General features: G+C 70.7%; 53 protein-coding genes, 1 tRNA gene, 1 pseudogene, 1 CRISPR repeat array and 2 riboswitches (1 of these 58 running past the window's edge). Of the genes and pseudogenes, 18 read left to right on the top strand and 37 right to left on the bottom strand.

The window, feature by feature from the left end; genetic code table 11:
* The 4 genes from ACWDR0_RS10170 to ACWDR0_RS10155 all read right to left on the bottom strand — a co-directional run.
* A protein-coding gene (locus tag ACWDR0_RS10170) for a fumarylacetoacetate hydrolase family protein (RefSeq protein WP_456351187.1) crosses the window boundary here: on the bottom strand, positions 1-421 show its 5' portion. It extends 443 nt beyond the left edge of the window; 421 of the gene's 864 nt are visible here — the first part of the coding sequence; its start codon is at positions 419-421; the stop codon falls past the left edge of the window.
* A gap of 192 nt (positions 422-613) precedes the next feature.
* A complete protein-coding gene (locus ACWDR0_RS10165; RefSeq protein WP_456351186.1) occupies positions 614-1357 on the bottom strand; it encodes a YidC/Oxa1 family membrane protein insertase in 744 nt (247 codons plus the stop codon).
* 100 nt (positions 1358-1457) lie between these two features.
* On the bottom strand, positions 1458-1790 hold the full coding sequence (locus ACWDR0_RS10160) for a DUF6412 domain-containing protein (protein WP_456351185.1): 333 nt from the start codon (positions 1788-1790) through the stop codon (positions 1458-1460).
* A 48-nt stretch (positions 1791-1838) separates the two neighbouring features.
* Positions 1839-2576 carry a class E sortase gene (locus ACWDR0_RS10155; RefSeq protein WP_456351266.1) on the bottom strand — a complete coding sequence of 246 codons (738 nt, stop codon included), beginning with the start codon at positions 2574-2576 and terminating at the stop codon, positions 1839-1841.
* 147 nt (positions 2577-2723) lie between these two features.
* On the opposite strand from ACWDR0_RS10155, the gene ACWDR0_RS10150 reads away from it, so the two are divergent.
* From ACWDR0_RS10150 to ACWDR0_RS10140, 3 genes are all read left to right on the top strand, one after another.
* Positions 2724-3731 (top strand): SEC-C metal-binding domain-containing protein, encoded by a 1008-nt coding sequence (locus tag ACWDR0_RS10150; protein WP_456351184.1) that lies wholly within the window; start codon positions 2724-2726, stop codon positions 3729-3731.
* An 81-nt stretch (positions 3732-3812) separates the two neighbouring features.
* The gene (locus tag ACWDR0_RS10145) at positions 3813-6974 is read left to right on the top strand and encodes a DUF3427 domain-containing protein (protein ID WP_456351183.1); all 3162 of its coding nucleotides are present in this window, start codon (positions 3813-3815) and stop codon (positions 6972-6974) included.
* Positions 6975-7452: 478 nt separating this feature from the next.
* On the top strand, positions 7453-7770 hold the full coding sequence (locus ACWDR0_RS10140; RefSeq protein WP_456351182.1) for an Ig-like domain-containing protein: 318 nt from the start codon (positions 7453-7455) through the stop codon (positions 7768-7770).
* 201 nt (positions 7771-7971) lie between these two features.
* On the opposite strand, the gene ACWDR0_RS10135 is transcribed toward ACWDR0_RS10140, so the two are convergent.
* The 5 genes from ACWDR0_RS10135 to ACWDR0_RS10115 form a co-directional block, all read right to left on the bottom strand.
* Positions 7972-9333 (bottom strand): DUF445 domain-containing protein, encoded by a 1362-nt coding sequence (locus ACWDR0_RS10135; RefSeq protein ID WP_456351181.1) that lies wholly within the window; start codon positions 9331-9333, stop codon positions 7972-7974.
* A gap of 99 nt (positions 9334-9432) precedes the next feature.
* Positions 9433-10146: a DUF1707 SHOCT-like domain-containing protein gene (locus ACWDR0_RS10130; protein ID WP_456351180.1), complete on the bottom strand. Its 714-nt coding sequence runs from the start codon at positions 10144-10146 to the stop codon at positions 9433-9435.
* A 13-nt stretch (positions 10147-10159) separates the two neighbouring features.
* Positions 10160-11209, bottom strand: coding sequence for an ABC transporter ATP-binding protein (locus ACWDR0_RS10125; RefSeq protein WP_456351179.1), 1050 nt, complete (start codon positions 11207-11209; stop codon positions 10160-10162).
* Positions 11210-11214: 5 nt separating this feature from the next.
* Complete coding sequence (locus tag ACWDR0_RS10120; RefSeq protein WP_456351265.1) at positions 11215-12015, bottom strand: ABC transporter permease; 801 nt, start codon at positions 12013-12015, stop codon at positions 11215-11217.
* A gap of 217 nt (positions 12016-12232) precedes the next feature.
* Positions 12233-13033: an ABC transporter permease gene (locus tag ACWDR0_RS10115; RefSeq protein ID WP_456351178.1), complete on the bottom strand. Its 801-nt coding sequence runs from the start codon at positions 13031-13033 to the stop codon at positions 12233-12235.
* Between the two features lie 231 nt (positions 13034-13264).
* On the opposite strand from ACWDR0_RS10115, the gene ACWDR0_RS10110 reads away from it, so the two are divergent.
* Positions 13265-15637 carry a transglycosylase domain-containing protein gene (locus tag ACWDR0_RS10110; RefSeq protein WP_456351177.1) on the top strand — a complete coding sequence of 791 codons (2373 nt, stop codon included), beginning with the start codon at positions 13265-13267 and terminating at the stop codon, positions 15635-15637.
* A 287-nt stretch (positions 15638-15924) separates the two neighbouring features.
* Here ACWDR0_RS10110 and ACWDR0_RS10105 read toward each other — a convergent pair whose 3' ends face one another.
* The 3 genes from ACWDR0_RS10105 to ACWDR0_RS10095 all read right to left on the bottom strand — a co-directional run bounded on the left by ACWDR0_RS10105 (position 15925) and on the right by ACWDR0_RS10095 (position 17200).
* Positions 15925-16245: a DMT family transporter gene (locus ACWDR0_RS10105; RefSeq protein WP_006349122.1), complete on the bottom strand. Its 321-nt coding sequence runs from the start codon at positions 16243-16245 to the stop codon at positions 15925-15927.
* A 47-nt stretch (positions 16246-16292) separates the two neighbouring features.
* A riboswitch (guanidine-III (ykkC-III) riboswitch) is annotated at positions 16293-16367 on the bottom strand.
* An 81-nt stretch (positions 16368-16448) separates the two neighbouring features.
* A complete protein-coding gene (locus ACWDR0_RS10100; protein ID WP_153485104.1) occupies positions 16449-16751 on the bottom strand; it encodes a GroES family chaperonin in 303 nt (100 codons plus the stop codon).
* Between the two features lie 128 nt (positions 16752-16879).
* Positions 16880-17200, bottom strand: a complete 321-nt coding sequence (locus ACWDR0_RS10095) for a DUF3618 domain-containing protein (RefSeq protein ID WP_456351176.1) — start codon at positions 17198-17200, stop codon at positions 16880-16882.
* Between the two features lie 162 nt (positions 17201-17362).
* Between ACWDR0_RS10095 and bcp the strand changes: the two genes are divergently transcribed.
* Both bcp and ACWDR0_RS10085 read left to right on the top strand, forming a co-directional pair.
* The gene (bcp, locus tag ACWDR0_RS10090; RefSeq protein ID WP_456351175.1) at positions 17363-17830 is read left to right on the top strand and encodes a thioredoxin-dependent thiol peroxidase; all 468 of its coding nucleotides are present in this window, start codon (positions 17363-17365) and stop codon (positions 17828-17830) included.
* Between the two features lie 226 nt (positions 17831-18056).
* Positions 18057-18131, top strand: a tRNA-Leu gene (locus ACWDR0_RS10085).
* A 98-nt stretch (positions 18132-18229) separates the two neighbouring features.
* On the opposite strand, the gene rdgB is transcribed toward ACWDR0_RS10085, so the two are convergent.
* The 4 genes from rdgB to ACWDR0_RS10065 all read right to left on the bottom strand — a co-directional run bounded on the left by rdgB (position 18230) and on the right by ACWDR0_RS10065 (position 20913).
* Positions 18230-18832: an RdgB/HAM1 family non-canonical purine NTP pyrophosphatase gene (rdgB, locus tag ACWDR0_RS10080; RefSeq protein ID WP_456351174.1), complete on the bottom strand. Its 603-nt coding sequence runs from the start codon at positions 18830-18832 to the stop codon at positions 18230-18232.
* 215 nt (positions 18833-19047) lie between these two features.
* Positions 19048-19431, bottom strand: coding sequence for a hypothetical protein (locus ACWDR0_RS10075; RefSeq protein WP_456351173.1), 384 nt, complete (start codon positions 19429-19431; stop codon positions 19048-19050).
* 202 nt (positions 19432-19633) lie between these two features.
* Positions 19634-20374, bottom strand: coding sequence for a ribonuclease PH (gene rph / locus ACWDR0_RS10070; protein WP_456351172.1), 741 nt, complete (start codon positions 20372-20374; stop codon positions 19634-19636).
* Between the two features lie 263 nt (positions 20375-20637).
* The gene (locus tag ACWDR0_RS10065) at positions 20638-20913 is read right to left on the bottom strand and encodes a glucose PTS transporter subunit EIIB (protein WP_456351264.1); all 276 of its coding nucleotides are present in this window, start codon (positions 20911-20913) and stop codon (positions 20638-20640) included.
* A gap of 186 nt (positions 20914-21099) precedes the next feature.
* Between ACWDR0_RS10065 and ACWDR0_RS10060 the strand changes: the two genes are divergently transcribed.
* On the top strand, positions 21100-22395 hold the full coding sequence (locus tag ACWDR0_RS10060) for a PTS transporter subunit EIIC (RefSeq protein ID WP_456351171.1): 1296 nt from the start codon (positions 21100-21102) through the stop codon (positions 22393-22395).
* A 436-nt stretch (positions 22396-22831) separates the two neighbouring features.
* Entirely contained in the window at positions 22832-24097 is a 1266-nt protein-coding gene (locus ACWDR0_RS10055) for a PTS transporter subunit EIIC (protein ID WP_456351170.1), read from the top strand.
* Between the two features lie 99 nt (positions 24098-24196).
* Here ACWDR0_RS10055 and ACWDR0_RS10050 read toward each other — a convergent pair whose 3' ends face one another.
* Positions 24197-24949: an MBL fold metallo-hydrolase gene (locus ACWDR0_RS10050; RefSeq protein ID WP_456351169.1), complete on the bottom strand. Its 753-nt coding sequence runs from the start codon at positions 24947-24949 to the stop codon at positions 24197-24199.
* A gap of 388 nt (positions 24950-25337) precedes the next feature.
* On the opposite strand from ACWDR0_RS10050, the gene ACWDR0_RS10045 reads away from it, so the two are divergent.
* Entirely contained in the window at positions 25338-25814 is a 477-nt protein-coding gene (locus ACWDR0_RS10045) for a type II toxin-antitoxin system PemK/MazF family toxin (RefSeq protein WP_456351168.1), read from the top strand.
* A gap of 240 nt (positions 25815-26054) precedes the next feature.
* On the opposite strand, the pseudogene ACWDR0_RS10040 reads toward ACWDR0_RS10045, so the two are convergent.
* A pseudogene (locus tag ACWDR0_RS10040) lies at positions 26055-27715 on the bottom strand (TlrC/CarA/OleB/SrmB family ABC-F type ribosomal protection protein).
* Between the two features lie 511 nt (positions 27716-28226).
* Here ACWDR0_RS10040 and ACWDR0_RS10035 point away from each other — a divergent pair.
* The gene (locus ACWDR0_RS10035) at positions 28227-28709 is read left to right on the top strand and encodes a diadenosine tetraphosphate hydrolase (RefSeq protein ID WP_456351167.1); all 483 of its coding nucleotides are present in this window, start codon (positions 28227-28229) and stop codon (positions 28707-28709) included.
* Here the strand turns inward: ACWDR0_RS10035 and ACWDR0_RS10030 are convergent.
* The 5 genes from ACWDR0_RS10030 to ACWDR0_RS10010 all read right to left on the bottom strand — a co-directional run bounded on the left by ACWDR0_RS10030 (position 28706) and on the right by ACWDR0_RS10010 (position 32689).
* Positions 28706-29011 carry a hypothetical protein gene (locus ACWDR0_RS10030; RefSeq protein ID WP_456351166.1) on the bottom strand — a complete coding sequence of 102 codons (306 nt, stop codon included), beginning with the start codon at positions 29009-29011 and terminating at the stop codon, positions 28706-28708. The genes ACWDR0_RS10035 and ACWDR0_RS10030 overlap by 4 nt on opposite strands.
* Positions 29008-29169 (bottom strand): hypothetical protein, encoded by a 162-nt coding sequence (locus ACWDR0_RS10025; RefSeq protein ID WP_456351165.1) that lies wholly within the window; start codon positions 29167-29169, stop codon positions 29008-29010. Before ACWDR0_RS10025 ends, ACWDR0_RS10030 begins: the two co-directional genes overlap by 4 nt.
* On the bottom strand, positions 29166-29444 hold the full coding sequence (locus ACWDR0_RS10020; RefSeq protein ID WP_456351164.1) for a hypothetical protein: 279 nt from the start codon (positions 29442-29444) through the stop codon (positions 29166-29168). Before ACWDR0_RS10020 ends, ACWDR0_RS10025 begins: the two co-directional genes overlap by 4 nt.
* Positions 29445-30145: 701 nt before the next feature.
* Positions 30146-31330, bottom strand: a complete 1185-nt coding sequence (locus ACWDR0_RS10015) for a helix-turn-helix domain-containing protein (RefSeq protein WP_456351163.1) — start codon at positions 31328-31330, stop codon at positions 30146-30148.
* A gap of 96 nt (positions 31331-31426) precedes the next feature.
* Complete coding sequence (locus ACWDR0_RS10010) at positions 31427-32689, bottom strand: helix-turn-helix domain-containing protein (protein WP_456351162.1); 1263 nt, start codon at positions 32687-32689, stop codon at positions 31427-31429.
* 367 nt (positions 32690-33056) lie between these two features.
* Between ACWDR0_RS10010 and ACWDR0_RS10005 the strand changes: the two genes are divergently transcribed.
* From ACWDR0_RS10005 to ACWDR0_RS09985, 5 genes are all read left to right on the top strand, one after another.
* Complete coding sequence (locus ACWDR0_RS10005) at positions 33057-33263, top strand: hypothetical protein (protein ID WP_456351161.1); 207 nt, start codon at positions 33057-33059, stop codon at positions 33261-33263.
* Positions 33247-33771, top strand: coding sequence for a DUF6879 family protein (locus ACWDR0_RS10000; protein ID WP_456351160.1), 525 nt, complete (start codon positions 33247-33249; stop codon positions 33769-33771). The genes ACWDR0_RS10005 and ACWDR0_RS10000 overlap by 17 nt, the downstream gene beginning before the upstream one ends.
* Entirely contained in the window at positions 33755-34591 is an 837-nt protein-coding gene (locus ACWDR0_RS09995) for a helix-turn-helix domain-containing protein (RefSeq protein WP_456351159.1), read from the top strand. The genes ACWDR0_RS10000 and ACWDR0_RS09995 overlap by 17 nt, the downstream gene beginning before the upstream one ends.
* A gap of 159 nt (positions 34592-34750) precedes the next feature.
* The gene (locus ACWDR0_RS09990) at positions 34751-35233 is read left to right on the top strand and encodes a hypothetical protein (protein WP_456351158.1); all 483 of its coding nucleotides are present in this window, start codon (positions 34751-34753) and stop codon (positions 35231-35233) included.
* Between the two features lie 90 nt (positions 35234-35323).
* A complete protein-coding gene (locus tag ACWDR0_RS09985; protein ID WP_456351157.1) occupies positions 35324-35986 on the top strand; it encodes a class I SAM-dependent methyltransferase in 663 nt (220 codons plus the stop codon).
* Between the two features lie 78 nt (positions 35987-36064).
* On the opposite strand, the gene ACWDR0_RS09980 is transcribed toward ACWDR0_RS09985, so the two are convergent.
* The 10 genes from ACWDR0_RS09980 to clpS all read right to left on the bottom strand — a co-directional run bounded on the left by ACWDR0_RS09980 (position 36065) and on the right by clpS (position 44674).
* Positions 36065-37015, bottom strand: a complete 951-nt coding sequence (locus tag ACWDR0_RS09980; protein ID WP_456351156.1) for a PLP-dependent cysteine synthase family protein — start codon at positions 37013-37015, stop codon at positions 36065-36067.
* 3 nt (positions 37016-37018) lie between these two features.
* Positions 37019-37306, bottom strand: coding sequence for a MoaD/ThiS family protein (locus tag ACWDR0_RS09975; RefSeq protein ID WP_456351155.1), 288 nt, complete (start codon positions 37304-37306; stop codon positions 37019-37021).
* Between the two features lie 127 nt (positions 37307-37433).
* On the bottom strand, positions 37434-37550 hold the full coding sequence (locus tag ACWDR0_RS09970) for a putative leader peptide (protein ID WP_456351154.1): 117 nt from the start codon (positions 37548-37550) through the stop codon (positions 37434-37436).
* 66 nt (positions 37551-37616) lie between these two features.
* The gene (locus ACWDR0_RS09965) at positions 37617-38435 is read right to left on the bottom strand and encodes an ABC transporter ATP-binding protein (RefSeq protein WP_456351153.1); all 819 of its coding nucleotides are present in this window, start codon (positions 38433-38435) and stop codon (positions 37617-37619) included.
* Positions 38432-39724 (bottom strand): FecCD family ABC transporter permease, encoded by a 1293-nt coding sequence (locus tag ACWDR0_RS09960; RefSeq protein ID WP_456351152.1) that lies wholly within the window; start codon positions 39722-39724, stop codon positions 38432-38434. Before ACWDR0_RS09960 ends, ACWDR0_RS09965 begins: the two co-directional genes overlap by 4 nt.
* Complete coding sequence (locus ACWDR0_RS09955) at positions 39721-40737, bottom strand: ABC transporter substrate-binding protein (RefSeq protein WP_456351151.1); 1017 nt, start codon at positions 40735-40737, stop codon at positions 39721-39723. The genes ACWDR0_RS09960 and ACWDR0_RS09955 overlap by 4 nt, the downstream gene beginning before the upstream one ends.
* A 38-nt stretch (positions 40738-40775) precedes the next feature.
* A riboswitch (cobalamin riboswitch) is annotated at positions 40776-40922 on the bottom strand.
* 41 nt (positions 40923-40963) lie between these two features.
* Positions 40964-41386 carry a Mov34/MPN/PAD-1 family protein gene (locus tag ACWDR0_RS09950; RefSeq protein WP_456351150.1) on the bottom strand — a complete coding sequence of 141 codons (423 nt, stop codon included), beginning with the start codon at positions 41384-41386 and terminating at the stop codon, positions 40964-40966.
* 307 nt (positions 41387-41693) lie between these two features.
* The gene (locus ACWDR0_RS09945; RefSeq protein ID WP_456351149.1) at positions 41694-43142 is read right to left on the bottom strand and encodes an amino acid permease; all 1449 of its coding nucleotides are present in this window, start codon (positions 43140-43142) and stop codon (positions 41694-41696) included.
* A 486-nt stretch (positions 43143-43628) separates the two neighbouring features.
* Positions 43629-44360 carry a DUF2017 domain-containing protein gene (locus tag ACWDR0_RS09940; RefSeq protein ID WP_456351148.1) on the bottom strand — a complete coding sequence of 244 codons (732 nt, stop codon included), beginning with the start codon at positions 44358-44360 and terminating at the stop codon, positions 43629-43631.
* A complete protein-coding gene (gene clpS / locus ACWDR0_RS09935) occupies positions 44360-44674 on the bottom strand; it encodes an ATP-dependent Clp protease adapter ClpS (RefSeq protein ID WP_389888522.1) in 315 nt (104 codons plus the stop codon). Before clpS ends, ACWDR0_RS09940 begins: the two co-directional genes overlap by 1 nt.
* Before the next feature lie 175 nt (positions 44675-44849).
* Between clpS and ACWDR0_RS09930 the strand changes: the two genes are divergently transcribed.
* Positions 44850-46193 (top strand): nicotinate phosphoribosyltransferase, encoded by a 1344-nt coding sequence (locus ACWDR0_RS09930; protein WP_456351147.1) that lies wholly within the window; start codon positions 44850-44852, stop codon positions 46191-46193.
* A 130-nt stretch (positions 46194-46323) separates the two neighbouring features.
* Positions 46324-46908 carry an isochorismatase family protein gene (locus ACWDR0_RS09925; RefSeq protein WP_456351146.1) on the top strand — a complete coding sequence of 195 codons (585 nt, stop codon included), beginning with the start codon at positions 46324-46326 and terminating at the stop codon, positions 46906-46908.
* 138 nt (positions 46909-47046) lie between these two features.
* Here the strand turns inward: ACWDR0_RS09925 and ACWDR0_RS09920 are convergent, their stop codons facing one another.
* Together ACWDR0_RS09920 and ACWDR0_RS09915 are read right to left on the bottom strand one after the other, a co-directional pair.
* The gene (locus ACWDR0_RS09920) at positions 47047-47361 is read right to left on the bottom strand and encodes a hypothetical protein (RefSeq protein ID WP_456351145.1); all 315 of its coding nucleotides are present in this window, start codon (positions 47359-47361) and stop codon (positions 47047-47049) included.
* Between the two features lie 144 nt (positions 47362-47505).
* The gene (locus tag ACWDR0_RS09915) at positions 47506-49962 is read right to left on the bottom strand and encodes an immune inhibitor A domain-containing protein (protein ID WP_456351144.1); all 2457 of its coding nucleotides are present in this window, start codon (positions 49960-49962) and stop codon (positions 47506-47508) included.
* Between the two features lie 589 nt (positions 49963-50551).
* On the opposite strand from ACWDR0_RS09915, the gene ACWDR0_RS09910 reads away from it, so the two are divergent.
* On the top strand, positions 50552-50833 hold the full coding sequence (locus ACWDR0_RS09910) for a hypothetical protein (protein WP_456351143.1): 282 nt from the start codon (positions 50552-50554) through the stop codon (positions 50831-50833).
* 123 nt (positions 50834-50956) lie between these two features.
* Here ACWDR0_RS09910 and ACWDR0_RS09905 read toward each other — a convergent pair whose 3' ends face one another.
* Positions 50957-51784 (bottom strand): RDD family protein, encoded by an 828-nt coding sequence (locus ACWDR0_RS09905; RefSeq protein WP_456351142.1) that lies wholly within the window; start codon positions 51782-51784, stop codon positions 50957-50959.
* A 159-nt stretch (positions 51785-51943) separates the two neighbouring features.
* On the bottom strand, positions 51944-53362 hold the full coding sequence (locus ACWDR0_RS09900) for an RDD family protein (RefSeq protein ID WP_456351141.1): 1419 nt from the start codon (positions 53360-53362) through the stop codon (positions 51944-51946).
* A gap of 769 nt (positions 53363-54131) precedes the next feature.
* Positions 54132-55206: a CRISPR direct-repeat array (repeat unit 28 nt; unit sequence CTCGGCCCCGCGCCAGCGGGGATGGTCC).
* Positions 55207-55391: the final 185 nt, after the last annotated feature.

Here is a 55391-nt window from a genome sequence, read left to right as displayed (position 1 = left end):
GCGCGGTACGGCCGATGACGACGGCCAGCTCGACCTCCCAGTCGGTCTTGGTGCTGCCGCGCGGGACGAGAACGGTGTCGTACGCGCCGACGACCGTGTCCGCCGCCTTCAGGAAGAGGACGGGTTCCGCGGGTGGTTCGGCACCGGTCTCGGCGGCGTGGTCGTGGTAGTTGAGCCCGACGCAGACGACCTTGCCGATCCGGGCGACGGGCGGGCCGACCCGTACCTCGCCGAGGGCGTCGAGGACGGGCAGTACGCCCGCGCCCGCGGCGGCCCGGATCCGGTCGAGGGTGAACGGGTCGGCGAGCACATCGCCGTCGATGTCGTCGACGAGTCCGGTCAGATCGCGGAGGGTCGTTCCGTCCTGGTCGAGCAGTGCCGGACGTTCGGCGCCCGCCGCGCCGATCCGCAGCAGTCTCATGGTGTCTCTCTCCTGGCCTCTTCTGGTCGGCCTGATGGCGTTGATTCCCGTACGCGTCCGGACGATGGGCAGCGGCCATCGGCGGGCCTTCGGAGGATCGAGTGCTGTTGATCTTCCAAGATGTCCGGAACGCTCCGCAAGACCGCGTTCATTCCCTGGGACGGGCCTCCGGCGCAACGGCGGGCAAGGGGGTCACAGGGGGTTGGCGAGCGCGCCGGCGGCCGGCATGTCGCGGTAGAGGAGGATGCGTTCGGCGGCGCTCCAGGTCGTGCTGGTCACGATGTACAGGGCGGCGGCGAGGGGGACGACGGCGACGGTGATCAGGGTGCCGAAGGAGAGCAGGGGCAGCAGCTTCGTCATGGCGGCGGCGCCGGGGAGCGGCGTGTCGCCGAGGGCCGCGGGGCCGGATGCCATCTGCTGCTTCGTCCGCCGGTAGTTGACGACGGCGACCAGGGTGACGAGCGCGAAGAGCGCGAGATAGACGAGGCCGCGGTCGCCGAAGAAGCCGCCGTCGGCGAGGGCCTCGTGCCAGCGGCCGCCGAGGGGCGCGGCGAGGAGGGTGTGGTCGAGGAGGGCGTTGGGTTCGCCGCCGATGCTGCCGCTGGAGAACAGGTGGTAGAGGAGGAAGAAGGCGGGGAGCTGGAACAGGCTGGGCAGGCAGCCGGAGAGGGGTGACGCCTTCTCCTTGGCGTAGAGGTCGAGCAGGGCGCGCTGGAGGCGCTCCGGGTTCTTGCCGTGCTTCTTGCGCAGGGCGGCGACCTGGGGCGCGAGCCGGGCGTTAGCCTTCTGGCCGCGGGCGGCGGCGCGGGAGAGGGGATGGACGGCGAGCCGGACGAGGGCCGTGAAGAGCACGATGGCGGCGGCGGTGGCGGAGCCGTGGAACAGAGGGGCGAGGAGGTCGGCGAGGCGCTCGACCAGCTGGGCGAAGACGGACAAGGAGAGCCCTCCGGGGGTCTCGTACAGCCGGATATGTCAGATACGCCGGATTCGGCGGACATGCGGATATACGGCAGCACCCGTGGAGGGAGAGAGACGACTACACGGCCGCTGCCCGGAGGGCCCGGCCGGGGGCCCGGGGCCTGGTGCGCCCCCGGGCGTCGGGGTCGCGTTGCGGCAGGAAGGCGGTACGGCGCTCGCGGTCGCGGATGGCGGTACGGACGCGGGTGCGGGGCACCGGCGGCGCGGAGCGGGCGCTGATCACGGCACAGACGACGAGCGCGGAGCCCGCCGCGGCGGTGGCGGCGGCCGCGAGGGCGAGGGCGGCGGAGAAACCGGCGCCCGAGCCGTCGGTGAGGAGGACGTCGAAGACGAGGACGAGGGAGAGCAGGACCGCGTGGAAGGCCCGGCCGGCGCGGCTGTGCGCGTCCATCGGTGCCTCCCTTCCGCCTGCGGTCCGTCGGCTCAGCGTACCGGCTGCTCAGGGCTGCCGGGGGCGGGTGGAGACGAGTTCTCCCCAGACGATCAGACGGTAGGCGGAGCTGAACTCGGGAGTGCAGGTGGTGAGGGTGAGATAGCTGCCGGGTTCGCGGTATCCGGCGCCGGCGACGGTGCGGGAGCGGGGGACGGGGCGGATCACCCCGGTGTCCCCGGGGGAGGTACGGGCGAGGTGCCGCCCGACCTCGTAGACATGGACCGCGTCCCGGGTCTCGATCCGGATCTCGTCGCCGGGGCGGAGGCGGTTGATGTAGCGGAAGGGCTCGCCGTGGGTGTTGCGGTGCCCGGCGAGGGCGAAGTTGCCGGGGCGGCCGGGCGGGGCGGTGCCGGGGTAGTGACCGACGTACCCCTTGTCGAGGACACCCTTCCTGGTGACACCGCGGGCGACGGGGGCGGTGACGCCGAGACGGGGGATGCGGATGACGGCGTAGGCGCGTTCCCGGCGGGGCACGTCCCCCACCTCCCGTGCTTCCTCCCTCACCTCCTCCTTCACCTCCTCCCCCTCCCCTCCCTCTCTCTCCTCCACCACCCACTCCCGTTCCAGGGCGTGTACGGCGCGGTCGGCACCGGCGCGGGCCTGCCGGTTGGTCCACCAGAGCTGGTGGACGACAAGGAGCAGCACGACGATTCCGAAGGTCACAGCGGCCTCGGCGGCGCCCCGGAGCACCCGGGCGGCCCGGGCCCGGGCGCGGCTCGCGCGCCCCTGGACGAGGACGGGCATCCGATGGGGCCGCTGCTGCCGTATCCGCACGGGCGCACGATAGGCGCGGGCGCGACAGGTCACCAGGGCCGCACACCACTCGATTCCCGCCCGCGATCGTCCCGGCCCCGGGCCGCCCGCCCGGCGCGCGGCAGTACGGTGTCACCCATGCGCCCCGACACGCCTGCCGCCCACACCACCGAAGCCGAGCGTCTGCTGCGCACCGCGGAGCAGTATCCCGAGGACCGGGAGCCCCTGCTGCTCCGCGCCGCGGCCCATCTCGAACTGGCCGGCGACCGTGAACGCGCCTCCACCCTCTACGACGGCCTCCTCGCCGCCGACCCGGAGCACCCCCTGCTGGTGAAGGCCCTCCAGGCCTCGAACCTCTGGGAGTACGGCCACGAGGCCGAGGCCCGGGCCCTGATCACCGGCATCCGCTCGGCCGCCCCGGCGGACCCGGCGCCGTGGGAGACGATCGCGGAGACCCTGGAGTCGCACGACGAACTGGAGGAGTCGCACGCCTGCTTCACCGAGGGCATCACCCTGCTGCTCACCCCGGGCGACGACGACATCCCCTACGACACCCAGCCCCTGCTGACCGGCCGCCACCGGGTCCGCAGGCTGCTGGGCCGCCCGCACGACGAATGGGACCGCCTCGCGGACAAGGTCCACACGGCCCACTCCCCGATCTCCCTCGACGAACTCCACGACCCCAACCGCCTCTGGGCCCTGGGCTCCGACAACCCGGCCGAACTCCGCGCCGAAATCGCCCGCCTCCGCTCCGAACTGGGCTCCTACCGCTCGGCGCTCTCCCGCCCCTTCCCGGTGGCGGTCCTCCACTGGCCGGCCGCGGAATTCACCGAACTCCTGGCCGCCCATCCGGCCCTGGCCGCCGAGTACCCCTCCCACGAGGGCCATCTGGCGTCCATCGAGTCGTCCCTGCGCGACCTGTCCTCCACCGGCACCGCCAACCTGGGCATCGTCACGGCCACGGTCCCCTCCTACGAGGCCTTCGCCGCGGCCGAAGCCTCCACCCCCACGAACCCGGCCCTGCTCCCCCAATACACCACCACCCTGGCGGCCCGCGGCCGCGCCCTCCCCTGGCCCCCGCCGAAGGGGGCGCCGTGCTGGTGCGGCTCGGGGGCGGTGTACCGGGAGTGCCACGGCAGTAGCTGATTCCCGTCCGGCTGTCGGTGATACCTGATATGTCTAGCATCGTTGCAGTCGACACGGACAGGTCCGGGGGGACACAGCGCTATGCCAGGCATCACCGATGGTCGCGAACCAGTTGCAGGATTGTACGAACAGCTCATCACGGTGCGGCTGGAGAAGCAGTTGGCCCGTCTCCGCAGCATGGACGACTGGCGGATCATCGAGGACGAGGTCGGCGCAGAGTCAACGCCCCATATCCTCGCCCGACACATTGCCACTTCGGTACATCATGCGCTGAAGCAGTTGAAGCATGACGATCAGGTCGAAGCTGCCAACCACATCCTCGAAGCGATCGCATCACTGACCGATGTGCAAGGCTGGTCGGATCTCTCACTGACCGTCGACCGTATTGCCGCTGGCCCCCGCCAACTCCTCGCTCTGGCAGAGCAGGAAGAGAAGGGTGTCTTTGCCATCCGGCCAGCGACCCCGCTGTCCGATGCAGCCCTGATCACCAACTCTCCCGACGACCCAAGTCTCGGCTTTGAGTTGCGAGCCGAACTGGCAACCGCCGACCGAGTCGATCTGCTGTGTGCGTTCGTAAAATGGCACGGCCTTCGTGTGCTGGAGCAGTCATTGACCGCCGCCCACGCCCGCGGCGTCCCCATCCGTGTCATCACCACGACTTACATCGGAGCGACAGAGCGCCGCGCCCTCGACAAACTGGTCGATAAGTTCAACGCCGAAGTAAAGATCAACTACGAGCTTCGGGCGACACGGCTCCACGCCAAGGCATGGCTCTTTAGGCGAAACAGCGGCTACGACACGGCCTACGTGGGCAGCTCCAACCTGTCGAAGGCGGCACTCCTCGATGGGTTGGAGTGGAACGTACGCCTCTCCTCAGTGACCACCCCGGACGTCCTACGCAAGTTCACCGCCACTTTCGATTCCTACTGGAGCGAGCGAGCATTCGAGGCGTACGACCCCCAGAAAGATGCCGATCGGGTCGACCAAGCGCTCCAGCAGGCCAGTCGGGGCACGACGGGTAGCTCAACAGGCCCCCACATCACCCTGTCAGGGCTGGAGGTACGCCCCTACCCTCACCAGCGCGACATGCTGGAGCGGCTCGACGTGGAGCGGGTCGTTCATGACCGACACCGCAACCTGCTGGTCGCGGCCACCGGTACCGGCAAGACGGTGATGGCTGCGCTTGACTACAAAAACCTGCGCAAACAGCACGGCCGAGATCTGCGCCTACTCTTCGTCGCCCATCGACAGGAGATCCTGCGGCAGTCTCTGCGCACCTATCAGGATGTACTCACCGACGCCAACTTCGGCGAAGAAATGCATAGCGGGATCATCCCGAAAGAGCGGAATCACCTCTTCGCCAGCGTCCAATCCCTACACGCTCAAAACCTGGACGGGTTTGCACCCGATCATTTCGATGTCATCGTGATCGATGAGTTCCACCATGGCGTATCCCCGACTTACAAGAAGATCATCGATCACTTCACTCCCATCGAACTACTGGGTCTCACCGCCACACCTGAGCGCATGGACGGCAGAAACGTTCAGGATGAGTTCTTCGATGGGCGGATCGCCGCAGAGCTTCGACTCTGGGAAGCGCTAGAGAACGATCTGCTGAGCCCCTTCCACTACTTCGGGATCACTGATAACACGGATCTGGGAGCCATCTCCTGGAAGCGCGGTTCATACGACGCCTCCGAACTGAGCAACCTCTTCACAGGGAATAACGCGCGCGCCCGATTGGTCATCAAGGCCGTACTGGACAAGGTCAGCGACCCCCACGCGATGCGCGCTCTGGGTTTCTGCGTGTCCGTGGCACACGCGGAGTTCATGGCGGAGTCCTTTAGGCAAGCCAACTTCCGTGCCATCGCCCTCTCTGGAGCCACCCCTCGCCAGCAACGCAAAGAGGCGCTTGACGCCTTGCGCGCCGGCGAAATCCAGGTCATCTTCTCGGTTGACCTCTTCAATGAGGGGCTTGATGTCCCTGACGTTGACACGCTTCTCCTGCTTCGCCCGACCGCCAGCGCAACCGTCTTCCTGCAACAGTTGGGGAGGGGGCTACGCAGGAGTGATGAAAAGGCCGTGCTCACCGTCCTGGACTTCATTGGCCAGCACCGCAAGGAGTTCAGGTTCGAGGAACAGTTCCGGGCGCTGACGAACCTCACTCGTAAGCGCTTGATCGCCAGCATGGAGGCAGGCTTCCCGCAACTCCCCTCGGGATGCCAGATCATCCTGGAGCCCAAGGCAAAGAGTCTCATCATCGACAATATTCGGAGCCAGCTGAACGTCAACGTAAACCAACTGGCCACCGAGGTGGGAAGGTACCGAGAGTCGCAACTAGCGGACTACCTTCGCGAAAGCGGTCGCGAAATCAAGGAGATCTACCGCAGCGAGAAGAGCTCCTGGACAAACTTGCTGCGCCGGTCCCAACTGCTCGACACCGCGGCCCTGGAGGGTGAGGAGAAACTGCTGAAACGCATTCCGGCCTTCCTCCACGTCGACGATCCCGCCCGCGCAGCGACCTACAGCCAACTCCTCGAAGACGATGCCCCTACATACGAGGAGCTCGGCGACCGCGAACAGGCTTACGCTCGGATGTTCTTCTTCTCGCTCTGGCCGCTGGGCGGCTTCGCCAGCTACCAGGAGGGGTTTGACCTCCTCAAGCCGCAGCATGACTTCCGCGGGGAACTCCGTCAGGTCCTGGCTCACGTGCTCGACAAGGTCGACCACCTGCCCATCCCACTAGATGGCCCGCTGGCCGAGGTACCTCTTTTCGTGCACGCGTCCTATAACCGCGAAGAGATCCTGTCTGGCCTCGGCGAAGCATTTATCGGAAGTCGTAAACCAGGAGAGTTTCGGGAGGGTGTCCGCTGGTGCCCCAGGATCGCGACTGATGCCCTTCTCATCACCCTCGAAAAGAATGAGAAGGACTTCTCGCCCCAGACGCGCTACCGCGACTACGCCCTGAGCGACTCCCTCTTCCATTGGGAAACCCAGAACAACACCTCAGAGACCACAACGGTCGGAAAGCGGTACCAGAACCACCGATCCGAAGGTTCCCACATCCTCCCCTTCGTGCGCCGCTACAAGCAGACGGACATCGGCGGCCCCCAGCCCTGGATGCTGCTCGGGCCAGCGCAGTACGTCTCCCACCAGGGCAACAAACCCATGGGCATCACCTGGCGACTTCAGCACGGGATGCCCGCCGACGTGTGGACCTACTCGACGATCGCCACAGGGTAACCACCTCACCACTTTGCCTGACAGGGCATCAGGTTTGTGGTAAGCCTCCAGGCGTCGAACGAACCACCGCAGGTGGAGGACAAGCCGGCGCTGCACCACGCGCCTTCAAGCGCTCGCCGGCCCGATCAAACGATCGAGCCGGCGAGAATCTTTCTGGCCTGAAATGGGCACTTTGTGATCGCTGAGTGCATCGGCTTCATCACGACTCGGCATCATCTGCACCCATCACCCCCCGTTTCCCCGTCCGGAACGCCATGCTCAGCCCTCTCGGTTCGGTTCTGTCTGTCTTGGGGTGCACATGTCGCCGATATATGCGCGTGGGCGCATCGCTCTAACCACTGTCGGGGTTGCCGCCCTGCTGGGGGCGTTGGTCGGTTGTGGAGTGGAAACGGCTGGAAAGGAGGACACGGCGCCGGGAAGCACGGGAGTGGGTACTGCCGAGGCGTCCGCCACGGGCTCTGATCAGGGGAGTCTGTTGTTGCGGGACGACGAGGGGCAGGCCCGGACCGCCAAGGAGTTGACGGTCGCGGTGCTGGAGAACGACGCCGTGAACCTTCCCGACGGGACCGGGAAACCGCTGGTCCAGGCGTTCGAGGACGGGGATGTGCAGGTTGCCGTCGAGAGCGGGCCCGGGAGTGGGACCGCGACGGTGAAGGACGGGGCGATCGTCTATACGTCCAATGCCGATTTCGAGGGCGACGACCGGATTCACTACCGGGTGACGTTCAAGGGGGGCAAGGCCCCCGTCACCGCGAGCGGGATCCTGGACATCCATGTAGCTCCCGGCGAGAAGTAGCCGGTTCTCCCCGTTCCCGGCGGCCGGCCTCGGGGGGTGGCCTGGTGGCCGCCGGGAACGGGACGCCCGCGGCGGCCGGGGGGACAGAGCCGGTCGCCGCAGTACCCGGAGGGCCCGGGTCGTGATGGGCCCTCTGCCGGAAGAACGGGCGGGGGCCCGGGGTGGTTCAACCGGGGCGGGGATTTTCCGTACGGGGACGGGTCAGCCGCCGAGCGCGTGCGCCACGGTGTAGATCAGCAGGCCGGCCAGTGCGCCGACCACCGTGCCGTTGATCCGGATGAACTGAAGGTCCCGGCCGATGTGCGCCTCGATTTTGCGGGAGGTGTGCTCGGCGTCCCAGCTCGCCACGGTGTCGGAGATCAGCGAGGTGATCTCGCCGCGGTAGGTCGTGACCACATAGACCGCCGCATCCTCGATCCAGCCGTCCAGCTTGCCCTGGAGCCGCTCGTCCGTCGCCAGCTTGGCGCCCAGGCTCAGCAGTGAGGCCCGTGCCCGCAGACGCAGCTCGCTCCGGTCGTCCTCGGCCGCCGACATGATCATGGCGCGGACGGAGGACCAGGCCGAGGCGATGATGTCCTGGACCTCGGTACGGGCGAGGAGGTCCGACTTCATCCGCTCCACCCGGGCCCGGGTCTCCGTGTCGGACTGGAGGTCGGCGGCGAAGTCGGTGAGGAAGCGGTCGATGGCACCGCGCGCCGGGTGGCCCGGCATATCGCGCATCTCGGTGACGAAGCGGAGCAGCTCGCGGTAGACCCGCTCGCCCACCTTGCGGTCCACGAACCTCGGCGTCCAGCCCGGCGCCCCGCCCTCGACCGCGTCCATCACGGAGTCGGCGTGCAGCACCAGCCAGTCGTGGGCGCGGGCGCAGATCAGGTCGACGGACTTGTGGTGGGCGCCGTCGGAGACCACCTTCTCCAGGGTCTTGCCGACACCGGGCGCGATCTCGACCGCGTTCGCCCGGCGGGTGATCGCCTCGCCGACCACGGCCTGGACATCGGAGTCCCGCAGGACCGTCAGCGCCCCGCGCAGGGCCGTGGACAGCTCGGCGGTCACCCGGTCCGCATGGGACGGTTCGGAGAGCCACAGACCGAGCCTGCGGCCGATCCCCAGGGCCCGCAGCCGGCCCCGTACCACGTCCTCGGAGAGGAAGTTCTCGCCGACGAAGGAGCCCAGCGACGCACCGAGCTGGTCCTTCTTGTTCGGGATGATCGCCGTATGCGGGATGGGGATGCCCAGGGGGTGCCGGAACAGCGCGGTCACGGCGAACCAGTCGGCGAGGGCGCCGACCATGCCCGCCTCGGCCGCGGCGGCCACATAGCCCGCCCAGGGGCCCGCGCCGCTGTTCTTCGCCCAGGTCGCAAGGGCGAAGACCAGGGCCACGAAGAGCAGCAGGCCCGTCGCCATCGCCTTCATGCGGCGTACGCCCCGCTGCTTCTCGGCGTCCGCCTCCGTATAGGCGAAGGAGGGCAGGCCGGTGCGACCGGGACGGGCGGGGCGCGGTCCGCCCGTAGCCCTGCCCTGGCCGTCCGGCCGTTCCGTTTGCTCCCGGTCCGTACTGTTCATCCTGCTCCACCCGTCCGTGCGCACCCCGTACACATTGTCCCTGTCTCAGGGACTCCCGGGATGCGGCCGGAGTTCCCGCCGCGCGGAACCGGATGCCGTTCAGCCCAGCTGACGGTGGTCGTCCCCCTTGCTGAGACGCCCCTGGTCGCGCTGCTCCTGCTCGCGCTCCGCCTTCAGTCTCAGCCGGTCGGCCTTGGTCCGCTTGCGCCGGACGCCGACCCCGCCCATCAGGGCCAGGCCCAGGATGCGGATGCGCGGGGCGTTGGGGTCGGGGTAGGAGTCGTCGCCGCCGTGCTCGCCGAAGCCGCCCATGAAGCCGAAACCGTTGACCTCGACCGTCACCTCGGGCGGTACGGTGACATCGATTCCGCCCATGATCGCCCAGCAGCGGATGGTGACCTCGCGGTCCTCGAAGTGAGCTTCCCGGAGGTCCAGCTCGCCGCCGCCCATCAGGGTGAAGGCGTTGAAGACCCTGGGCACGGTCCAGCGGCCGCGGCGGCCGAAGCCGCCCCAGACGGCGAAGGCCATCTTGGAGGTGCCCTTCCCGCCGATCCGCTCGGTCCAGCGCTGCGGCGCGGCGTCGGCCGCGGGGGCCGCCGGGGCGGGGCTGTGCGAGGGGCCGCCGGACGCGATCACCGGCAGATCGCTGACGATCGGTTCCAGTTCGCCGTGGGTCCGGGCCCGGTAGGTGGCGTCGAGGCGTTCGTTGAACTCCTCCATGCTGAGCCGGCCCTCCGCCACCGCCTCCCGGAGTCGTTCGGCGATCCGTTCACGTTCGGTGTCCGAGGCCCGCATCTCAGGGAGTTCGCTCATACGGAAAGGATAGTCAGCCCGCGGCGCGGCTCCCGGGGCGTTCCGCGTACATCCTGGCGATGACGGCCTCGATGTCCGGTTCGCGTACCGAGAGATCCACCACGGGGTACGTGGCGGCGAGTTCGGCCACCAGCGGGGCCGCCGACCGGCCCGCCGGGAAGGCCAGCCACTGCCGCGGCCCCTCCACCCGCACCGTACGGGCCAGCGCGGTCTCCAGCGGCGGCAGCTCGCGCGCCAGGTCGACGACGAGGGTGCGTTCGCCGTCGCCCGCCTCGTGCAGGCCGGCCAGGTCGCCGTCGTACATCAGCCTGCCGTGGTCGATGACCATGACCCGGCGGCACAACTGCTCGATATCGGTGAGGTCGTGGGTGGTGAGCAGGACGGTGACGGCCCGTTCGGCGTTCAGGTCCCGCAGGAATTCCCTGACCTTCGCCTTGGAGACCACGTCGAGGCCGATCGTCGGCTCGTCGAGATAGAGGACCTCGGGGTCGTGCAGCAGGGCGGCCGCGATATCGCCGCGCATCCGCTGGCCGAGCGAGAGCTGCCGTACCGGCACGTCCAGCAGGTCGCCCAGGTCCAGCAGCTCGACACAGCGGTCCAGATTCTCCCGGAACCGCAGGTCGGGGATCCGGTACATCCGGTGGACGAGCCGGTACGAGTCCCTCAGCGGCAGGTCCCACCAGAGGGTGGTGCGCTGCCCGAACACCACCCCGATCCGCCGGGCCAGCCGGGTGCGTTCGCGCGAGGGGTCGATCCCGGCGACCCGCACCCGGCCGCCGCTGGGGGTGAGGATGCCGGTGAGCATTTTGATCGTGGTGGACTTCCCGGCGCCGTTGGGGCCGATATAGCCGACCATCTCGCCGCGCCGGACCGTGAAGGAGATACCGTCCACGGCCCTTACCTGCTGCTTCTCCCGGCGCAGGAAGCCCGCCCGCCGGTGGACGTCGAAGACCTTCTCGACGCCGTCGAGTTCGATGACCGGGGGGTCGGCGGGGTCGGCGGAGTCGGAAGAATCGGCGACCGGGGACGGGGTCGGGGCCGGGAGGCGGGGGGTGTCGGGCATACGGGTCAGCTCCCTGTGCTGCGGTAGGTACGGAGGCCCGCGCGCCACGCCAGCCCGGCGAGTACACAGCAGCCCGCGGCGGCGAACGGCGGCGCGAACGCGAACCACTCGGGTACGCCGACCGGATAGGGCCGCCCCAGTACATAGAGGCCGGGCAGCCAGTTGACGAAGGCCAGCGGTACGACGAAGGTCACGCCCCGCACCAGGTCCTGGGCGAAGACCGTCGGCGGGTACTGGAGCATGGTGATCCCGCCGTAGGTGAAGGCGCTCTGCACCTCGGCGGCGTCCTGGGCCCAGAACTGGAATGCCGCCCCGGCGACGAACACCGCCCCGAAGAGCACCCCACCACTGATGATCATGACCGGAACCAGCAGCACCTTCAGCGGGGTCCAGGCCACGTCGGTGACGGCCAGCCCGTAGCCGAGGACCACCAGGCCCTGGGTGACCCGGCCGAGCCGGCGGAGCGCGAAGCGGTCGGCGGCGAGCTGGGCGAGGACCGGGACGGGCCGGACCAGGAGGGTGTCGAGGGTGCCGTCGCGTACCCGCCGCCCCAGCCGGTCGGTGGAGCCGAGGAAGAGGTCGGTCAGGCCGAAGGCGGTGGAGGCGGTGCCGTAGAGGAAGGCGATCTCGCCGAGCGGATAGCCGCCGAGGGCGTCGACGTGGGAGAACATCAGGACCACAGCGACGAAGTCGAAGGCGCTGAAGGCGAAGCTCGCGAAGAGGGAGAGGGCGAAGGACGTGCGGTAGGCCAGGGTGGAGCGGATCCACATGGCCGTGATCAGCCCGTACGCGCGCAGCCCGGCCACAGCCTCGTGGAGGCGGCCGGGGCGGGTGTCCGGATGTCCCGGGAGCCTCGCCGGGGGTGAGTCGGCGGGAGTGGGGGCGGGCGCGCTGCCCGTTGCCAGGTCCGGGTCCGGTGCCGGTGCCAGGTCCCGGTCCGGGTACGCCTCAGGGGCATCCGGGTCACCGGGAGCCGCCGGGGCCGCCCGTCGTCCCTCCTCGTCGCCGTACGCGACCAGCCGCTCAGCCACCCTGCACCACCACCCTCCGGGTCGCCGCCGACTGGAGGAGCCGTCCGGCCGCCAGCAGGACCGCCGCCCAGCCCGCCTGGAAGGCGTAGGCGCCCGCCAGCTCCCAGCCCGGGTACGTGCCCAGCAGCACATCGGCCGGGACCTGGAGGTACGAGGACCACGGCAGGGACCGGGCGATCTCGCCGAGGAGGCCGGGGAAGACGTTCAGCGGCAGCAGCATGCCGGAGAAGAACATCCCCGCCAGCGCGCTGAGCTGGGTGATCCCGGTGCCGTCGAGCAGCCAGAAGGCGGAGAGCGCCACCAGGAACCGGACGGCGAAGCTGACCACCAGCCCCAGCCAGACCGCGAGCAGGAACGCGGCCCAGGTCAGCGGGGAGGCGGGCAGGGCGAGTTCGAAGACGAACGCGCCGAACACCACGGGGATCACCCCGCGGCCCAGCAGCTGGAAGGCGGCCCGGCCGAGGTCCCCGGCGAGCCAGAACAGCTGGAGGTCCGCGGGGCGGTAGAGGTCGATGGCGATATCGCCGCTGCGGATCCGCTCGATCAGCTCGTTCTCGAAGCCGCCGCCCATCATCGCGGAGGCCGCCAGCAGCGCCTGGCCCAGCCAGACGTAGGTCAGGGCCTGTTCGGCGTCGTATCCGCCGAGCCGGGGGCGCTGCTCCCAGAGGGCCAGATAGGTGGCCGCGATGATGCAGCCGAAGACGGTGTTGGTGAAGATCCCCGCCGCGGTCGCGATCCGGTATGCCGCGTATCGGCGGAATCCTCCGACGGCCACGGTTCCGTACAGCCGCACGTGCGTTTCCCTCCCCGGGCGCCGGTCGTTGTTCTCGGTATCGCGTACGGACCGCGTACGCGGCGGGCGCGCACCGCGTGCGGTGCACCGCCGACGGGCCGTACCCGGACCGTCGCCGTGCCAAAACGCTGGAGCCTAGTACGGGGTACCGCGCCGCGCGACCCGTTTTCGCCGGAATCCACACCCGTGGGGGTCCGGGGAACAGCAGACCGAAAAGTGCAGTATGTGCCTATGAGTGAGCAGCCACCGCAGCAGGGCCGGCCCCCCCGGGACGAAACGGCGGCCCGGGGCTGGCCGGGGCCGCGGGACGGAACGGCGCCCCCGCCGGGCGGGCGTCCGGGCGAGGGGCCCCGGACCGGCCGGCGCCGGCGGATCCTCACCTGGCGGAGGCTGCTGGCCGGGTTCGTGATCGTGGCCGCCCTGCTGGTCGGCGCGTTCGCCGCCGGTTACGCCCTGGTCCACATTCCGTCCGCGAACGCCACGGCCGTCGCCCAGTCGAACGTCTATCTGTACGAGGACGGCAGCCGGCTCGCCCTGGACGGCGAGGTCAACCGGGAGAACGTCCCCCTCTCCCAGATCCCGCTGACGGTGCAGCGGGCGGTGCTCGCCGCCGAGGACCGCGACTTCTACTCCGAACGGGCGGTGGACCCGAAGGCGATGGTCAGGGCCGCCTGGAACACCCTGACCGGCAAGGGCAAACAGTCCGGCTCGACCATCACCCAGCAGTACGTCAAGAACTACTACCTCGGCCAGGAGCAGACGCTCTCACGGAAGTGGAAGGAGTTCTTCATCGCCATCAAGCTGGGGCGGGAGCAGAGCAAGGGCCAGATCCTCCAGGGCTATCTGAACACCAGCTACTTCGGCCGCAACGCGTACGGCGCGCAGGCCGCGGCGCAGGCGTACTACGGCACGGACGTGTCGAAGCTGACCACCGCCCAGGGCGCCTATCTGGCCTCCCTGCTCAACGCGCCGAGCGCGTTCGACGTGACCACTCATCCGGAGAACCGGCCCGCCGCGCTGGCCCGCTGGAACTACACGCTCGACGGCATGGTGAAGACCGGCTGGCTGAGCCCGGCCGAACGCGCGGTCACGGTCTTCCCCGATCCGCAGAGCGCCCGGCCCGCCACCGGTCTCGCCGGGCAGCGCGGCTATGTCGTCCAGGCCGTGGAGGAGTATCTGACCTCGGAGGGCATCGTCGACGAGAAGACCCTGGCGGCGGGCGGCTACCGGATCACCACCACCCTGGAGCGGGCCAAGCAGGACGCGTTCGTCCGGGCCGTCGACGACCAGGTCATGGACCGGCTGGACCCGGACCGGCGGGCCGCGGACCGCAATGTGCGGGTGGGCGGCGCGGCGATCGACCCGGAGTCGGGGCGGGTGGTGGCGCTGTACGGCGGGGTCGACTACACCCGGCAGTACGTCAACAACGCGACCCGCCGCGACTACCAGGTGGGCTCCACCTTCAAGCCGTTCGTGCTCACCGCCGCGGTCGAGGAGGGCGCCCGGACCCGGGACAGCCGCCGGATCACCCCGAACACGGTGTACGACGGCAGCGACCGACGGCCCGTCCAGGGCTGGAGCGGGGCCAGGTACGCCCCCGAGAACGAGGACGGCGTCTCGTACGGCCCGATCACCGTACGGACCGCCACCGACCGCTCGGTGAACTCGGTCTACGCCCAGCTCGCGGTGGATGTCGGCCCGGCGCGGGTGAAGCGGACCGCGATCGCCCTGGGCCTGCCGGAGAGCACCCCCGATCTGTCGGCGTCGCCGTCGATCGCGCTGGGGCCGGCCACCGCGAGCGTGCTGGACCTGGCCGGGGCGTACGCGACGCTGGCCAACCACGGCAGGCACGGCCGGTACACCCTGGTGTCGAGCATCAGCAAGGACGGCACGACGGTCGGGCTCCCGGCGCGCGACGAGCGGCAGGCGGTGAGCCGGGAGGCCGCCGATACGACGACGTCGGTGCTGCGGAGCGTGGTGGAGAGCGGTACGGGTACGGCAGCCCTGTCGGCGGGCCGCCCGGCGGCCGGGAAGACGGGCACCGCGGAGGAGGACAAGGCGGCCTGGTTCGCGGGGTACACCCCGCAGCTGGCGACCGTGGTGGCGGTGATGGGCCAGGACCCGGAGACGGGGGTGCAGAAGCCGCTGTACGGGGCGATGGGCCTGCCGAGGGTCAACGGCGGCGGGGCGCCCGCGCAGATCTGGGGGCAGTTCACCGGGGACGCGCTGGAGGGCACCGAGATCACGGACTTCGAGCTGGTACTGGAGCCGGGGGCCTACGAGGAGCCGTTGGAGACGCAGCCGTCGTCCCCGGGGGCGGAGTCGGGGCAGCCGTCGAGCGCCGGGCCGCCGCGCGAGGCGGAGCCGGTGCCGCCGGGCTCGCTGGTGGAGCCGCCGCCGGCCGTCGGGCCCTCGCCGCCGCCGGACACCGTGCCGTCGCTGCCGGTGGCCCCCGGAGACCTGCTGCCACCGGCCGGCGCCGGGCCGCCGGTCCCGCCGGGCCCGGTGGACGGGGTGTTCCGGGACCAGCAACTGCCGGGGACGGCGGTGGACGGGGGTACGGGGCTGATGCCGAGCCCGCGGGCGGCACGGCGGCAGTACTGAGCGGGGGCGTACGGGACCGGTCGAGCCGGGCGTACGGCCGCGGGCGTACGGGACTGGTCGAGCCGGGCGTACGGGGCCGGTCCCGGCAGGGCGGCCGGGGCGTACGGGGCCCGGGCCGCCGGGCCCGGGAAACGGCGTACCGGCCGCCGGGAAGTGCGCCCCGGCGGCCGGTGTACTGGGGTGGCAGGCACGGCGGCCCGCGGACCGGGTCCATGGGCCGCCGTGCCGCGGGGCCGTGAGTCAGCGGCCGTGGGCCCGAGCGGGTGAACCGCGGCCCCGACCGGAGGTCAGTGGCCGGACGTCGCCTTCAGGCCGACGACCGCGACCAGCAGCAGCGAGACGAAGAAAATCCGCGCCGCGGTGACCGGCTCATTGAGGATGGCCATACCGAGGATCGCAGCACCGGCGGCGCCGATACCGACCCAGACCCCGTAGGCCGTACCGATCGGCAGTGTCTTGGCGGCCTGGGCCAGCAGATACATGCTGGCGACGATGCCCGCGCCGGTGAACACACTGGGCCACAGCTTGGTGAAGCCCTCGGTGTACTTCATCCCGATCGACCAGCCGACCTCCAGCAGACCGGCGATGATCAGCAGAACCCATGCCACGACGGCACCTCCGAGACGTTCGAAGCTCCACAGGAGCTACTTCTGGGGGTGCGTCGTCTTTGCGAGAAAACCCGGTACGGCGCGTCTCGTCGGGATGCCCCTACCTTAGCAAAGGGCAGGCAAAAGCCCCGGTGATCCCGGTCACCGGGGCGGGCAGGACAGGGCAGGGCGGGGCGATCAGGATCCGGCGTACGGGTACGGGATCAGAGGTAGAGGCCCGTGGAGTCCTCGGAGCCCTGGAACCGGTCGGCGGCGACCGCGTGCAGATCGCGCTCCCGCATCAGTACGTACGCCACGCCCCGCACCTCGACCTCGGCCCGGTCCTCGGGGTCGTACAGCACCCGGTCGCCGGGCTCCACGGTGCGGACGTTCTGCCCGACCGCGACCACTCCCGCCCAGGCAAGCCGGCGGCCGACCGCCGCCGTCGCGGGGATCACGATGCCGCCGCTGGAGCGCCGCTCGCCCTCCGGGATATCGGTCCTGACCAGCACCCGGTCGTGCAGCATCCGGATCGGGAGCTTGTCGTGCTGGGCGTTCTTGTCCTGCGTGGTGTTGGCGCTCACGCGTGCAACCTACCCGCAGCCCGTCCGGACGGGGTCCGCCGGGGGGCGGTGGGCCGGGCCGGCACGGCCGCTCAGCCCTTGTGCCTGCGGGAGGAGACCGCGAGCAGTCCCACCAGGCCGACGACGACCGCGGCCACCGGAAGCAGCCGCTCCAGACGGGGCGAACCGTCCTCGCCGACGAACTTGGCACGGACATCGCCGACGGCGCGCTGGACGGCGTCCATCGCCCGGCCCTTGGCCTGGTCCACCTGAGAGGCGACCTTCGCCTTGGCATCACCGACGATGGTCTTCGGGTGCACCCGCACCCCGATCTCGTCGAGCGTCTCGGCCAACTGATCGCGCCTGCGCACGATGTCCGCCTCGATTTGCGCTGGGGTCCTCGCGTCCGACACCGCGCCGCCTCCGTGGTTGGTTCCGTGACCGGACCGGATCCGTGCGGATCCGGCATTTCCTCATCGACAGTCTGTCAGCTCGGCGGGCCCCGCACCCCACGGCACCCCCATTACGCTCGACGGCGTACAGCACGCCCGCCTTCCGAGGAGAATCCGAAGAGCATGAGCGACCGCCTCCAGCCCGGCGACCCGGCACCCGATTTCACCCTGCCCGACGCGGACGGCAACGAGGTCTCCCTCGCCTCCCACCGGGGCCGCAAGGTCATCGTCTACTTCTACCCGGCCGCGCTGACCCCCGGCTGCACCAAGCAGGCCTGCGACTTCACCGACAATCTGGAGCTGCTGGCCGGGGCCGGCTACGACGTGATCGGGGTGTCCCCGGACAAGCCGGAGAAGCTGGCGAAGTTCCGCGAGAAGGAGGACCTGAAGGTCACCCTGGTCGGCGACCCGGAGAAGGAGGTGCTGCGGGCGTACGGCGCCTTCGGCGAGAAGAAGCTGTACGGCAAGGTCGTGACCGGCGTCATCCGCTCCACGGTGATCGTGGACGAGGAGGGCAAGGTCGAGCGGGCACTGTACAACGTCCGGGCGACCGGCCATGTCGCCAAGGTCATCAAGGATCTGGGGATCTGAGTCCCGCGGCGCCCGGCCGCCCGCCGCGGGCCGGTACCGCCGTCCCGTACCGGTACCAACGTCCCGTACCCGTAGCCGGGCCGGTACCAACGTCCCGTACCGGCCGCCGCGGACGCGGTGCGGGACCCCGTATCCGTACGGGAGGCACGGTCCGGCCGTACGGCCGGAAGCCGTCCCCGATATCCGGCGGGAGCCCGTGGCCGCAGCCAGTACAGTAAGCGGCGACGGGCCCGTACCCCAGCTGGCCAGAGGGCGCCGGTTTAGGTCCGGTGTGTCGTGGGTTCGAGTCCCACCGGGCCCATACGTGCAAGGGCGCGGCCCCCGCTCAGGGGGCCGCGCCCTTTCGTGTGTCCGGGCCGCCCTTGCCCGCCCGTGTCCGGGGACTTGCCGCGGTCCCGGTCAGCCGACCAACTGGCGGACCACCGGCACCAGCGCGCGGAACGCCTTGCCGCGGTGGCTGATCGCGTTCTTCTCGTCCGGGCTCAGCTCGGCGGCGGTCCGGTCCAGGCCCTCGGGCTGGAGGATCGGGTCGTAGCCAAAGCCGTTCGTGCCCGCGGGCACCCGGCGGAGGGTGCCCGGCATCCGGCCCTCGACGACGCGCTCGGTGCCGTCGGGCAGCGCGAGGGCGGCGGCACAGAAGAAGTGGGCGCCGCGGTGCTCGGGGGCGATGTCGGACAGCTGGGCGAGCAGCAGGTTCAGATTGGCGGTGTCGTCGCCGTGGGTGCCGGCCCAGCGGGCGGAGAAGATGCCGGGGGCGCCGCCCAGGACGTCCACGCAGAGGCCGGAATCGTCGGCCACGGCGGGCAGTCCGGTGGCCCGGGCCAGGGCGTGCGCCTTGAGCAGGGCGTTCTCGGCGAAGGTGACGCCGGTCTCCTTGACGTCGGGGACCTCGGGGTAGGCGTCCGTGCCGACGAGGGTGTGGGGCAGTTCGGCGGCGGCGAGGATCGCCCGCAGCTCGGTGATCTTTCCGGCGTTGCGGGTGGCGAGAACGATACGGGTCATGCGGCGATTATCCCGGCGGGGCGGGCGGCGGTATCCCGGCGGGGCGTCCGGTCCGGCCGCCGTACTTCCGCCGTACTTCCGCCGGACCACCCGGGCCGGGCCCGGCCGGGCGGCGGACGGCCGGGCGGCGGACGGCCGGGGCAGTGCCGCCGGGCCCGCCGGCCCGCGGTCCGGGGCCGGGAACTCAAGGACTCGAAGGCCCGGGGCCCGGGGGCTCAGGGGGTGCAGACCTTGCCCAGCTCCTTGCCGGCGTCCCGCAGGGGGGCGATGTCGACGGTGTTGTCACCGTTCTCGATGGCCTTGCGGATGTTGTCGATGCCGGTGTCGAAGTCCTTGACCGCCTTCTCCAGGTCGGCGTTGTCCTTCTTGTCCCGCAGCTCGTCCAGCTCCTTGTCGATGTCCTCCAGCGCCTGGCGGGCCTTCGTCGGGTCCTCGGCGGCACTGGAGACGGCGGTCTGGAGGTTGTCGAGGCTGTTGGTGACGGCCGCCACCGTGTCCACACAGTCGAGGGTCTTCTCGACGGCGCTGCATCCCGTGGCGACGGGGACGGCGAGCGCGGCTGCGGCGAGGGCGACGGCGATACGGCGGCGCGCGGGCATGGCGGATTCCTCCCCCGGGACAGCCGGGGTCCCTCCCCGGGCTGGCCGGGCGCACGGTGTACCGCCGTGCGCCCGTGCCCCCAAGGACGCCGTACCGGGGCCGGGTGGTTGCTCCGCCCGGTTGCCGCGCCGGTTGGCTCCGCGGCCGGGACCGGGCGGGAACCGGAACCGGAGGCGGACGCGGTCAGAACACGGCCTGCGGTCAGGACGCGGCGGCCGACTCCTCCAGGGCGGCGCGCTGGAGCGCGGCCAGGTCGGCGCAGCCCGCGGCGGCCAGGTCGAGCAGGGCGTTCAGCTCCTTGCGGTCGAAGGGCTCGGCCTCGGCGGTGCCCTGGACCTCGACGAACCGGCCGTCGCCGGTGCAGACGACGTTCATATCGGTGTCGGCGCGGACGTCCTCCTCGTAGCGGAGGTCGAGCAGCGGTACGCCGTCCACGATGCCGACCGACACGGCGCCGACGGTGCCGGTGAGGGGCTGCCGTCCGGCGCGGATCAGCTTGCGGCCCTGCGCCCAGGCGATGGCGTCGGCAAGGGCGACATAGGCGCCGGTGATGGCGGCGGTGCGGGTGCCGCCGTCGGCCTGGAGGACGTCGCAGTCGAGGACGACGGTGTTCTCGCCGAGGGCCTTGGTGTCGACGACGGCACGCAGGGAGCGGCCGATGAGACGGCTGATCTCATGGGTACGGCCGCCGATCCGGCCGCGGACGGACTCGCGGTCGCCGCGGGTGTTGGTGGCGCGCGGCAGCATCGAGTACTCGGCGGTTACCCAGCCCTCGCCGCTGCCCTTGCGCCAGCGGGGCACGCCCTCGGTGAAGGAGGCGGTGCAGAGGACCTTGGTGTCCCCGAAGGAGACGAGGACGGAGCCCTCGGCGTGCTTGCTCCACCCGCGTTCGATGGTGACGGGACGGAGCTGTTCGGCGGTGCGGCCGTCGATACGAGACATGGTCCCGAGCCTATCGGCAGATCGGGACCGGTCCGTCCGGCGGAGGGAACGGCGGGCGGCGGGCGGCCACGGGGGCGGGACCCGGCGGGCACACCGGGGGCCGGGTACAGAAAGGGCCGGACGCGGAAAGGACCGGGCACGAAGGCCGGGCGCGCGGGGCCCGGCGGCGGGCGGCCGGGCACCCGGTCCGCGCCCCGGTCGCAGAAGGGCTCCCGCCGTCACCGGCGGGAGCCCTCGTGCGAGCGACCATGAAGGTCACATGGTCACATCATGTCTTCGATGTCCGCGGCGATCGGGTCGGCGTCCGTGCCGATGACGACCTGGATCGCGGTACCCATCTTGACGACGCCGTGGGCGCCGGCGGCCTTGAGGCCGGCCTCGTCCACCTTGTCGGGGTCGATGACCTCGGTGCGCAGCCGGGTGATGCAGCCCTCGACCTCTTCGATGTTCTCGATTCCGCCGAGCGCGGCGACGATCTTCTCAGCCTTGGTGGCCATGTGTTCTCCCTGATGTTCCCCGGCACCCTCGTCGGGGCGCACGGCGCTGCCTCGGCCCGCGATCGGCCGCTTTGTCACGGTAACGCACGGTTGGCCCAACTTCACGGGCGAGTAACCGGCCCGTACCCAATGATGACGATCACGGCCAGCGCGACGGTACCGCAACTGGTCTACACCACACTGCCCAACCTGCCAAACCAGGCCGCGTCCGGCCGGGGAGGAGTGCCGATGGCGTCCGAGAGTACGGCGGCCCGGGGACGGACCTCGTGGAGCGCCTTCTTCCAGGGGCTCCAGAAGATGGGGCGCAGCCTCCAGCTGCCGATCGCCGTACTGCCCGCCGCGGGCATCATCAACCGGCTGGGCCAGCCGGACGTCTTCGGCGCCGAGGGGCTGGGCTGGACCGATGTCGCCAAGGTGATGGCGGGCGCGGGCGGGGCGCTGCTCGATCCGGAGCTGGGGCTGCCGCTGCTGTTCTGCGTGGGCGTGGCCATCGGCATGGCGAAGAAGTCGGACGGCTCCACCGCGCTGGCCGCCGTCGCGGGCTTTCTGGTCTACCGGGGGGTGCTGCGCCAGTTCCCGGTCGACTGCACCCCGGGCTCCGAGACGGTGGCGGCGGGCTGCCGGCACACGGACGGCACCTTCACCCTCTTCCAGTACCAGAATCCGGGGGTCTTCGGCGGCATCGTGATGGGCCTGCTCGCCGCGTACTTCTGGCAGCGGTACCACCGGACCAAGCTGGTGGACTGGCTGGGGTTCTTCAACGGGCGGCGGCTGGTGCCGATCATCATGGCGTTCGTGGCCATCGCCTTCGCCGCGCTCTGCCTGTGGATCTGGCCGCCGATCGGTACCGGCCTGGAGAACTTCAGCGACTGGCTGGTCGGCCTCGGCGCCTGGGGTTCCGGCATCTTCGGTCTCGCCAACCGGGCGCTGCTGGTGATCGGACTGCACCAGTTCCTCAATGTGCCGATCTGGTTCCAGCTCGGCAGCTACACCAAGCCGGACGGCACGGTGGTGCACGGCGACATCACGATGTTCCTGGCGGGCGACCCCGCCGCGGGCCAGTTCACCAGCGGCTTCTTCCCGATCATGATGTTCGCGCTGCCGGCCGCGGCGCTGGCGATCACGCATACGGCGTTCCCGCACCGCCGCAAGGAGGTCGGCGGGCTGATGCTCTCGGTGGCGCTGACCTCCCTGGTCACCGGTATCACCGAGCCCATCGAGTACTCGTTCCTCTTCGTGGCCCCGGTGCTGTATGTCATCCATGCCGTACTCACCGGTGTCTCCATGGCGGTGACCTGGGCATTCGGCGTCCATGACGGATTCAGCTTCTCGGCCGGTCTGATCGACTACGTGATCAACTGGAGCCTGGCGACAAAACCGTGGCTGATCATTCCGATCGGGCTCTGCTTCGCGGTGGTGTACTACGTGATCTTCCGGTTCGCGATCACGGTCTTCAATCTGCCGACACCGGGACGGGAGCCGGAGGACGTGGGCGAGCAGCAGGAGAAGGACAACATCAAGTAGCAGGCTCCGGGCGGCGCGCGACGGGTTCGCGCCGCCCGGCCCCCGGGCCCCGGCCCCCGCACACCGCGGGGGCCGGGGCTTTTGCCTGCGGGGCCGGGGCTCCGGCCTGCGGAGTCGGGGCTTCCGCCGCCCCTCCCGTCCCCTCCGCCCCTCCCCTTCCTCCGGAGGGGCTTTGTTCGGCCAAGGCCCGAACTCCAGGGATTGCCCGAATTGTTACCTATGTTCCACGCCACAGAATTTGAAGGTTTCTTATCTATCCCCGACGCGTTCACCCGTGCTACAACAGGTCTAAACCACTCAGTGGTGTAGACCATCGGTGCTGCCACCCCGGCCGGTCCCACTCTGAGCTCGGTTTCTGTCGTACCCGTTCCCCTTGAGGCGACGCCGTCCCCCTTGCCGTGCTGCCGGGCGCCGCCTTGCCCACTGGAGGATGCTCATGTCCACGGCGAGTGCCGCCCCCGCGGCTCCGAAGAAGAAGGGCGCGGGCGCGATGGCTGTAATGCAGCGCATCGGCCGCAGCCTGATGCTGCCGGTCGCAGTGCTGCCCGCAGCCGCGCTGCTGGTCCGCTTCGGCCAGCCCGACATGCTGGGCCGGGAGAACTTCCCGGAGCTGATACAGAAGATCGCCGGTTATATGTCGGCGGGCGGCAACGCCCTCCTCGACAACATGCCGCTCCTCTTCGCCGTCGGTATCGCGATCGGTTTCGCGAAGAAGTCGGACGGTTCGACCGCCCTGGCCGCGGTCACCGGCTATCTGGTCTTCAAGAACGTCCTGGCGCAGTTCACCGACAAGAACCTGCCCGAGGTCGCCAAGGTCGTCGACGGCAAGATCGTCATGACGGAAGCCCCGGTGGACGCGAAGGTCCTCGGCGGTGTGGTGATGGGCCTCGTGGTCGCCCTGCTCTACCAGAAGTTCTACCGCACCAAGCTGCCCGACTGGGCCGGCTTCTTCGGCGGCCGCCGTCTGGTCCCGATCCTCTCGGCCTTCGCGGGTCTGGCCATCGCGATCGTCTTCGGTCTGATCTGGCCGGTCCTCGGCTCCGGTCTGCACAACTTCGGCGAGTGGCTGGTCGGCTCCGGCGCGGCGGGCGCGGGTATCTTCGGTGTCGCCAACCGGGCGCTGATCCCCGTCGGCATGCACCACCTGCTGAACTCCTTCCCGTGGCTCCAGGCCGGTGAGTACGAGGGCAAGAGCGGCGACATCGCCCGCTTCCTGGCCGGTGACCCCGAGGCCGGACAGTTCATGACCGGCTTCTTCCCGATCATGATGTTCGCGCTCCCCGCGGCCTGTCTCGCGATCGTCCACTGCGCCCGCCCGGAGCGGCGCAAGGTGGTCGGCGGCATGATGTTCTCGCTGGCGCTGACGTCCTTCGTCACCGGTGTCACCGAGCCCATCGAGTTCACCTTCATGTTCATCGCGCCGGTGCTGTACGCGGTCCACGCGGTGCTGACCGGTGTCTCCATGGCCCTGACCTGGGCACTGGGCATGCGCGACGGCTTCGGCTTCTCGGCCGGTGCGATCGACTTCCTGCTGAATCTCGGTATCGCGACCAACCCATGGGGGCTGGCGCTGGTGGGCCTCTGCTTCGCGGCGGTCTACTACGTGGTCTTCCGCTTCGCGATCACCAAGTTCAATCTGCCGACGCCGGGCCGCGAGTCCGACGAGGAACTGGCGGAGCTGCAGAAGGCGGAGTCCAAGTAGGGCACTCCCCCACCCCGCTCAGCGGAACGGCCCCGGGCACCTGCCCGGGGCCGTTCCCGTATGCATGCACGTTCCCGTATGCATGCACGGGGTATGCGGTCAGACGTCGTACGACACACCGGCCGCGGCCAGCTCCGTACGCCCGGCGAAGGCGGTACGGGCGTCCGCGAGGTTCCGCCCGGCGTCGGTCCACGGCGGGATATGGGTCAGCAGCAGTCTGCCCACATCCGCGCGGCGCGCCATCTCACCGGCCTCGCGGCCGTTGAGGTGGAGGTCCGGGACGTCCTCCTTGCCGTAGGTGAACGACGCCTCACAGAGAAAGAGGTCGGCCCCGGCCGCCAGCTCGTACAGCGGCTCGCAGGTACCGGTGTCACCGGAGTACGCCAGGGTCCGGCCGCCGTGCTCCAGCCGGATCCCGTACGCCTCGATGGGGTGCGCGACGCGTTCGGCACGGACCGAGAAGGGCCCGATGTCGAAGCTGCCGGACTTCAGGGTGTGGAAGTCGAAGACCTCGCTCATCGCGGAGGGGGACGGCGTGTCCGCGTACGCCGTGGTCAGCCGGGCTTCCGTACCCTCGGGGCCGTAGACCGGGATCGCCGGGCAGCGGCCGCCGTCGTGGCGGTAGTAGCGGGCGACGAAGTACCCACACATATCGATGCAGTGGTCTGCGTGCAGATGGCTGAGGAAGATCGCGTCGAGGTCGTAGAGACCGATATGGCGCTGCAACTCTCCGAGGGCGCCGTTGCCCATGTCGAGGAGCAGCCGGAAGCCGTCGGCCTCGACGAGGTAGCTCGAACAGGCCGAATCCGCGGACGGAAACGACCCCGAGCAGCCGACGACGGTGAGCTTCATAAAGCTGGGACCTCCGTTGACGGGGAGGATGACAGGACTGTCCGTGCTGTCCGGCGGCACGCGCCCCGCGGGGCGCGGGGGATGGTCTTGGCCGTGCGGTCCGTCGAGCGTAAAGCGCAAAAGGGGTGCCCGCTCCTCCAGGGCAGGCCGTTGTGGGGGAACTCACCTGGCCTGTCACCGATTCGGACGGCGCGGGGGCGCGCGGCGGGGCGCGGAGGGGGTCCGATCCCGTGCCGTACGGCGGGCCGGGCGGGGAGCCCTTGCCCCGGGGCGGCCGTACGGAGCGGGTAGCGGGGCCCGTGGCGCCCCGGTGTGCGGGCGAGCCCGGGGGCCGGGCGCGCCCCCGCCGCCCGTGCGGGACCCGGCCCCGCTCGGTACGGTCGGTTCCGTGAACACGTCGTGGTGGCCCTATCTGGCCGGGGCCGTGGTGCTGCTCGCCCTGCTCGTGGCGGTGGTCGACGCGCGGGGGCGGAGCGGCCGGGGCCGTACGGACACGTCCTCCCGCCGCCCGCCCGAGGGCCGCCCCCCGTCCCGCCCGCCGGTGCTGCGGGGCCGCCGTCCGCGCCCGGGCGATATCTGGTGGGCGGACGTCCCCTACGAGGACGGTCCCGGCTCGAAGGACCGCCCCTGTCTGGTCCTCGCGGTCTCCGGCACCACGGCCCGCGTCGCCAAGATCACCAGCCGCCGCAACGACGGCCGCCCGGGCGTGATCCCCCTCCCCCCGGGCACGGTCGGCGACGCCCGCGGCCGCCCGAGCTTCCTGGAGACGGACGAACTGCGCGAGGTCCGCGTCTCGGCGTTCCGCCGGAAGGCGGGGACCCTGCCGCCGGAGCTGTGGGCGCGGGTCCGGCACCTGGGCGGCTGACGCCGCCGGGACGCGGGTCCGGGTCCTCTCGGAGACGGAGCTCAGGCCGTCCGGCGACCGCCGGAGGCAAAGACCCTGTCCACCGGGTGGGCGGCCGGAACCCGGTCCCGTCGCGTACACCCGTACTGACGGGGCTTCCGCTCGTCGGCGCGGAAGCCCCGTCTCACAGCCCCGTCTCACAGCCCCGTCCCGCGGCCCCGTCTCACAGCCCCGGGCCGACTCTTGCCCGGCCTCCCCGGGTCAGACGCCCACGACGGGCCGCCCACCGGCGAGTTCGAGGCGGCTCCCGGTGAACCGCTCCCGCATGAGCCGGTCGTGGGTGACCACCACCAGCGCGCCCTCGTACGAGGTGAGGGCCTGCTCCAGTTCCTCGACCAGGGCCGGGGAGAGGTGGTTCGTCGGCTCGTCCAGCAGCAGCAGATCGACCGGCCGTGTCACCAGCCGGGCCAGCTCGATCCTGCGCCGCTGGCCGTACGACAGCTCGCCGATCCGCAGCCGCAGGTCGGCGGGCCGGAACAGACCGAGGGAGAGCAGCAGGTCGCGCTGCTCCTCCCGGTCGCCGGGCCGGTCGTGGGCGAAGGCGCCGAGCACGCTCAGGTCCGACGGCCACGGCACCTGCTGCTGTCGCAGTATCCCCACCTTCCCGGACACCCGCACCGTGCCGCACCCCGGCCGGACCTCGCCCGCGAGGATCCCGAGCAGAGTCGACTTGCCCGCACCGTTCGGCCCGGTGACGAGCAGCCGCTCGCCGGGAGCGAGCGACAGCCGCGGCAGGTCGAGCCGGTTGTCCAGCTGGATGCCGATGAGCTCGGCGGCGGGCTCGACCGTGCCGCCGGCGGCCTCGGTACCGGTCGTGCCGGTGGGCACCGACGCGGCGAACACCAGCGGATCGGGCGGCAGCCGGACCGGAGCGGCGGTCAGCCGGGCGACCCGCTCCTTCGCGTTCCGGATCCGGACCATCGCCCCATGGCTGCGGTCCCGGGCACGGAACGCGCCGTGCCCGAACTTCGCCATCGGCACCCTGCGCGGGATCGCCCCGAGCCGCACCCTGTTCGACTCGGCCAGCTGACGGCTGCGCATGAGCTCGTCCCGCCAGTCCTGGTACTCCTGGACACGGCGGCTGCGCTCGGCGGCCTTCGCCGTGCGGTAGCCGGCGTAGCCGTCGCCGTACCGAGTGATCCTCCCTTCTGCGACCTCCAGGATCGTGCTGGTCAGGTTGGCCAGGAAGGCGCGGTCGTGGGTGACCGCGACCACCGTGCCGCGGTGCTCGCGCAGGTGCGCTTCGAGCCAGCCGACGGCCTGGTCGTCCAGGTCGTTGGTCGGTTCGTCGAGCAGCAGCAGCTCCGGCTGGGCCGCGAGTGTCGCGGCGAGCGCGAGCCGGGACCGCTCACCGCCCGAGAGCGAGCCGAGCAGGCGATCGCGCGCCAGTCCGGGCAGGCCGAGTCCGTACAGGGCGATGTCGACGCGCTCTTCGGCGCGGTAGCCGTCGCGCGCCTCGTACCGGGCGAGATGCCGTTCGTAGGCCGCGAGAGCGGATACCAGAGCGGGGCCTCGCCTGCCTTCTCCAGCCGTTCTTCGTCGCGGCGCAGTTGGGCTTCCAGGGCGCGCAGTTCGGTCAGCGCCAGGTCGATCGCGTCCTGGACGGTGGCTTCGGCGGGCAGGTCCAGCGCCTGCGCGAGATAGCCGACGCCGCCGGGCGCGCTCACGGTGACCTCGCCGCTGTCGGGCCGTTCCCGGCCGGTCAGCAGTTTCAGCAGCGTGGACTTCCCCGAGCCGTTGTCCCCGATCACCCCGACCTTCTCGCCGGGCCGGACGGAGAGGTGGACACGGTCGAGGACGAGCTTCTCGTCATAGCGCTTGGTGAGGTCGTGCACGGCCAGTTGGGCGGTATGGGTACGCAGGACAGGGCCCCCTTCGGTGATGACGGACGGGTGGCGGTGCGCCCACGGCGGAGCGAGGCTCTACGCGGTGGCGCGTGCTGTCATCACAGAGTTCCCATGAGCAAGAAGGTACGGGACGGCGACCCCGATGTCAAGACGATACGTACCGTCTCGTTAAATTGAGGATACGGAACCGCCCCCGACGGCCCCTCGTGGAGTGGCGCAGGACGTTCCTGAACCCGACCCGGCCGCCGAACACCAATGGATCTTGCACTGCCTAGGGTGGGTCCATGACCCTGAGCCGCACAGCCCTCTCGTCCGGTCGCACACCTTTCCGGATACGCCGGTCCGCTTCGTTCCGCCCGCCCTCGCCCACCCGGACCCGGACGGCCCCTGGGGCCGGCTTCCCTTCGGTTCGGCCGATGAACTGCCTCCGGTTCCAGCACACACCGGTCGTTCCGTCGGGCGACGATGCCGGACCCGCTCTCCGTGACCTTCCCCGGGCGGAGCCGGCACAGGGCGGCGAACTCCGATGACGGACGACTGGCGGCGGGACCGGATCGGCAGCGCCCTGCGCGGCGAGAACCCCACGGTGCTGCGGCGGCTGGCGGCCGGGTTCGCCGTGATCGGGGATGTGCAGTTCCTGCCGGGTTACTCGGTGCTGCTGGTGGACGATCCGGCGGTGCAGCGGCTGTCGGAGCTGCCGCGGGGCAGGCGGCTGGCGTTCCTCGACGGGATGGACCGGCTCGGGGAGGCCGTCGAACGCGCCTGCAAGCGGTCGGACCCCGCCTTCCGGCGGGTCAATCTGGAGATCCTCGGCAATACGGACCCGTTTCTGCACGCCCATATATGGCCGCGGTTCGACTGGGAGCCGGCCGGACTGGTGGGCCGCCCGGTGTGGCTGTACCCCCGTGACCGGTGGAGCGACCAGCGGTACGCGCTCGGCCCCCGGCACGACGCGCTGCGCGAGGCGATCGGCGAGGAGCTGGACCGGCTCGCGGCCGAACCGTCCTAGACGGGCGGGGTGCCGGGCGGGGACTTCGGGGTCGGCTTGGGCGGGTGCGGGCCGGGGTCCGGGGGCAGTTGCGGTTTGGGCTTGGCGTGCTTGCCCTGCTCCAGCCGCCGCCCGGTGAGCCGGTAGATCCCGAGCGGCGGGAAGAGGACAACCCGGGGCGGGCAGTTGGCGATGGCGCAGGCCGCACAGAGCAGGTCGCGCCCGGTCTCCATGACCCGGGCGACCGCGACCGGCTCGCGCCAGCAGGCCTCGCAGTGCGTGACATCAATCGAACTGCACCGGAAATCGATGCTGAGGATCATGCGGGGTCTCCCGGAGCGGTGAGGGCGTCGAGGATGTGCTCGGGGCAGGTGGTGTGCCCGGGCCGGACTTCGACGGGTGCGGTGGTGCTGCGCCCACAGACCCGACAGTCGGCGGCGGGCGGCTCGGGCAGTGGGCCGAGGAGCCCGTCGCGGGTCACCGGATCCACGTCCACGCGGGCCCGGGCCGGGCGGCACGCGCCGCGACGGGCCGGGGAAACCGCAGCCCGCTCCGGGCAACGATCAGCCGTCGCGCCCCTGGCGGTGCGGGGGTTCCGGTGCTGGTGGCCGTGGCCCGCTGCCGCAGGATCTCCGCCGCTGTCCCGGTCCGGGGGCCGGTGGCCGGGCCCGGCGGTACAAGGACGATCACCAGGTACCGCCGGTGTCGGCGGGAGGCCCGTAAGCGGGCGAGGACGGCGGCAACGGGATTCCGCATACGAACTCCTTCGGTAGCCGGACGGTTGGCCCCCGGGGTGCTGCCGTCCATGGGTGGGTGGTCCCGGCCCCGCGCCGGGGGTCGTCAGCGGGGCCGGGACCCGTCCCGTACGCGGGATTTGGGGCAGCCGCGTACGGGAACCTTCAGCGCACAGCCGGGCGCTTCCGCGGGGCGGGGCACCCGGGGTGCGCGTAGAGGGAGGGGCGCGAGCCGGATCTGGAGAACCCGAGCATGACGAGGTTCTCCTCGGTCCGCTCGACCGGCCGGTCGCAGTAGACGCACGGCTCCAGAGGGAGACCGGAATCAGAGGCAGGGCATTCAGTCATTGCCGAGCCTCCGGCGACGAGCCACTGTCCGGGCAGACGGAGTTCCCACAGCGATACCGCGGCCACGCCAAGGCGGAATGGATTTGCGGGGGTTGGCCGGGCGGGTCGACGGGGGCTACTCCCCACCGATCGGTGGCCTGCTGGTCGGGGGAACTGCGGAGGGAGTCCTGGGTACCGTCGGCCAAAGGCAGCTCGCCGGTCAACTTCTGGCGCCGGTGGATAGGGTGAGCCATGTCGTCAACTCCCGGTTGATGGCCACGCCCCCGGACCGCTAGCACGGTCGCGGGGGTCCTGTTCTTTCCGTCAGGATGCCGACATGGAAGAGCCGGAACTATCAGCGTTCACTGATAGCTCCGGCCAGGGCCTTACTCCGGGTCACATTCCGAGCCATGCCCCGAACGCACTGAACGCCTGTGGCATCGAGCGCTTCGCCGCCTCCAGGCCCCGATAGGTCTCACGGACCGTGGAGTGGTGGCGAGTCTGTTGCGGCGCGATCTCACGTGCCGTCTGAAGGTTCCTGAACGCCGCCTTGGTGTCTCCCGTCCACATCTGAGCCCGCGCGACCTCCGCGTGGTGATGGGCGAGCCGGGACGGTGGCCACCGGTCCGGAATGGCGATCTGCCCGGCCGACCGCACGGCCTCCGGGTAAAGGTCCAGCTCGGCGAGCACGCTCACGCGGTGGACGCCGACGTTGGTGGGGCCGAACGACAACCAGTGGTCCTTCTCGGCAGGTCCGGTCTGCGCTGCGAGCCGCTCGGCTTCCTGGAGGTGCCCCTCGGCGGAATCCCGGTCCTTCTTGCGGCCTGCCAGCACAGCCGCGCCCAGATGCAGCTGGCCGCGTACGACATCCAGCTCGCGCCCGGAGTCGGCCTGGCCGAGTCGCTGCACAGCGAGATCGACGAGCCACTGCCCACGCTCGTAGTTGCCGGCCCGCAGGTAGACCAGGGACCGGAAGTACTGCCGCATACCGCCCAGGATCGGATCGGAGGCCCGCTCGGAAGCCCATTCCATCCGGTCGAGCGCGACGGTGCAGAGGTCGTGATAGCCGAGTTTGGTCGTCACGTCGTAGGCCGTGCGGTAGGTGCTGGCGAGGCGGGCCCAGCTCGGGCTGCCGGAAACCGTGTGCGCCACGGTCGTCGCCTCGTAGATCAGTCCCGGCAGTTCGGCTGCGGCCTTCTTGATGTTCCCGGCCCGCACCATCGCGCACAGGGCTTCCGCATGTGCCGACAGCTCGGCCTCGGGCCGAGGTGCCACATCGGAGCCCTGCCACAGGTCGTAGGCATCGAGCGCCTCGCGGATGGGGTTTATCAACGCATCGAGCTGATCACTCCGCAGCTCGTCGATGTACGGCTGCCCGGAAAGATCCGTTACGGATACGGACAGCGCTCGGGCCAGCGCGCCCAGAACTGACGGGCTTACCGGGAGGATCCCCTGCTCGACCTTGGTGACCGTGCTGTACGAGACGTTCGCGCGACGGGCCAGCTCACGCTGCGTCATATGGCGAGTCTTACGAGTGTGGGCAATGCGGGCACCGGTGTGGATTGCCTTGGTTGGCGACATACACGTCTCCAGTTCTGCCTCGACTCCGGAACGGTATCTGTACGCCCAGCTTGTCGGCTCCCACTCCATTGAGGTGCTGCCCCGCAAGGTCGCTGATCACGACTGGTGAATCGTGGTCGGCAGCCCCAGCTCGACCGCCAGTTCGGCGGCCCGGGGGCGGCGGGCCGGGCTCCGGCTCTCGGTCTCTTCCAGGACGATCGTCTTGGCGTAGCCGTTGTACCTGATGGTCTCGGGCGCGGCCTCGTACGCGCGGGACAGGGTCGCGAGCGCGGCGTCCGGCCGGCCGTCGAGCTGATAGCCGCGCGCCTCTTCGATCCGGTGGCGGGCCCGGCGGGGGCGGGAGGGGATGGCGACGGCGTCGGAGGCCGCCGCCTGCCGGACGGCCTCCCCGGCCTGACGCAGTTCCACGGCGACGGTGACCGCGTGGGCTCCCATGATCGCGCGGGAGAAGCTGGTGACCGGATGGAAGTACGTCTCCGGCAGCCGGTGGGCCATGGCACGGGCCCGGTCCCAGTACCGCCAGGCCGTACCGGTGTCGCTGCGGCGGGCCGCCGTGTACCCGGCTTCGAAGGTGAGGGCGCCGGTGATGGCCAGGACATCGTCACCCGCGTCGGGGAGCAGCGGCTCCAGATGGTCGAGGGCGGCGGCGGTGACGGCATCGGCCGCGTCGAAGTGGGCCGGGCCCGCGTCGCGGTGGGCCTGGGCGTTCAGCCAGGCGGCGATACCGATGGTGTGCGGGTCCTCGGACTCCTGGGCGGCGACCATGCCGCGTTCGGCGACCCTCCAGAGCAGATGGGCGTCCGGCTGGTAGGCAATGAAGAACTGGGAGAGCGAGTACACCTCGGACAGCACGGCCTGCGCGGCGCGCCGCTCGGCGGCCGAGTCCGCCCGGCGTACCGCCGCCTGCGCGTCGCGGATCAGCTCGGGCAGCAGGGCTCCCACGACTTCGCGGTGCTGTGGCGACGAGTGCCGGGCCGCCCAGGCATGTGCGAGCCGGGCCGTCAGATGGGCGGTCGGCGGGGGCTCGCGCTCGTCGCCGAGCGTCAGCGCGTCCACCGCCGCCCGGACCGCGCCGAGCCGGGGATGCCCGGGGCCGGCGAACAGTTCGACGTCGGCGGACTGGTCCCCGGTGAGTTCGGAGAGGTTCCGGAGCCGCAGGATCTCGGCGAGCCGGAGCACGACCTCCAGCTTCGGTGTCTTCAGCCGCCCCGTCTCCAGCGCCTTCACCCACGAGCCGGTCCGGCCCGTCAGCCCGCCGAGCTGGTCGCGGGTCAGTCCCCTGCGGGTACGGAGGATCTGGAGGCGCTGGCCGAAGGCCAGCGGGTCGGCGTACGGGTCCGGGACGGCACGAGGTGACACGGCCTTGCCTCTCCTTCGAGCAGCAACAGCACGACTCCGCCAGGGTAGGAGGCGGAGGGCGGCTTCTGTCAGCGTTGTGCGTGCACTCACCCCGTAGTAGCTGCGTCGGCCGACAGCCGGTGTCGATCCCGTGCGCAGCCGGTACAACTCCCGGGCGAGAGGCACTTCTCCCCAGGGCCGACGCCATACCGGTGACTCCTCCGAGCTGCACCGGCCCGAACAAGTGGACGCAGGTATCACCGACATCCTTGGGCGGGTTTATGCGACAACGCGCATAGCCGCGTCCCTGCATGGACGCTCGGGCGGGGTCGCCGTACGGTCATGGCCTACAGGGGCCGGCCGGCCCCGGAGGCAAGGGGGTTCGATCATGAATCGTGAGGAACTGACCCGGCTTACCGGTAACGGAAACGGCACGTGCGGAGGGGAGGACTGCCCCAACGTCTACCGCACGGCGAACGGGTCGTTCGTGGTCCAGGGCGAAATCTCCCACGCGTTCAGCGCTCCGGAAGGGGAGGGCCTTGTGGAGATCCCGGAGGAGACCTTGAGGGAGGTCGTGCGTGCTCTTGGATGGTGAGAACTGGAGCCGCCGGTTCGCGGAGATCAAACGCGAAGCATGGCGGCTCGAAACTCTCCCGCAGTACCTCGTACCGCAGGAGGCCGAAGACTTCTCGGCCTTCCGTGAGGGGAGGCCGCCGACCCCCTATACGGATTCGGCATACACCGAACGGGTCAGACGCCAGAGGGCCGAGGGGAAGCGCAACGGTCGCGTGCACATCGTGACGCAACCGCTCTCCGACTACCTGCGGTTCGAGTTCGGCCGCTACTACACGGTGCACGTCCTGGCAGGTGACAACATCCGCATCCTCGACGTGACCCATCGGACGAACCCTCTTGAGGGGGTCCAGGACTTCTGGATGTTCGACCAGTCGGAAGTGGTCCTCATGAACTACGACGTGGACGGGACGCAGATCAACCGCGAGGTATTCGAAGGCGATGTTTCCCGGTTCGTCGAGTACCAGCGCACCGCGATCGCGGAATCGGTGCCCTTCGAGGAGTACGTGAACGGTGGCCATACAGCCTGACCGGCTTGACCAGTCCGGGCTGGAACTGGCCGCCGCGCTCAAGCAGCTTCGCAAACAAGCCGGGCTCTCAGGGGCCCGGCTTGCTGCACGCTGCAATATGTCGCAATCCAAGGTCAGCCGTATCGAGGGCAACAAGGTCCGCCCGTCTCTCGTGGACGTCGAACAGATCCTGAAGGGGCTGGGGACGTCTCCATCCGTCGCGGCCGAAGTGCTGGCTCTGGCCCGCATCGCTCAGACGGAGTGGCAGAACCGCAGAGCCCTGCACCGCAAGGGGCTGGACAAGAAGCAGCTGGAGCTGGCGGGGATCGAGGCATCCACCACCGACTTCCGGCACTTCCTCCTGTCCATGACCACGGGCCTGCTGGCAACCCCGGAGTACATCAGAGAAAGCATCTCCGACACGCCGCCTACGCAACAGGCAAAGGCCGTCCGGATGAAACTCGAACGACAGGCGTTACTGCTCGACCGGTCCAAGAACTTCACCTTCGTCCTCACCGAACAGGCGGTCAGATATCCACTTGCGTCTCCCGAGGCCATGGCGATGCAGATAAGCCTACTGATCTCCCTTTCCCGGCAAGAGAATATTCGAGTCGGAGTGCTGCCGAGAGACGTGAAGTTCAGCAGCACTCCACTGAGTACGTTCACGGTATACGACGACCGCTTGGCAACCATTGAGACGGACTTGGGCGCAGCCGTATTCAGAGACCCCAGGGACATTCGGTCACTCCTCGACCGATTCAGCAGCTACGAACCGTACGCGGCGTTCGGCGACGAAGCCAGGGAGCTGTTGACCCAGTGGGCAGGAGCTTTTCGACGATGATCTTTAGTCCAGAACGTGCATATTCTCACCATGTTTAGCCTTTTGGGGGGATCGTTGCTTTCCAGCGGGCCGACAGATTGCCCATCGGCCGGAACCACCGAGCAGCCCGGGCCCGCATCAGTTCAGTGCACCGCTCCCCACAGCAGGAGGTCTTGAACGATGAGCACAGCAATCCGGACACGGACCCGTGATCCGCGCACCATCCTCAACGCGCTGCACGAACGCGTACCCCACCTCGTGACGGACGTGGGCGTCACCGATCTCTGGGAGCGGGAGGTCCGCCTTCTTCTTCGCGACAGCGTGGCCGTGCGGAGCCTGGCGGAACGCATCCTGGGGCAGGGCGTCGCCTATGTCATCACGGCGATGGAGAACCCCGGCACCGACATGGGCGTCGGGTACACCGTGGACATCGGCGTTCACCAGCTGATCCTCGACACTCCCCTGTACTTCGCCTTGTGCGACGCGCACAACGGGGGCCGGTACAAGCACCACGCCCCTCTGATCGAACGACGCCGTGACGGCGTCGTGGCACGCACGGCCGAACTCATGCGCGCGAGCGGGTTCGCCGTCGATGACGAGCTGTGGGAGACCGACGCTTCCGACTGCTCACCGTGCAACGACAAGGTCCCCGACAGTCACTGACCGGCGCTCCAGTTCCTGCCCCCGCCTTCCCACCCCGGAAGGTGGGGGCGCAGCACCGCTGCACCCCCGACACGCGAAGGACGCTCCCCGTTGCCCGCACGACACGATATCGACGCCGAACGCGAACTCTGGGACACCTACGCCGAAAGCACCCGGAAGGATGTGTACGAGTCGGATCCCGTCTTTCGCTGGACGCAGTACTCGGGGCACGGGCCGGGCCCCGAACTTCTCGGAACGCCGGAGTCCGTCCTCGAAGTCGGATGCGGGACAGGCCGCGCCCTGGCTTACCTCGCCCAGCAGGGCATCAAGGCAACTGGTGTGGATATGTCACCCGTGATGGTGGCGAACACCACGGACCGATGGGGTTCGCTGGGGGTCAGGTTCGCATGTGCGGAGGTGCTCTCGTACCTGGCCGGAACGGCAGAGACGTACGACGCCGTGTATTCGATGTTCGGTGCCGTCTGGTTCACCGACCCGGCCAAGCTGCTCCCTTTGGTCGCGTCCCGCTTGAACCCCGGCGGCGTACTTGTCTTCTCCCACCCCCCGGCCATTCCAGGCGCATACGGACCGCAGGGAATGTACAAGGGTGGTTTTACAGGGAGGGCAATGTACACATATCGCTACAGTTACACTCACCGGAAATGGGAAAGCCTTTTGATCAGGGCAGGGTTCCGGGAAGTGGAGGTACGTGTCCTGGAAGCTCCGACACAAGGTCACATCGGAACTCTGATCGGCCGGGCCGTAGCAGCCTGAGGACGGCCCGCCTCAAGGAACCGGCATCGGGCCCGGCGCTCCGAGGCGCCGGGCCGGCAGGGCCTTCAGCGGTGCCGACTACGCCCAGAGCTGGCCCTGCAGCGTTTCGATTGCCGCCTCCGTCGTTTCGGCCGTGTAGACGCCCGTCGACAGGTACTTCCAGCCGCCGTCCGCGACCACGAACACGATGTCCGCGCTCTCGCCCGCCTTGACCGCCTTCTTCGCCACGCCCAGGGCCGCGTGGAGTGCGGCGCCGGTGGAGATGCCCGCGAAGATGCCCTCCTGCTGGAGGAGTTCGCGGGTGCGGCGGACCGCGTCGGCGGAGCCCACGGAGAAGCGGGTGGTGAGGACGGAGGCGTCGTACAGCTCGGGGACGAAGCCCTCGTCCAGGTTCCGCAGGCCGTAGACCAGGTCGTCGTAGCGCGGTTCGGCGGCGACCACGGAGACGTTGGGGACGTTCTCGCGGAGGTAGCGGCCGACGCCCATCAGGGTGCCGGTGGTGCCGAGGCCGGCCACGAAGTGGGTGATGGAGGGGAGGTCGGCGAGGATCTCCGGGCCCGTGGTGGCGTAGTGGGCGCCCGCGTTCGCCGGGTTGCCGTACTGGTAGAGCATCACCCAGTCGGGGTTCTGCTCCGCGATCTCCTTCGCGATGCGGACGGCGGTGTTGGAGCCGCCGGCCGCCGGGGAGGAGATGATCTCGGCTCCCCACATCGCCAGCAGTTCACGGCGTTCGTCGCTGGTGTTCTCCGGCATGACGCAGACGATGCGGTAGCCCTTGAGGCGGGCGGCCATCGCAAGCGAGATGCCGGTGTTCCCGGAGGTCGGCTCCAGGATGGTGCATCCGGGGGTGAGCCGGCCGTCCTTCTCCGCCTGTTCGATCATATGGAGCGCGGGGCGGTCCTTGATGGAACCGGTGGGGTTGCGGTCCTCCAGCTTGGCCCAGACGCGGACCTCCTCGGAGGGGGACAGCCGGGCCAGCCGGACCAGCGGCGTATTGCCGACGGCGGCGAGTGGGGAGTCGTAACGCATCGGTCAGCGCATTCCGCCGGCGACCGCCGGGAGGATGGTGACGCTGTCGCCGTCCGCGAGCTTGGTCGCGATGCCGTCGATGAACCGGACGTCCTCGTCGTTGAGGTAGACGTTGACGAAGCGGCGGAGCTGGTCGCCATTGTCCTTGTCCACGATGCGGGCCTGGATGCCCGCATGGCGGGTGTCGAGGTCGGCGAAGAGCTCGGCGAGGGTGGTCCCGTTGCCCTCGACGGCCTTCTCGCCGTCGGTGTACGTGCGCAGGATGGTCGGAATGCGGACCTCGATGGCCATGGGGTGGACTCCAGTCGGCTGTCGGAGCGGCGGGGACGCGGCTCGGTCCCCAGCCGAAGCGGCTCGGGCGGTGCGGATCGGTGTGCGGTGGTCGTTCCGGGGCGGTGCGGGCGGTGCTGGGCAGTGCTCAGAACACGCGCTGGGTACACATCGCGCTGGCAAGACGGCACAGGTCGACATGGAGCCGCGCGACGAGCAGCACGGCGCCGCCCTGCGTCTTGTCAGCCATGTCGTGGAGAACCATGCGGTCATCGTATCGATTCCCGCCCCCGGGACCGGAATGTGATCTCACACTGCGGGACGGATCCGCTCAGCCGGTGGACATCGCGCCCTGGTGGTCCGGCGGGAGATAGGTGATGGTGGGGGCGCCGGTCCCCGGATGGACGGCCACCTCGGCCCGTACCCCGTACACCTCGGCCAGCAGCGCGGGGGTGAACACCTCCTCCGGTGTCCCCGAGGCCACGATCCGCCCGGCCTGGAGCACATGGATCCGGTCGCAGAAGTACGCGGCCAGGTTGAGGTCGTGCAGGGCGAGCAGGCTGGTGGCGCCCAGGCTCCGGACCAGGGCCAGGATCTCCCACTGGTAGCGGATGTCGAGATGGTTGGTGGGTTCGTCGAGGACGAGCAGGGCCGGGTCCTGGAGCAGGGCGCGGGCGACCAGCGCCCGCTGCCGCTCCCCGCCGGAGAGCGACGGGAAGGCGCGCCGGGCGAGGTCCCCGATACCGAGCCGGGCCAGGGCCTCGTCGGCGGCCCGGCCGTCGGCCGCGGTGTCCGACTCCCAGAACCGCTTGTGCGGGGCCCGCCCCATGAGGACGATCTCGCGGACGGTCAGCTCGAACTCCGGCCGGCTCTCCTGCGGCACGGTCGCGACCCGCCGCGCCCGCTCCTTGGGCCCGAGTGCGAGCAGATCGGTGTCCCCGAGGCGGATACTGCCCGCGGTGGGGCTCAGGGTGCCGTACACGCAGCGCAGCAGGGTCGTCTTGCCGCTGCCGTTGGGGCCGACGAGTCCGGCGGTCTCGCCGGGGCGCAGGTCCAGGTCGGCGCCTTCGACGAGGAGCCGGCCGGTGGTGGTGGCGTACGAGAGTCCCCGTACGGTCAGCCCCGCGGGGGCGGTGGCGGGGCGGGTCATGCGGGGGCTCCTTCCGTGCCGTCGACGGAGCGGCGGCGCATCAGCCAGAGGAACAGCGGCCCGCCGATCAGCGCGGTGAGCACCCCGACGGGGATGTCCTGCGGCGCGGCGAGGGTACGGGCCGCGAGGTCGGCGACCACCAGGGCCACGGCCCCGCCGAGGGCGGCCACCGGCAGCAGCGCCCGGTGCGCCGCGCCGACCAGCAGCCGGGCGGCGTGCGGGACCATCAGGCCGATGAAGCCGACCGCGCCGCTCGCCGCCACCAGTACCGCGGTGACCAGCGAGACCAGCACGAAGACGGCCGCCCGGAAGCGGGCGACGTCCAGCCCGAGGACGACCGCGCCCTCCTCCCCGACCAGCAGCAGGTCCAGCGGCCGGGCCAGGGCGAGCAGCAGCGGGAGCGCGAGGCAGACGACGGCCGTGGGCAGCCAGACGCTGTCCCAGCGGGCGCTGCCGAGGCCGCCGAGCGACCAGTACAGCGCCTCGCGGAAGTGCTCGGGCCGGGAGGAGGCGACGAGGACCAGGGTGGTCAGGGCGGTGAAGACATAGCTGATGGTGACTCCGGCGAGGACCAGCCGGGTGCCGGTCATCCCGCCGCCGTTCCGCGCCAGCCCGTAGACCAGGAGGAACGCGGCGAGGGAGCCCGCGAAGGCGCCCGCGGGCAGGGCGACGGTGGTGGTGACGCCGATCCCGAGGACCAGGACGAGTACGGCGCCGGTGGACGCCCCGGAGGAGATCCCGAGCAGGAACGGGTCGGCGAGCCGGTTGCGTACGAGGGCCTGGAGGACCGTGCCGACGACCCCGAGCCCGGCGCCGACGACCACCCCGAGGAGCACCCGCGGCAGCCGGACGTCCACGACGATCGTGCGGAAGGGGCTGGGCTCGGCGCCGGGCAGCAGGGCCGCGAGGACTTCGCGGGGCGGGATGCGTACGGAGCCGAGCGCGAGCGCCGCGAGGACGGCGGCGGCCAGGGCCGTCAGCAGCCCGGCGGCCACGGCCCCGAACCGGAGCCGGGAGAGCGCGGGCGCGGAGCCCTCCGGCCGGGATTTCCCGGGCGGGGGCGGTGCGTCCGGGCTGCGCTCCGTCAGCGGGGGCGGCGCGTCCGGGCTGCGGTCCTTGCGCGGAGGCGGGCCGGTGACGGGCGGGACCGCCGGGGCCGGGGCCCCGGCGGCGGGCCTTGTGGGCGGCGCGGAGTCCGCCGGGGCGGACACGGCGGGTGCGGGCCGCTCCGGGGCGGGCGGGCCGCCGGAGCCCGGGGCTCCGGCGGCACCCTGCGGTGCGGGCGTCATCGCGCGAGCTGCGGGGCCAGCTTGGCGATCGCGTCCGGCGCGCGGACGCCGAGGACCGCGTCGGAGAGCGGCAGGACGGCGAACTTCTTGTTCCGGATCGCCGGGACGTCCTTCAGCGCGGGGTCCGTCAGCAGCTTCTGCTTCTTCTGAGCCAGGCTGGTCGCGCCGTAGTCGTAGATCACGATCACCTCGGGCTTGCGGGCCACGACCTGCTCCCAGGTGGCGTCGCCGAAGCTCTTGGGGATATCGGCGAAGACATTGCGGCCGCCCGCGCGGGTGATCAGCTCATTGCCGATGCCCTTGCCGCCGACGGTGAACGCGGTCTTGTCGCCGCTGTCGTAGACGAAGACGGGCACCGGTGCGGTCTGCGTCTTCTTCAGCCCGGCCGCGGTCTTCTCGACCGACGCCCGCGAGTCCGCGATCCACTTGTCGGCCCGGTCGCCGACGCCGAAGGTCCGGCCGACCTCGGCTATCTCGCGGTAGACGTCGTCGAGGGTGGTCCGGTCCTTCGTGCAGTACTCCAGGTTGAGCCGGGTGTCGATGCCGGCCTTCTTCAGCTCGTCACGGGTGCGGCCGTCCTTGGCCTCGAAGGCGCTGGCGTAGCCGCCGTAGACGAAGTCCGGGTTCGCGGCGAGGAGCTTCTCCTTGGACGGGTACTCCTTGGCGAGCACCGGGACCGCGTCGTACGCCTTCTTGTAGCGCGGGAGCACCTCGTCGTCGAGATAGGCGGTGCCGACCAGGGACTTCTCCAGGCCCAGCTCCAGCATGACCTCGGTGACGTGCTGGTTCATGGTGACGGCCCGCTTCGGGGGCGCCTGGTAGGTGGTCTTCACGCCGCAGTTGTCGACGGTGTACGGGAAGCCGGGCGCCGCGGCGGCCTTGCCGCCGCCCTTGCCGGAGTCCGAGCCGGAGCCGCAGGCGGTGAGGGCCAGCGGGAGCAGTGCGGCGGCCGCGGCGGTCAGGGCGGTACGGCGACGGCGGCCGTACGGGCGCCGGGATATGCGCGTGGACATGCGTGGGTCCTCCTCCGGGGATCCGCGTCCCCTGGGTCATGGGAGAAGGGCGATGGGTCAGTTCCTGGCTGACGGCCGACGGACGCGGCGCGCGGAGTGCGCGCACGTGTCAGTCGACCGGTCACAGTGGCGGGACCGCGCCGGATTCGCACCGGCTTCCTGGGTCCCAGCGCCCCGTATGGAGTTGAAGCGACAGCGGTGGGGTGGAGATGGGTGGAGCTGCGGGTCAGTATGCCTCGACGACCCGGACTTCCTCTTCCGTGATCTTCTCGTCGACGATCCGGAACGAGCGGAACTGGAAGGGTCCCTCGCCCGCGGTGTCGGCGGTGGAGACCAGGACGTAGTGCGCGTTCGGCTCACCGGCGTAGCTGACGTCCGTGCGGGACGGGTACGCCTCGGTCATGGTGTGCGAGTGGTAGACGATCACCGGCACCTCGTCGTTGTCGTCCAGCTCGCGGTAGAGCTTCAGGAGGTCGCCCGAGTCGAATTCGTAGAACGTGGACGACCGGGCCGCGTTCTCCATGGGGATGAATCGTTCCGGCCGGTCGCTGCCCTCGGGGCCCGCGACGATGCCGCACGCCTCGTCGGGGTGGTCGGCGCGGGCGTGCGCGACGATCCGGTCGTAGAGGTCCTGGGTGAGCGTCAGCATGCGGATCAGGATAAACGCGCGCCGGGCGGACGGCGGAAGGGTGCCGGGGCGGACGGCGGAAGGGCCGGTCCCCGGCTGTCGGACCGCGAGTGAGCCGAAGGGGCGCGGCGAGTTCTGGAAGGAGAACGCGCGGAGGCCGCGAGGAACGAGCGGCCGAGCACGATCGACTGAAGAACTCGTCTTAGGCGCCCCGGAGGCGAACCGAGCCTGGAAAAAAGGGGATGCCGGGCGGCGGGTGGGGCGGGCAGGCAGTCGCCCACCCGCCGTCCGGCACGTTCGGGGGCCGCGGATGACGGCCCGGTGGCCGTCAGCGCTTGGCGAAGGCCGTGCCCTCCGGGTTCTTCGCCCGGAGGACGAGATACGAGACCCCGAGCACCAGCGCCCAGAGCGGTGCCACATAGAGCGAGATCCGGGCGTCCTTGTCGATGCCCATCAGGACGATCACCATGCCGATGAACGCCAGCGCGAACCAGCTCGTCCAGGGGGCGCCGGGGGCCTTGAAGGAGGATTCGGCGACCTCGCCGCGGGCGGCCTTGGCGCGGTAGCGGATATGGCTGACCAGGATCATGATCCAGGCCCACATACCGGAGATGGTGGCAAAGGAGACGATCTTGTTGAAGGCGTCGCCGGGCCACTGGTAGTTGATCCACACACCGATCAGCATCAGACCGGCGGAGAAGGTGGTGCCGATCAGCGGGGTGCCGTGCTTGGTGAGCTTGGTGAAGAGCTTCGGGCCCTGGCTGTTGAGCGCGAGGTCGCGGAGCATCCGGCCGGTGGAGTACATACCGGAGTTGCAGGACGACAGCGCCGCGGTGAGCACCACGAAGTTGACGATGCCCGCGCCGATCTGGAGGCCCATCTGGTCGAAGGCGGCGACGAACGGGGAGACGCCCGGCTGGAAGTTGGTCCAGGAGACGACCGACAGGATCATGATCAGGGCGCCGACGTAGAAGACGGCGATCCGCCACGGCACGGTGTTGATGGCCTTGGGGAGGGTCTTCTCCGGGTCCTTGGACTCACCGGCGGTGACTCCGACCAGTTCGACCGCCAGGAAGGCGAACATCACGATCTGGAGGGTCATCAGGGTGCCGCCGAGGCCCTTGGGGAAGAAGCCGCCGTCGCTCCAGAGGAGGGAGAAGGAGGCGGTGTCACCGGCGTCGGTGAAGCCCAGGGTGATGATTCCGGCGCAGATCAGGATCATGCCGATGATGGCGGTGACCTTGACCATGGAGAACCAGAACTCCAGCTCGCCGAAGATCTTCACGGAGATCAGGTTGGCGAGATAGAGGATGACCGTGAAGGCCAGGGCCGAGATCCACTGCGGCAGGTCGAACCAGTACGTCATGTACTCGGCGGCCGCGGTGACCTCGGTCATTCCGGTGACGACCCAGAACAGCCAGTACGTCCAGCCGGTGGCGAAGCCCGCGAAGGGGCCGACGAACTCCCGCGCGTACTCGGAGAACGAGCCCGCGACCGGGCGGTACATCAGCAGCTCGCCCAGCGCCCGCATGATGAAGAAGATGACCACGCCCGCGATGGCGTAGGCGAGGATGAGGCTGGGGCCCGCTTTGGAGATGCCCTTGCCGGCGCCGAGGAAAAGGCCCGTGCCGATGGCTCCGCCGATGGCGATCATCTGGATCTGACGGGCACCGAGTGTCCGGTGGTACCCCTGGTCCTCCGCGGTGGCCGCCGGGGCCTTCGTCCCGGCCGGTCCGCCCGGACCGTTCTTGCTGTCGTCGACCTGCACCGAGGTCATAACTGGTGCGCCCTTCTCTCCATGCCGATCCGCGTGCGTCGCGCCCCCCGGCGATACGACTGCGGATCAGTTCCTGATCCCCCCGGATATGGATGGAGTGCCACCGGCGATCCGCCGGCTCAAGCGCCTCCAGGAGCATGGGTGGCGCCCCTGGTGGTCGTGAAGATTTATCACGGTTGCTACAGAGATCAATCCGCCGCTTTGTGGCACACCGCACAGAAAGAACCGGACAAACGTTACTTTGATGGGCGCATTACCCCAGGCTGGTAACGCGATCGTTATTCGGATTTGAGTGTCCGTTGAGCGAACAACCGAACGGACGGACGGTTGCGGGCCGGCCGGGGCGCCGAGCCGACGGGGGCGGCGGACGGCCGAGGCGCCGGGCGGGGTGCCGGGGGCAGACACCGGGGCAGCGGAACGCCCCGGGGCGAGTGCCGCCGGGGCGCCGGAGGAGCAGGGAGAGAGGGGCGGAAGGGGGCCGGGGGCTCAGGGCAGCAGGGTGCCGACCAGGGTCTCCTGGAGGACGCCCAGCCAGAGGTACGCCATCACCATCGGCTTGCGCGGGTCCCCGTCGGGAAGGTGGTAGAGCCCGCCGCCCTGATCGCCGGCCGCGTCGTCCTCCTCACTGACCTCCAGCCGGGCGCCGATGGTCAGCCGCAGGTCGTTGAGGGCGCCGAGCCACTGCCGGGACTCGTCCGGAGTCAGCTTCAGTACGGAGACGGACCCGCCGCCCGCCTCCAGCCCGTCGAGGGCGCGGACCAGGGCGAGCGCGTTCGCCCGCTTGCCCGCCCGCAGGTCGTTCTCCGTGAAGCGGCGGAACTCGGCGGAGGCGGCGCGGCGCTCGTCATCGCTCATCCCGGGGCGGGAACCGGAACCGGGACCGGGGCCACCGGGGCCGGGGCCCTGGCCGGGCGCGGAACCGGAACCGGAACCGGAACCGCCGGAGCCCGGGCCGGAACCGGAGCCCGCGGCGTCGCCGCCGCGGTCCGGGCCGCCGTAGGCATCGGGGAAGAGCCGGGCCAGCGCCGGATCGGACGGCGGCTCGCTCGGCCCCTCGGCGAACAGCGCGGCCAGCGGGTCCTCGCCCTCGACCGGCTCGTCACCGGGCCCGATGAGCTCCAGCATCTGCACCGCGAGGGAGCGCAGGATGGACACCTCGACATCGTCGAGTTCGATGACCGCGCCGCCGCCGGAGAGCGGCTCGAAGGGACCCGGCATCAGTTGCGGTCCTGGGAGAGGGTCGCCCACAGGCCGTACCCGTGCATCGCCTGCACATCGCGCTCCATCTCCTCGCGGCTGCCGCTGGAGACCACGGCGCGTCCCTTGTGGTGGACGTCGAGCATCAGTTTGCGCGCCTTGTCCTTGGAGTATCCGAAGTACGCCTGGAAGACATAGGTGACGTAGCTCATCAGATTGACGGGATCGTTGTGGACGAGCGTCACCCACGGTACGTCGGGCTCGGGAACGGCGAAACTCTGCTCCGCCGATTCGGGGCGTTCGATCTCAGTGGGAGCAACACTCACCTGAACCATGCTGCCACCCGGGGCCGCCCCGCGCATAAACGGCTCCCCATTTCGTCAGAGTGACGAAATGTGGGGTAGCATCCTCGCCAGAACGGGAACGCCCGTGTCATCGCGGGCGTCCGACGGCGCATCCCCCGTCCCGCAGCCGGTGGAGCGGGGCGCAGAAAGCATGAGGTCGAGTCTCGTGAACACCGCTGACCTGGGGCTCCCGGTCGACGTCCCCTCCACGGCCCTCTTCACCGACCAGTACGAGTTCACCATGGTGCAGGCGGCCCTGCGGGCGGGCACCGCGCACCGCCGCTCCGTCTTCGAGGTCTTCACCCGCCGGCTGCCCGAGGGGCGGCGGTACGGGGTCCTGGCCGGCACCGGACGGGTGCTCGACGCCGTGGCGAACTTCCGGTTCGACGAGAACGTGCTCGCGTTCCTGCGGGAGCAGGACATCGTCGACGCCGCAACCCTGGACTGGCTGGCCTCGTACCGCTTCCGCGGCGATATCTGGGGCTACCCGGAAGGGGAGGTCTACTTCCCCGGCTCACCGGTCCTGCGCGTCGAGGGCACCTTCGCGGAGTGCGTGCTCCTGGAGACCGTGATCCTCTCCATCCTCAACCACGATTCCGCCATTGCGGCGGCCGCGTCCCGGATGGCGGCGGCCGCGGGCGGCCGGAAGCTCATCGAGATGGGGGCCCGGCGCACCCATGAGCTGGCGGCGGTGGCCGCGTCCCGCGCGGCGTACGTCGGCGGCTTCGACTCCACCTCCGATCTGGCGGCCGGTTTCCGGTACGGCATCCCGACCGTCGGCACCAGCGCCCATGCCTTCACCCTGCTGCACGACAGCGAGCGGGACGCCTTCCGGGCGCAGGTGGACTCCCTGGGGCGGGGCACGACCCTGCTGGTCGACACCTACGACGTCGCCGAGGCGGTCCGTACGGCGGTGGAGATCGCCGGGCCCGAGCTGGGCGCGGTCCGGATCGACTCGGGCGATCTGCTGCTGGTCGCGCACCGGGTGCGGCAGCAGCTCGACGAGCTGGGCGCCCGGCACACCAGGATCACGGTCACCTCCGATCTGGACGAGTACGCCATCGCCTCCCTGGCGGCCGCGCCGGTGGACGCGTACGGGGTGGGCACCCAGCTGGTCACCGGCAGCGGGCACCCGACCTGCTCCATGGTCTACAAGCTGGTCGCCCGGGCCCGGGGCGAGGGTCCGGACGCCCCGCTGGAGCCGGTGGCCAAACGGTCCGTGGGCGGCAAGGCGTCCGTCGGCGGGCGCAAGTGGGCCGCCCGGCGGCCGGACGCGGAGGGCGTGGCCGAGGCGGAGGTCGTGGGCACCGGACCGGTGCCGGACGAGCTGGTCCGCCACCAGCTGCTGGTGGAGCTGGTGCGGGGCGGCGAGATCGTGGCGCGGGAGCCGCTCGACGTACCGAGGGAGCGGCACCGGGCCGCCCGGGGCGCGCTGCCGCTGTCGGCGACGCAGCTCTCGCGGGGTGAGCCGGTGCTGCCGACGGAGTACGTTCAGGAGCAGAGCCGGTAGTACGCGCGCTCCCGGGGCACCGCCCCGGGACGGCCCCGGACCCGGGCAGGCATCCCGGGCGGGCATCCGGGCATGCGTCCGTGCAGTCCCCGGCACCACGCCGGACCCACCGATCCGAAAGGCACCCGCTATGCACCGCGCACTCATCGTCGTCGACGTCCAGAACGACTTCTGCGAGGGCGGCAGCCTCGCGGTGGCGGGAGGTGCGCAGGTCGCCGCGGCGATCACCGATCTGATCGGGCAGAGCACGGCCGGCTACCGCCATGTGGTGGCCACCCGTGACCACCACATCGACCCCGGCGGCCACTTCTCCGACACGCCCGACTACGAGACGTCGTGGCCGGTCCACTGCGTGGCGGGCACCGAGGGGGCGGGCTTCCACCCGAACTTCGCGCCCGCGGTGGCCTCCGGCGCGGTCGAGGCGGTCTTCGACAAGGGCGCCTACGCCGCGGCGTACAGCGGCTTCGAGGGCTCCGACGAGAACGGCACCGGGCTCGCGGCCTGGCTGCGGGAGCACGGGGTGACCGAGGTGGACGTGGTGGGGGTGGCGACCGACCACTGTGTCCGGGCGACGGCGCTGGACGCGGTGCGGGAAGGTTTCACCACCCGGGTGCTGCTGGACCTCACCGCGGCGGTCTCCGCGGAGCGGACCGGCTGGGTGCTGCCGGAGCTGCGGGAGGCCGGGGTCGCCCTGACGGGCGAACCGGCGGTCTGAGGCGCCTTCCCCCGGGACGGGTCCGGGGGAAGGTCCGGTGTCGGGGTCCGGGGCGGGGCCGGGCACGGAGGCGGGCGCGGGGGCGGGCACGGAGGCGGACGCGGGGGCGGGCCGGCGAGGCCCCGGGCGGGGCTGCCGTCAGGCCCAGCTCCGCCGCGCCGGACTCGCCCGGAAGGGGTGCCAGAGCGCGGCCGCCGGAGCCTCCTGGAGGCGCCAGAGCAGGCCGTCCGGATGGTGCAGCACCGCCGTGATCTCGTCCGGCGTCGGCGGTTCCGCGTTCCCCCGCAGATAGACCGCACGGAGCCCCAGATTCCGCAGCCTGGTCAGGGCGCGGGCCCGGTTCGCGGCATGGACGAGGAAGCGGGCGACGCTGCCGTCGCCGAGCGGGCTGGGCAGGCTGACGGCGACGACGACGGTGCCGTTCGGGAGTCTGCTGAAACCTCCGCCGGACATGGTGTACCACTCCCCCGTGGATCGGTCGGCCGGGCTGGTCGGGCCCGGTGTCAATAAGAGGCGGTCACCACGCACCTAAACACGATCGGCCGTCGCCCGCTAGAGGGCGACGGCCGATCATGCTTTGACCTGCTGTTTTGCGAATTACTTGGTCGACGGACCGACCTTCACCGTGATCGTTTCACCGCTGCGCGGCTCCTTGACGATCGAAATCTTGGTGTTGGTGTCAGTAACCTTCACGCTGCCGGTCGGGTTCTCGGCGTACCAGTAGACGCCCTTGCGGTCGTCGAAGACGCTCCGGCCCGGACGGGACGGGATCTTCGTCGGCACGCCGGCCTTGTGGAGGGTGATCGCGTCGTACGGCCGGGTCGAGAAGGTCGAGTCGAAGGTCTGGATCCGGTTGCGCATCAGCGTACCGTCGGACCACCGCAGCGGTTCGGGATTCGCGTCGATCGGCAGGATCTGGCCCGCGCCCGGGTGCACCCCGGTGTTGTTGTCCCGCTGGAAGGTGTCCCAGTACCAGATCAGCAGCCCGTTCTGGTACGGGAAGTGCTCCACCCAGCGGTTCCGCGGGGCCGGGAAGCCGAAGTTGTACGCGCCGATCTCCAGCCCCTTGTCGTACGAGACGTACTGGCGGTTCTCGGCCAGGTAGTACTGCTCGTAGTCCTTGGTGATGGACTCGCCGATCCGGCTGAAGCCGGCCTTCGTCCAGCCCGCGTCGTCGGCCTCGGCGCCGTCGGTGAAGAGGGGCGCGCCGTCCGCCGTGACGGTGATGGCGTCCGCGGTGAAGCCCTTCTCCGCGGTCGCGCTGTCCGTGCGGTAAGCGAAGCGGAGGCCGATCTTCTGGCCGGCGTAGGCGTCCAGGGGGTAGACCAGGGAGCGGTGGGCGCCCGAGCGTCCGGTGAGCGCGGGCTTGTCCCCGGCGTCCCGGGTGATCGGCCGGCCGTCGGCGGTCCCGTCGACCGGGGTCCAGGTGGCGCCGTTGTCCGTGGAGACCTCGGTGTAGAGGTAGTCGTAGCCGGCTTCGATCTGCCACCAGGCGGAGAGGCTCAGGGAGGCGGTCGACTTCCCGGTCAGATCGACCGTGCGGGTCAGGGTGTTGCGCAGGTCGTCGCCCATGTCGGACCACCACTGGCGGGTGCCCTCGGCGGGTTTGACGACCGGGGTGGTGCCGGGCTTCTTCGGCAGTTCGACGATCAGCGCCTGCGGCCGCTTGGTGTTGTACGCCTGGACGCCGAGGGTGTGCACGGAGTCGGTGGCGGCCTTCGCCTTGGTGTAGTTGAGCCAGCCGAGCTGGAGCTTGTCCCAGGCGGTCATATCGCCGGGCAGGTCGCCGATGGCGTTCTTGCCGCGGCCCAGCCAGGACCCGGAGGACATCAGGCTCCAGAAGCCGGTGGAGTTCTCGCCGCGCCCGGAGTAGTCGTAGAGATCCGGCAGGCCGAGGTCGTGCCCGTACTCGTGGGCGAAGACTCCGAGGCCGCCGTTCTCCGGCTGCACGGTGTAGTCGCCGACCCAGATGCCCGTGGTGCCGATCTGGGTGCCGCCGGCCCGGTTGTTCGCGGGGCCGGTCCGGCCGTTGTCGTCGCCGTACGCGTACCAGCGGTGCGCCCAGATGGCGTCGGGGCCCTGGGCGCCGCCGCCCGCGGACTCGTCCTCGCCCGCGTGGACGAACTGGAAGTGGTCGATATAGCCGTCGGCCTCGTTGAAGTTGCCGTCGTTGTCGAAGTCGTAGCGGTCCCAGACGTCGTACTGCCGGAGGTCCGCGGTGATCTGCTCGTCGGTACGGCCGCGCGCCTTCTGGTCGGCGACCCAGGCGTTGACGCCGTCGCGCACCGCGTCCCAGACGTTCTTGCAGTTGCTCTCGCCGCAGAAGTTGGAGCCGTAGCGGGCCTCGTTCCATTCGACCCTGACCCAGTCGGAGACCGTGCCGTCGACGGAGTAGCGGCCGGACGACGCCTTCTCGAAGTACGTCTTCACCGACTGCTTGGGCTGCCCCTGGGCGTCCTTGCCGGTGCCGAAGTACAGGTCCTGGAAGTGGGCGCGGTTGTAGTCCGCCTTCCAGTCGGTGGCGTTGTCCTTGGTGCGGTCCGGCTCTTTGATCGTGTTGTGCAGCGGGCCGGGGGTGCCGCCGTACTGCTTGACCGGCGGCTGGGGGCCCTCGGGCCCGTCGGGGTCGTACATCGTGGTGTCGTCGACCTTGTCGCCGAACTCCACCAGGATCGTGAAGATCTTGTCGGTCTTCTCCCGGCCCAGCTCGACGTACTTGCCCTTGTCGAGCTTGACGACCTTGGAGGCGCCGCGCCGCTCGACCGTCGACTCACCGCTGATGACCTGTTCGAGAGCGGTCTCGCGCTGCTGGGCCTGCTGCTTGCTGAAGGGCCCGTCGAGATCGTGGTCCACATGGTCCTTGGCGGGCGCCGGGTCGTGGCGCTGGACGGCGCCGCCGGCCGGGGCGACCGCAGCGGTCGCGGACGACCGTGCTCCGTTGTCCTCGGCCTGCGCGGTCCCGTACGCCGAGACCGTGGCGGCCGTCGCGGCGAGCGCGACGACGACCGCGGATGTCCTGAGGGACCGTCCGCGGCCGCTTCTGGTGGTGGTCACGTGAGCGAATTCCTCCCCCGCGCCCCGGGCGCCGCGGATCCAGTGGGGTGGGTGGGGCCGTCCGGGCGGGGGTCGCGTCTCAAGTGACGGCATTCGACCGTACGTGCGGAAGAAAAGACAGTCCTTGACTTGAACACACCAACTGCCCTATGCGGGAGCGTTGTTCCGTTATCCGGACGTCAAGGATCGGCCGGATCTCGCCGTCGGCCGGGCGGGGGCATCCGGAAGGCCCGGCGTCAAGGGGCGTGAACCCGTGCGCCCCCCATGCACCGGCGGCCGGGGCGGAGGAACGCTTACCGCGGGGGCGGTCCGGGAATCCAGCATCCTAGGCCGTGTCCGACACGGCCCAGGGAGTTTCTTTCGGATCAGGCCGGATGAGTGAGCGGGGTCTGGTGCCGTGCATCGCAAGGCGGAGGATTGAGCCACTGCGGAGCATTGGTGATTGACGACAACGCAGCGAGGTGCGGTGCCAGGGCACGCGAGCCCGGCAAGATCCGAAAGAGACGACCTAGAGCGCTCGGCGGTGCGACCGCGCCGGGCGCCACCCCCCCGAACTGTTCTTCCTACTGTCGTGAGGACGGAAACCGTTATGCAGCGTCCGACTTCCGTACAGATCGCTTCCGGTTCGGCCACCGTCGTCTTCTCGGCGCTCGCCCTGCTGCTCTTCACCAGGACCACGCATGCCCTCGGGGTCGCCGCGATCGGAGTGGCCGCCATGGCCCTCGGGCTGCTGGTGGCCGTGGCGCTGCCGATGAGCCGGGCGCTGCGGGCGTCCGCCGGGAACGGGCGTCCGAAGCGCGCCGGATCCACGGCGCCCGCCCCGCGCCCGAAGGCTCATGCGGGGGCGGGCGCGGACACCTCGGCGCGGTAGGGCCTCGGGCTGCGGTGCTGCTTGCGGCCCGGGGGGACCGGGCCGCGGTGCTGCCGGCCGCGGTGCTGTTTCAGGCCGTAGTGCTGCTTACGCCGTAGTGCTGGTTCAGGCCGTGGTGCTGTTTCAGGCCGTGGTGCCGGGGCCGGTTCCGTCCGGCACCGTGACCACCACGGTCTTGGCCGCCTTGTCGTGCAGACCCTGCCGGTAGGGCTTGTCCGCCAGGACCGTGATGATGATGACCAGCCACCAGACGCAGAAGCAGCAGATCAGCGCGGGCGCCCAGAGCACGGCGGCCCGGGTCAGCGCGGCGCCGGTCTCCGGCGTGCTGCCGTCGTTGAGCATTGCGACGCGCAGCTTCAGCAGCTTCTTGCCGACGGTCTGGCCGGTCTTGCGGACCATCAGCGTGTCGTAGGCGACATACGCGACCAGCGAGATCAGCGACCAGAGCCACTGCCGGCCGGTGTTGAGATCGCTGGTGATGTCGTTCCAGTCGTCACCGCTGTTCCCGGAGGACCAGCCGCCCGCGAGCAGCGAGATGATGAACAGCGGAATGAAGACGATCAGCGCGTCGATCACCCGGGCGGCGAAGCGCCGGCCGAAATCGGCCAGCGGCGGCATGCCCGCGAGCGGGTCGGGCGTCCCGCCGTACGGACCACCGCCGTACGGGCCGCCCTGGCCGCCGCCGTACGGGGGCGGCGGTGTCCCGCCCGCCCCGCCGTAGGGGCCGCCGCTCTGGCCGGGGCCGTACGGCGAGCCGGGCGGCGGGCCCGGGGGCGGCGGAGGCGGCGGGGGCTGGTCCGGCGGAGGCTGCCGGTCCGGTGGCGGCGGAGGCTCGGAACCGCCGTTCTGCCCGCCCGGCTCGGGCGGCCGCTTGACGAAGGGGTCGTCGTCACGGGGCCGGTCGCGTCCTGGGTCCCCCCAGCCGGAGGGCGGTGGCTGGTCGTTGCTCATGTGGGCAGTGCAACCCGTGCCCGGGGTCCCCGCAAAAGGACGCACGCCGTTCGGGGGACGCGGCCCCGGACGGCCCCCCGGCGGCCGCGGCCCGACGGATGCCGGACCGCCGCCGGACCTCGGCCCGGCTGCTGCCCGGCCGCTGCCCGGCCGCCGCGGTCAGCCCTGGACGAAGGTGCGCGCGGCCTTGTCGTGCCAGCACTGCCGCCAGGGCCGGTCGAAGAGGCACCACACCACGTTGACGACACCCACGGCGATCAGCCCGAGACCGCTGTAGACCAGCCAGCGGCGGAGCGCCGCGCCGAACGACGGCGGCTCGTGGGACTCGATGTCCACGACCGAGATCCCGCAGACCTTCTTGCCGAGGGTGCGGCCCCACTTGGCGGTCGGCAGGGCCTCGTACAGCACGCCGAGGACCAGCAGCGCGGCCAGCAGGATGCCGGACTGGACCCCCGTGGTGCCGTCGAGCAGCCAGACCGTGACGGTCTCGCCGGACCGCTCGGCGGCCTCGATCTTTCCGTTGACATGGTCGATCGCACCGGTCACCAGGGGTACGGCGACGGCGCCCACCAGCCCGCCGAGCACGGCCGTGTCGATGAGCCGGGCCACCAGCCGCCTGCCGAGCCCGGCGGGCCGGGCCGCGGCCTGCGCCCGGGCCATGGAGAGGAAGGGGTCGTCGACCGGCGGCTTCCACGGCACAACCGGAGGCTCGGCCGCGGCGGCCCCCGGGGGCTGCTGCGCCCAGGAGGCGGCCCCGCCCCCGGGCCCGTCGGTCACCGGAGCGGGCCGCACCGGCTGGGCCTGCGCCTGCGCCTGCTCGGGCACGAGCGGCCGGACGGGGGCGGGTGCGGGTGCCTGCGGGTGGGCATGGGCCTGCGGGTGCGGGTGAGGCTGGGCGGGAAGCTGCGGGGCCGCGGGCAGTGGCTGTACGGGCGCCGGGGCCTGCGCGGCGTGCGGCTGCGGGGCCTGCGGCTGAGGTACCTGGGGCTGAAGGGCCGGAGCCACCTGGTGCTGAGGAGCCTGCGGCGTCTGCGGGAGCTGGGGCTCCTGAGGTCGTACGGGACGGATGGTGACCGTGCTCTCCGGCACGGGCCGCACCGGCGCGCTCGCCTCGGCGGACTCGGGGGTCCGCACCCCGGACAGCGCCCCGCCCGTCGGATCCTCCCCGGGCGCGGGAGCCTGCGCGGGCACCCGCGCGGCGGCCGCCCCCGTACCGCCCCAGTCGACCCGGTCGCGCTCGGCGCCGAAGCCGCTCTGCCGCGAGGTATCCGCCTGCCAGGCACTGGCGGGCTCGGCCGCCCGGGCGGGCTCCGCCTCCGGCTCCTCGTCCAGAAAGACGGGCCCGGTCTCCTCCACCACCGGAACCACCGGCTCCGGAGCAGACGCCGGAACGGGAGCAGGGGCCGCGGCGGCGGGCGCGGGCACAACAGGTGCCGCGTCCCCGTCCTTGGGCGCGGGCCGGCTCGTACCCGGAACCCAGGCAGCACCGTTCCAGTAACGGACATATCCAGGAATGGACGGATCGGGGTAATACCCCTGCCCGGGTACGTTCCCACCTTCGTCAGTAGGAGTGCCCAATGCCCCCAACTCCGATCACGAGCAACACTTTTGACCTGTCCGGGCTGTCCGGCGTCGATGACCCTTTGATCGCCCAACTGCGGCGGCGCGGCCGGTCAACGGTACTGGACATAGCCAACGGGTAAGCGTCGTACACGCCCCAGCGCCCCGGGGCGTACCTCCGGCTGTCCCTGGACGACATTAACGAAGAACGGCGCGCGAAGAAGAAGGAGTCCAACAGGAAGACTGCCTTCGAGCGTCAGACCGAGGACGTCGGGGCAAAGCGTAATGGCGCTGGGATGGGGCCCCTTCGCCGAGGTGTACGAGGACCCCGAGACCAGCGCGTACAAGAAGCGCAAGATCACCCGCCCGGGCGGGACCGTCGACTGGGCAGTGCTGAGGCCAAGGTTTCAACGGATGCTCACCGATCTGCCACTCAAGGGCGCGCCTTCGGCGCGCCGGGCGGCCTGCCGCCCCTGGCGGGCATGCGGGCCTGACGGCCGGTCCCGCCGAGCGACACCGCCCCACCAGGCCACCGCCTGCAATTCGAGCCCCGCACACCCCGTCGTGACGTGCTGGACGGGAACCGGCGGCATCGGAGACGATGCCGGTACTGCACGATCCATCCGCTACCAGGGAGTGCCTCGTGTGCCTGCCTCCGGCCCGTGGGGTGGTCATGACCGTGATGTTGGCCGATCCCCGTGACGCGGGCTCGGCCAGTAGCCGTGGCCGCGCGTTCCCACTAAATGAAACCAGCTGTAACCGCTGAAAGAATCCCAGGTCAGCAAGCCTCGGCCCCGCGCCAGCGGGGATGGTCCTCGTGGTCGGCGTCGCGTCCGGCGTCACCCTGACTCGGCCCCGCGCCAGCGGGGATGGTCCTCGAGAGCTGCTCGATGCGGTCGGTCACCGATTCTCGGCCCCGCGCCAGCGGGGATGGTCCTCTGCGAGTCGACGTAGGACGGACGTCCCCACCCTCGGCCCCGCGCCAGCGGGGATGGTCCCCGGGTTCTATGCCGGATGTTGACGCATCCGGCCTCGGCCCCGCGCCAGCGGGGATGGTCCCTCGGCCCGGGTGACGGGGTCGGGCTCCCCGGCGCTGGTCGAGCTCGGCCCCGCGCCAGCGGGGATGGTCCCCAGATGGTGGAGACCCCGCTGCGGGGCTTCTTCTCGGCCCCGCGCCAGCGGGGATGGTCCTCGCTCGCATCCGGTCGTCGCACCGGGTGTGGGCTCGGCCCCGCGCCAGCGGGGATGGTCCGCGCACCGCCGAACAGAAGCGAGCCCGCGCACTCTCGGCCCCGCGCCAGCGGGGATGGTCCTGCCGCCGCCTGGCCGAGCAGCTCCTCCCGGACCTCGGCCTCGCGCCAGCGGGGATGGTCCCCCCACCAGGGCGGCGGCGAGTCCGGCGACGACCTCGGCCCCGCGCCTGCGGGGATGGTCCCTCGGATCCCCCGGCGTGAGGACATCGCGTCAGCTCGGCCCCGCGCCTGCGGGGATGGTCCCCCCTCGACGTCCAGCCGCTCCTCGACGGCGTCCTCGGCCCCGCGCCTGCGGGGATGGTCCCGTCCTCTTCGGTGTGTAGACCGATTCGGGGCGCTCGGCCCCGCGCCTGCGGGGATGGTCCCGGCCGCCTGTCGCTCGACGGCATCCCCCAGAACTCGGCCCCGCGCCTGCGGGGATGGTCCGAGGTGCTGGGCGCCCCTGAGCGCGCTCTTCGTCTCGGCCCCGCGCCTGCGGGGATGGTCCCCGGGTGCGGGTCTGGATGACCGCGGTGGCGGTCTCGGCCCCGCGCCTGCGGGGATGGTCCGGGCATCGGCACGACGGTATCCGGCCTCGGGAACTCGGCCCCGCGCCTGCGGGGATGGTCCGGGCAGCAGGCCGGACGCGGCGCCAAGGGCAGCGGGCAGCGTGGCCGGGGCAGTGGCCTACGCCACCCGTGCCACCAGCAGCCGGACCGCTGTCTCAGCCCGGCCGCGCCCGCCGCGCTATCCAGCGCCCGCCCCGGTGCCATCGGCACCGGGGTCCCTCGTGGATCACCAGCCGGACCACCCAG

The sequence above is a fragment of the Streptomyces sp. NPDC003691 genome (genome assembly GCF_053981115.1).
This window is presented reverse-complemented; position numbering and strand designations above follow the sequence as displayed.

Coding starts and splice junctions, on each gene's coding strand:
- ACWDR0_RS10160 (WP_456351185.1), bottom strand. CDS start 1,790: ATGGACGCGCACAGCCGCGCCGGCCGGGCCTTCCACGCGGTCCTGCTC.
- ACWDR0_RS10155 (WP_456351266.1), bottom strand. CDS start 2,576: ATGCCCGTCCTCGTCCAGGGGCGCGCGAGCCGCGCCCGGGCCCGGGCC.
- ACWDR0_RS10150 (WP_456351184.1), top strand. CDS start 2,724: ATGCGCCCCGACACGCCTGCCGCCCACACCACCGAAGCCGAGCGTCTG.
- ACWDR0_RS10145 (WP_456351183.1), top strand. CDS start 3,813: ATGCCAGGCATCACCGATGGTCGCGAACCAGTTGCAGGATTGTACGAA.
- ACWDR0_RS10135 (WP_456351181.1), bottom strand. CDS start 9,333: ATGAACAGTACGGACCGGGAGCAAACGGAACGGCCGGACGGCCAGGGC.
- ACWDR0_RS10130 (WP_456351180.1), bottom strand. CDS start 10,146: ATGAGCGAACTCCCTGAGATGCGGGCCTCGGACACCGAACGTGAACGG.
- ACWDR0_RS10125 (WP_456351179.1), bottom strand. CDS start 11,209: ATGCCCGACACCCCCCGCCTCCCGGCCCCGACCCCGTCCCCGGTCGCC.
- ACWDR0_RS10110 (WP_456351177.1), top strand. CDS start 13,265: ATGAGTGAGCAGCCACCGCAGCAGGGCCGGCCCCCCCGGGACGAAACG.
- ACWDR0_RS10100 (WP_153485104.1), bottom strand. CDS start 16,751: ATGCTGCACGACCGGGTGCTGGTCAGGACCGATATCCCGGAGGGCGAG.
- bcp (WP_456351175.1), top strand. CDS start 17,363: ATGAGCGACCGCCTCCAGCCCGGCGACCCGGCACCCGATTTCACCCTG.
- rdgB (WP_456351174.1), bottom strand. CDS start 18,832: ATGACCCGTATCGTTCTCGCCACCCGCAACGCCGGAAAGATCACCGAG.
- ACWDR0_RS10075 (WP_456351173.1), bottom strand. CDS start 19,431: ATGCCCGCGCGCCGCCGTATCGCCGTCGCCCTCGCCGCAGCCGCGCTC.
- rph (WP_456351172.1), bottom strand. CDS start 20,374: ATGTCTCGTATCGACGGCCGCACCGCCGAACAGCTCCGTCCCGTCACC.
- ACWDR0_RS10060 (WP_456351171.1), top strand. CDS start 21,100: ATGGCGTCCGAGAGTACGGCGGCCCGGGGACGGACCTCGTGGAGCGCC.
- ACWDR0_RS10055 (WP_456351170.1), top strand. CDS start 22,832: ATGTCCACGGCGAGTGCCGCCCCCGCGGCTCCGAAGAAGAAGGGCGCG.
- ACWDR0_RS10050 (WP_456351169.1), bottom strand. CDS start 24,949: ATGAAGCTCACCGTCGTCGGCTGCTCGGGGTCGTTTCCGTCCGCGGAT.
- ACWDR0_RS10035 (WP_456351167.1), top strand. CDS start 28,227: ATGACGGACGACTGGCGGCGGGACCGGATCGGCAGCGCCCTGCGCGGC.
- ACWDR0_RS10030 (WP_456351166.1), bottom strand. CDS start 29,011: ATGATCCTCAGCATCGATTTCCGGTGCAGTTCGATTGATGTCACGCAC.
- ACWDR0_RS10020 (WP_456351164.1), bottom strand. CDS start 29,444: ATGCGGAATCCCGTTGCCGCCGTCCTCGCCCGCTTACGGGCCTCCCGC.
- ACWDR0_RS10015 (WP_456351163.1), bottom strand. CDS start 31,330: ATGTCGCCAACCAAGGCAATCCACACCGGTGCCCGCATTGCCCACACT.
- ACWDR0_RS10005 (WP_456351161.1), top strand. CDS start 33,057: ATGAATCGTGAGGAACTGACCCGGCTTACCGGTAACGGAAACGGCACG.
- ACWDR0_RS09990 (WP_456351158.1), top strand. CDS start 34,751: ATGAGCACAGCAATCCGGACACGGACCCGTGATCCGCGCACCATCCTC.
- ACWDR0_RS09980 (WP_456351156.1), bottom strand. CDS start 37,015: ATGCGTTACGACTCCCCACTCGCCGCCGTCGGCAATACGCCGCTGGTC.
- ACWDR0_RS09975 (WP_456351155.1), bottom strand. CDS start 37,306: ATGGCCATCGAGGTCCGCATTCCGACCATCCTGCGCACGTACACCGAC.
- ACWDR0_RS09970 (WP_456351154.1), bottom strand. CDS start 37,550: ATGGTTCTCCACGACATGGCTGACAAGACGCAGGGCGGCGCCGTGCTG.
- ACWDR0_RS09965 (WP_456351153.1), bottom strand. CDS start 38,435: ATGACCCGCCCCGCCACCGCCCCCGCGGGGCTGACCGTACGGGGACTC.
- ACWDR0_RS09960 (WP_456351152.1), bottom strand. CDS start 39,724: ATGACGCCCGCACCGCAGGGTGCCGCCGGAGCCCCGGGCTCCGGCGGC.
- ACWDR0_RS09955 (WP_456351151.1), bottom strand. CDS start 40,737: ATGTCCACGCGCATATCCCGGCGCCCGTACGGCCGCCGTCGCCGTACC.
- ACWDR0_RS09950 (WP_456351150.1), bottom strand. CDS start 41,386: ATGCTGACGCTCACCCAGGACCTCTACGACCGGATCGTCGCGCACGCC.
- ACWDR0_RS09945 (WP_456351149.1), bottom strand. CDS start 43,142: ATGACCTCGGTGCAGGTCGACGACAGCAAGAACGGTCCGGGCGGACCG.
- ACWDR0_RS09940 (WP_456351148.1), bottom strand. CDS start 44,360: ATGCCGGGTCCCTTCGAGCCGCTCTCCGGCGGCGGCGCGGTCATCGAA.
- clpS (WP_389888522.1), bottom strand. CDS start 44,674: ATGGTTCAGGTGAGTGTTGCTCCCACTGAGATCGAACGCCCCGAATCG.
- ACWDR0_RS09925 (WP_456351146.1), top strand. CDS start 46,324: ATGCACCGCGCACTCATCGTCGTCGACGTCCAGAACGACTTCTGCGAG.
- ACWDR0_RS09920 (WP_456351145.1), bottom strand. CDS start 47,361: ATGTCCGGCGGAGGTTTCAGCAGACTCCCGAACGGCACCGTCGTCGTC.
- ACWDR0_RS09910 (WP_456351143.1), top strand. CDS start 50,552: ATGCAGCGTCCGACTTCCGTACAGATCGCTTCCGGTTCGGCCACCGTC.
- ACWDR0_RS09905 (WP_456351142.1), bottom strand. CDS start 51,784: ATGAGCAACGACCAGCCACCGCCCTCCGGCTGGGGGGACCCAGGACGC.